The organism is Campylobacter concisus (genome assembly GCF_003048375.1).
In the GTDB taxonomy this organism is placed as follows: domain Bacteria; phylum Campylobacterota; class Campylobacteria; order Campylobacterales; family Campylobacteraceae; genus Campylobacter_A; species Campylobacter_A concisus_T.
The window spans coordinates 864,695-921,615 of sequence record NZ_CP021642.1 but is presented as its reverse complement, the minus strand read 5'-3'; the positions used below and the strand labels follow the sequence as shown (position 1 = coordinate 921,615).

General features: G+C 39.6%; 58 protein-coding genes (2 of these 58 running past the window's edge). 19 read left to right on the top strand and 39 right to left on the bottom strand.

Features of this window, described 5'->3' with window-relative positions; all coding sequences use genetic code 11:
* Positions 1 to 443 carry the final stretch of a potassium channel family protein gene (locus tag CCS77_RS04595; RefSeq protein ID WP_009293929.1) on the top strand. 688 nt of this gene lie to the left of the window's left edge, so 443 of the gene's 1,131 nt are visible here — the last part of the coding sequence; its start codon lies off the left edge, out of view; its stop codon occupies positions 441 to 443.
* A gap of 119 nt (positions 444 to 562) precedes the next feature.
* Positions 563 to 769, top strand: a complete 207-nt coding sequence (locus CCS77_RS04590) for a DUF465 domain-containing protein (protein ID WP_021088212.1) — start codon at positions 563 to 565, stop codon at positions 767 to 769.
* Positions 770 to 874: 105 nt separating this feature from the next.
* On the opposite strand, the gene htpG is transcribed toward CCS77_RS04590, so the two are convergent.
* Together htpG and CCS77_RS10480 are read right to left on the bottom strand one after the other, a co-directional pair.
* Entirely contained in the window at positions 875 to 2,731 is a 1,857-nt protein-coding gene (htpG, locus tag CCS77_RS04585; protein ID WP_107916710.1) for a molecular chaperone HtpG, read from the bottom strand.
* 473 nt (positions 2,732 to 3,204) lie between these two features.
* Positions 3,205 to 3,459, bottom strand: coding sequence for a hypothetical protein (locus CCS77_RS10480; protein WP_201741729.1), 255 nt, complete (start codon positions 3,457 to 3,459; stop codon positions 3,205 to 3,207).
* Between the two features lie 49 nt (positions 3,460 to 3,508).
* Between CCS77_RS10480 and CCS77_RS10475 the strand changes: the two genes are divergently transcribed.
* The gene (locus tag CCS77_RS10475; RefSeq protein WP_201741728.1) at positions 3,509 to 3,664 is read left to right on the top strand and encodes a hypothetical protein; all 156 of its coding nucleotides are present in this window, start codon (positions 3,509 to 3,511) and stop codon (positions 3,662 to 3,664) included.
* A 110-nt stretch (positions 3,665 to 3,774) separates the two neighbouring features.
* Here CCS77_RS10475 and mog read toward each other — a convergent pair whose 3' ends face one another.
* The 10 genes from mog to CCS77_RS04525 all read right to left on the bottom strand — a co-directional run bounded on the left by mog (position 3,775) and on the right by CCS77_RS04525 (position 14,687).
* A complete protein-coding gene (gene mog, locus CCS77_RS04570) occupies positions 3,775 to 4,314 on the bottom strand; it encodes a molybdopterin adenylyltransferase (protein WP_009293784.1) in 540 nt (179 codons plus the stop codon).
* A gap of 13 nt (positions 4,315 to 4,327) precedes the next feature.
* Positions 4,328 to 5,980, bottom strand: coding sequence for an ATP-dependent metallopeptidase FtsH/Yme1/Tma family protein (locus tag CCS77_RS04565; protein WP_107917293.1), 1,653 nt, complete (start codon positions 5,978 to 5,980; stop codon positions 4,328 to 4,330).
* A complete protein-coding gene (gene mtaB, locus CCS77_RS04560) occupies positions 5,967 to 7,205 on the bottom strand; it encodes a tRNA (N(6)-L-threonylcarbamoyladenosine(37)-C(2))-methylthiotransferase MtaB (RefSeq protein WP_107916709.1) in 1,239 nt (412 codons plus the stop codon). The genes CCS77_RS04565 and mtaB overlap by 14 nt, the downstream gene beginning before the upstream one ends.
* A complete protein-coding gene (locus tag CCS77_RS04555) occupies positions 7,205 to 8,794 on the bottom strand; it encodes a mechanosensitive ion channel domain-containing protein (protein WP_107916708.1) in 1,590 nt (529 codons plus the stop codon). Before CCS77_RS04555 ends, mtaB begins: the two co-directional genes overlap by 1 nt.
* A complete protein-coding gene (gene aroB / locus CCS77_RS04550) occupies positions 8,791 to 9,828 on the bottom strand; it encodes a 3-dehydroquinate synthase (RefSeq protein WP_107916707.1) in 1,038 nt (345 codons plus the stop codon). The genes CCS77_RS04555 and aroB overlap by 4 nt, the downstream gene beginning before the upstream one ends.
* 3 nt (positions 9,829 to 9,831) lie before the next feature.
* The gene (locus CCS77_RS04545) at positions 9,832 to 11,250 is read right to left on the bottom strand and encodes a COG3400 family protein (RefSeq protein ID WP_107916706.1); all 1,419 of its coding nucleotides are present in this window, start codon (positions 11,248 to 11,250) and stop codon (positions 9,832 to 9,834) included.
* 103 nt (positions 11,251 to 11,353) lie between these two features.
* Positions 11,354 to 11,914, bottom strand: a complete 561-nt coding sequence (locus CCS77_RS04540; protein ID WP_103603258.1) for an ABC-type transport auxiliary lipoprotein family protein — start codon at positions 11,912 to 11,914, stop codon at positions 11,354 to 11,356.
* The gene (locus tag CCS77_RS04535; RefSeq protein WP_021086182.1) at positions 11,911 to 12,843 is read right to left on the bottom strand and encodes an MlaD family protein; all 933 of its coding nucleotides are present in this window, start codon (positions 12,841 to 12,843) and stop codon (positions 11,911 to 11,913) included. Before CCS77_RS04535 ends, CCS77_RS04540 begins: the two co-directional genes overlap by 4 nt.
* On the bottom strand, positions 12,844 to 13,584 hold the full coding sequence (locus CCS77_RS04530) for an ABC transporter ATP-binding protein (protein WP_021089143.1): 741 nt from the start codon (positions 13,582 to 13,584) through the stop codon (positions 12,844 to 12,846). It lies immediately after the preceding gene.
* Positions 13,581 to 14,687, bottom strand: a complete 1,107-nt coding sequence (locus tag CCS77_RS04525; protein ID WP_107916705.1) for an MlaE family ABC transporter permease — start codon at positions 14,685 to 14,687, stop codon at positions 13,581 to 13,583. The genes CCS77_RS04530 and CCS77_RS04525 overlap by 4 nt, the downstream gene beginning before the upstream one ends.
* 79 nt (positions 14,688 to 14,766) lie before the next feature.
* Between CCS77_RS04525 and tgt the strand changes: the two genes are divergently transcribed.
* Both tgt and CCS77_RS04515 read left to right on the top strand, forming a co-directional pair.
* A complete protein-coding gene (gene tgt, locus CCS77_RS04520) occupies positions 14,767 to 15,897 on the top strand; it encodes a tRNA guanosine(34) transglycosylase Tgt (protein ID WP_107916704.1) in 1,131 nt (376 codons plus the stop codon).
* Complete coding sequence (locus CCS77_RS04515) at positions 15,887 to 16,585, top strand: CorA family divalent cation transporter (protein WP_107916703.1); 699 nt, start codon at positions 15,887 to 15,889, stop codon at positions 16,583 to 16,585. Before tgt ends, CCS77_RS04515 begins: the two co-directional genes overlap by 11 nt.
* A 50-nt stretch (positions 16,586 to 16,635) precedes the next feature.
* Here the strand turns inward: CCS77_RS04515 and CCS77_RS04510 are convergent, their stop codons facing one another.
* Entirely contained in the window at positions 16,636 to 19,209 is a 2,574-nt protein-coding gene (locus CCS77_RS04510; protein ID WP_087583177.1) for an ATP-dependent Clp protease ATP-binding subunit, read from the bottom strand.
* A gap of 252 nt (positions 19,210 to 19,461) precedes the next feature.
* On the opposite strand from CCS77_RS04510, the gene CCS77_RS04505 reads away from it, so the two are divergent.
* The 6 genes from CCS77_RS04505 to CCS77_RS04480 are packed head-to-tail and all read left to right on the top strand — an operon-like array spanning position 19,462 to position 24,326.
* Complete coding sequence (locus tag CCS77_RS04505) at positions 19,462 to 20,736, top strand: S41 family peptidase (protein ID WP_236635305.1); 1,275 nt, start codon at positions 19,462 to 19,464, stop codon at positions 20,734 to 20,736.
* A 16-nt stretch (positions 20,737 to 20,752) separates the two neighbouring features.
* On the top strand, positions 20,753 to 21,463 hold the full coding sequence (gene purC / locus CCS77_RS04500; protein ID WP_009293856.1) for a phosphoribosylaminoimidazolesuccinocarboxamide synthase: 711 nt from the start codon (positions 20,753 to 20,755) through the stop codon (positions 21,461 to 21,463).
* Between the two features lie 8 nt (positions 21,464 to 21,471).
* Positions 21,472 to 21,708: a phosphoribosylformylglycinamidine synthase subunit PurS gene (purS, locus tag CCS77_RS04495; protein ID WP_009293857.1), complete on the top strand. Its 237-nt coding sequence runs from the start codon at positions 21,472 to 21,474 to the stop codon at positions 21,706 to 21,708.
* A complete protein-coding gene (gene purQ, locus CCS77_RS04490; protein ID WP_012001682.1) occupies positions 21,705 to 22,370 on the top strand; it encodes a phosphoribosylformylglycinamidine synthase I in 666 nt (221 codons plus the stop codon). Before purS ends, purQ begins: the two co-directional genes overlap by 4 nt.
* Complete coding sequence (locus CCS77_RS04485; protein ID WP_103642023.1) at positions 22,364 to 23,671, top strand: SH3 domain-containing protein; 1,308 nt, start codon at positions 22,364 to 22,366, stop codon at positions 23,669 to 23,671. The genes purQ and CCS77_RS04485 overlap by 7 nt, the downstream gene beginning before the upstream one ends.
* Positions 23,652 to 24,326, top strand: a complete 675-nt coding sequence (locus CCS77_RS04480) for a lysophospholipid acyltransferase family protein (protein WP_223227307.1) — start codon at positions 23,652 to 23,654, stop codon at positions 24,324 to 24,326. The genes CCS77_RS04485 and CCS77_RS04480 overlap by 20 nt, the downstream gene beginning before the upstream one ends.
* Before the next feature lie 480 nt (positions 24,327 to 24,806).
* Here the strand turns inward: CCS77_RS04480 and lpxD are convergent, their stop codons facing one another.
* The 12 genes from lpxD to CCS77_RS04415 all read right to left on the bottom strand — a co-directional run bounded on the left by lpxD (position 24,807) and on the right by CCS77_RS04415 (position 37,517).
* Positions 24,807 to 25,760 carry a UDP-3-O-(3-hydroxymyristoyl)glucosamine N-acyltransferase gene (gene lpxD, locus CCS77_RS04475; protein ID WP_087582171.1) on the bottom strand — a complete coding sequence of 318 codons (954 nt, stop codon included), beginning with the start codon at positions 25,758 to 25,760 and terminating at the stop codon, positions 24,807 to 24,809.
* A complete protein-coding gene (gene ilvN, locus CCS77_RS04470; RefSeq protein WP_223154493.1) occupies positions 25,760 to 26,221 on the bottom strand; it encodes an acetolactate synthase small subunit in 462 nt (153 codons plus the stop codon). The genes lpxD and ilvN overlap by 1 nt, the downstream gene beginning before the upstream one ends.
* Positions 26,222 to 26,223: 2 nt before the next feature.
* Entirely contained in the window at positions 26,224 to 27,918 is a 1,695-nt protein-coding gene (locus CCS77_RS04465; RefSeq protein ID WP_236635303.1) for an acetolactate synthase large subunit, read from the bottom strand.
* 448 nt (positions 27,919 to 28,366) lie between these two features.
* A complete protein-coding gene (mnmH, locus tag CCS77_RS04455) occupies positions 28,367 to 29,374 on the bottom strand; it encodes a tRNA 2-selenouridine(34) synthase MnmH (protein WP_107916699.1) in 1,008 nt (335 codons plus the stop codon).
* Positions 29,361 to 29,846, bottom strand: a complete 486-nt coding sequence (locus tag CCS77_RS04450) for an HIT family protein (protein WP_002942290.1) — start codon at positions 29,844 to 29,846, stop codon at positions 29,361 to 29,363. Before CCS77_RS04450 ends, mnmH begins: the two co-directional genes overlap by 14 nt.
* On the bottom strand, positions 29,846 to 30,631 hold the full coding sequence (gene trpC / locus CCS77_RS04445; RefSeq protein ID WP_107805063.1) for an indole-3-glycerol phosphate synthase TrpC: 786 nt from the start codon (positions 30,629 to 30,631) through the stop codon (positions 29,846 to 29,848). The genes CCS77_RS04450 and trpC overlap by 1 nt, the downstream gene beginning before the upstream one ends.
* Positions 30,628 to 31,890, bottom strand: coding sequence for a tetratricopeptide repeat protein (locus tag CCS77_RS04440; protein ID WP_107805064.1), 1,263 nt, complete (start codon positions 31,888 to 31,890; stop codon positions 30,628 to 30,630). The genes trpC and CCS77_RS04440 overlap by 4 nt, the downstream gene beginning before the upstream one ends.
* Positions 31,869 to 32,234 (bottom strand): YkgJ family cysteine cluster protein, encoded by a 366-nt coding sequence (locus CCS77_RS04435; protein ID WP_107916698.1) that lies wholly within the window; start codon positions 32,232 to 32,234, stop codon positions 31,869 to 31,871. The genes CCS77_RS04440 and CCS77_RS04435 overlap by 22 nt, the downstream gene beginning before the upstream one ends.
* Positions 32,231 to 32,938: a tRNA1(Val) (adenine(37)-N6)-methyltransferase gene (locus CCS77_RS04430; RefSeq protein ID WP_107916697.1), complete on the bottom strand. Its 708-nt coding sequence runs from the start codon at positions 32,936 to 32,938 to the stop codon at positions 32,231 to 32,233. The genes CCS77_RS04435 and CCS77_RS04430 overlap by 4 nt, the downstream gene beginning before the upstream one ends.
* Positions 32,935 to 35,193: a vesicular transport factor Uso1p gene (locus tag CCS77_RS04425; RefSeq protein WP_107916696.1), complete on the bottom strand. Its 2,259-nt coding sequence runs from the start codon at positions 35,191 to 35,193 to the stop codon at positions 32,935 to 32,937. Before CCS77_RS04425 ends, CCS77_RS04430 begins: the two co-directional genes overlap by 4 nt.
* The gene (locus tag CCS77_RS04420; protein WP_002942343.1) at positions 35,190 to 36,152 is read right to left on the bottom strand and encodes an NAD(P)/FAD-dependent oxidoreductase; all 963 of its coding nucleotides are present in this window, start codon (positions 36,150 to 36,152) and stop codon (positions 35,190 to 35,192) included. The genes CCS77_RS04425 and CCS77_RS04420 overlap by 4 nt, the downstream gene beginning before the upstream one ends.
* Before the next feature lie 24 nt (positions 36,153 to 36,176).
* On the bottom strand, positions 36,177 to 37,517 hold the full coding sequence (locus CCS77_RS04415) for a class II 3-deoxy-7-phosphoheptulonate synthase (protein WP_107916695.1): 1,341 nt from the start codon (positions 37,515 to 37,517) through the stop codon (positions 36,177 to 36,179).
* Between the two features lie 143 nt (positions 37,518 to 37,660).
* Here CCS77_RS04415 and rarD (CCS77_RS04410) point away from each other — a divergent pair, with 143 nt between their 5' ends.
* The 5 genes from rarD (CCS77_RS04410) (at position 37,661) to CCS77_RS04390 (ending at position 42,811) form a co-directional block, all read left to right on the top strand.
* A complete protein-coding gene (rarD, locus tag CCS77_RS04410) occupies positions 37,661 to 38,548 on the top strand; it encodes an EamA family transporter RarD (RefSeq protein ID WP_009293763.1) in 888 nt (295 codons plus the stop codon).
* Complete coding sequence (gene rarD, locus CCS77_RS04405) at positions 38,532 to 39,419, top strand: EamA family transporter RarD (RefSeq protein WP_107916694.1); 888 nt, start codon at positions 38,532 to 38,534, stop codon at positions 39,417 to 39,419. Before rarD (CCS77_RS04410) ends, rarD (CCS77_RS04405) begins: the two co-directional genes overlap by 17 nt.
* A complete protein-coding gene (locus CCS77_RS04400; protein WP_107916693.1) occupies positions 39,412 to 39,864 on the top strand; it encodes an aryl-sulfate sulfotransferase in 453 nt (150 codons plus the stop codon). The genes rarD (CCS77_RS04405) and CCS77_RS04400 overlap by 8 nt, the downstream gene beginning before the upstream one ends.
* A 318-nt stretch (positions 39,865 to 40,182) precedes the next feature.
* Positions 40,183 to 41,649 (top strand): McrB family protein, encoded by a 1,467-nt coding sequence (locus CCS77_RS04395; RefSeq protein WP_107917292.1) that lies wholly within the window; start codon positions 40,183 to 40,185, stop codon positions 41,647 to 41,649.
* The gene (locus CCS77_RS04390; protein ID WP_107916692.1) at positions 41,621 to 42,811 is read left to right on the top strand and encodes an McrC family protein; all 1,191 of its coding nucleotides are present in this window, start codon (positions 41,621 to 41,623) and stop codon (positions 42,809 to 42,811) included. The genes CCS77_RS04395 and CCS77_RS04390 overlap by 29 nt, the downstream gene beginning before the upstream one ends.
* A gap of 17 nt (positions 42,812 to 42,828) precedes the next feature.
* Here CCS77_RS04390 and CCS77_RS04385 read toward each other — a convergent pair whose 3' ends face one another.
* The 14 genes from CCS77_RS04385 to CCS77_RS04320 all read right to left on the bottom strand — a co-directional run bounded on the left by CCS77_RS04385 (position 42,829) and on the right by CCS77_RS04320 (position 54,291).
* The gene (locus CCS77_RS04385) at positions 42,829 to 43,884 is read right to left on the bottom strand and encodes a glycoside hydrolase family 3 N-terminal domain-containing protein (RefSeq protein ID WP_107916691.1); all 1,056 of its coding nucleotides are present in this window, start codon (positions 43,882 to 43,884) and stop codon (positions 42,829 to 42,831) included.
* Positions 43,881 to 44,771 (bottom strand): NAD(P)H-dependent glycerol-3-phosphate dehydrogenase, encoded by an 891-nt coding sequence (locus CCS77_RS04380; protein ID WP_021086264.1) that lies wholly within the window; start codon positions 44,769 to 44,771, stop codon positions 43,881 to 43,883. Before CCS77_RS04380 ends, CCS77_RS04385 begins: the two co-directional genes overlap by 4 nt.
* 12 nt (positions 44,772 to 44,783) lie before the next feature.
* Positions 44,784 to 46,205 (bottom strand): Asp-tRNA(Asn)/Glu-tRNA(Gln) amidotransferase subunit GatB, encoded by a 1,422-nt coding sequence (gene gatB / locus CCS77_RS04375; protein WP_107916690.1) that lies wholly within the window; start codon positions 46,203 to 46,205, stop codon positions 44,784 to 44,786.
* A gap of 163 nt (positions 46,206 to 46,368) precedes the next feature.
* Complete coding sequence (locus tag CCS77_RS04370; RefSeq protein ID WP_002942300.1) at positions 46,369 to 47,052, bottom strand: F0F1 ATP synthase subunit A; 684 nt, start codon at positions 47,050 to 47,052, stop codon at positions 46,369 to 46,371.
* Positions 47,053 to 47,117: 65 nt separating this feature from the next.
* The gene (locus CCS77_RS04365) at positions 47,118 to 47,879 is read right to left on the bottom strand and encodes a TSUP family transporter (protein ID WP_107916689.1); all 762 of its coding nucleotides are present in this window, start codon (positions 47,877 to 47,879) and stop codon (positions 47,118 to 47,120) included.
* Between the two features lie 144 nt (positions 47,880 to 48,023).
* On the bottom strand, positions 48,024 to 48,560 hold the full coding sequence (locus CCS77_RS04360) for a superoxide dismutase family protein (protein ID WP_107916688.1): 537 nt from the start codon (positions 48,558 to 48,560) through the stop codon (positions 48,024 to 48,026).
* Between the two features lie 66 nt (positions 48,561 to 48,626).
* A complete protein-coding gene (locus tag CCS77_RS04355) occupies positions 48,627 to 49,394 on the bottom strand; it encodes a TIGR02757 family protein (protein ID WP_107916687.1) in 768 nt (255 codons plus the stop codon).
* Positions 49,391 to 51,262, bottom strand: coding sequence for a flagellar hook-associated protein FlgK (gene flgK / locus CCS77_RS04350; protein WP_107916686.1), 1,872 nt, complete (start codon positions 51,260 to 51,262; stop codon positions 49,391 to 49,393). Before flgK ends, CCS77_RS04355 begins: the two co-directional genes overlap by 4 nt.
* A gap of 3 nt (positions 51,263 to 51,265) precedes the next feature.
* The gene (locus tag CCS77_RS04345) at positions 51,266 to 51,697 is read right to left on the bottom strand and encodes a flagellar export chaperone FlgN (RefSeq protein WP_012001657.1); all 432 of its coding nucleotides are present in this window, start codon (positions 51,695 to 51,697) and stop codon (positions 51,266 to 51,268) included.
* Positions 51,698 to 51,713: 16 nt separating this feature from the next.
* Positions 51,714 to 51,917, bottom strand: a complete 204-nt coding sequence (locus CCS77_RS04340; protein ID WP_201741727.1) for a flagellar biosynthesis anti-sigma factor FlgM — start codon at positions 51,915 to 51,917, stop codon at positions 51,714 to 51,716.
* 58 nt (positions 51,918 to 51,975) lie between these two features.
* Complete coding sequence (locus CCS77_RS04335) at positions 51,976 to 52,275, bottom strand: rod-binding protein (protein ID WP_107916685.1); 300 nt, start codon at positions 52,273 to 52,275, stop codon at positions 51,976 to 51,978.
* Positions 52,275 to 53,327: a flagellar basal body P-ring protein FlgI gene (locus CCS77_RS04330; RefSeq protein WP_009293749.1), complete on the bottom strand. Its 1,053-nt coding sequence runs from the start codon at positions 53,325 to 53,327 to the stop codon at positions 52,275 to 52,277. Before CCS77_RS04330 ends, CCS77_RS04335 begins: the two co-directional genes overlap by 1 nt.
* Positions 53,328 to 53,383: 56 nt before the next feature.
* Entirely contained in the window at positions 53,384 to 53,950 is a 567-nt protein-coding gene (gene rsmD, locus CCS77_RS04325; protein WP_107916684.1) for a 16S rRNA (guanine(966)-N(2))-methyltransferase RsmD, read from the bottom strand.
* On the bottom strand, positions 53,947 to 54,291 hold the full coding sequence (locus CCS77_RS04320) for a hypothetical protein (RefSeq protein WP_021089777.1): 345 nt from the start codon (positions 54,289 to 54,291) through the stop codon (positions 53,947 to 53,949). The genes rsmD and CCS77_RS04320 overlap by 4 nt, the downstream gene beginning before the upstream one ends.
* A 119-nt stretch (positions 54,292 to 54,410) precedes the next feature.
* Between CCS77_RS04320 and CCS77_RS04315 the strand changes: the two genes are divergently transcribed.
* The 3 genes in view from CCS77_RS04315 to fliS are tightly spaced (at most 9 nt apart) and all read left to right on the top strand, a layout consistent with a single transcriptional unit that may run on beyond the window.
* On the top strand, positions 54,411 to 54,806 hold the full coding sequence (locus CCS77_RS04315) for a FlaG family protein (protein ID WP_021089781.1): 396 nt from the start codon (positions 54,411 to 54,413) through the stop codon (positions 54,804 to 54,806).
* A gap of 2 nt (positions 54,807 to 54,808) precedes the next feature.
* Complete coding sequence (gene fliD, locus CCS77_RS04310; RefSeq protein ID WP_107916683.1) at positions 54,809 to 56,569, top strand: flagellar filament capping protein FliD; 1,761 nt, start codon at positions 54,809 to 54,811, stop codon at positions 56,567 to 56,569.
* A gap of 9 nt (positions 56,570 to 56,578) precedes the next feature.
* Positions 56,579 to 56,921, top strand: the 5' portion of a protein-coding gene (gene fliS, locus CCS77_RS04305) for a flagellar export chaperone FliS (protein ID WP_035143745.1). Its footprint extends 29 nt past the window's final position; 343 of the gene's 372 nt are visible here — the first part of the coding sequence; it begins with the start codon at positions 56,579 to 56,581; its stop codon lies beyond the right edge, outside the window.

Below are 56,921 nucleotides of genomic sequence, written 5' to 3'. Positions count from 1 at the left end.
AAAAACCTTACCATATCATCACAAACTCCGATAGTGAAGATGACACACAAAGACTTAAAAAACTTGGTGCTGACAACGTCGTAAGCCCATCTCGCCTAGTCGCACAGCGTCTAAGTGCCATGAGTGTAAGACCTGATATGGAAAATTTACTCGAGCAATTTCTATACACAAAAAGCTCACCTATCGACATAGAAGAAATTCTTGTGCCTGACTACTCTTGGATCAGGTTTAAAAGACTAAAAGAGACGCACCTAAGAAATATCACAAATGCTGACGTGGTAGGCATTAGAGACATAAATAACAAATTTATCCCAATGCCAAATGGTGATACTCTAATTGGCACAGGCACAAAACTTTTAGTCATCGGTACAGTTGATGGCATACGTCTAACCAAACGCCTAGTAAAGAGCAAACACAAGCCAGAAGAGCTAAAATACGTTTAGTTTTTTGCATTTTATGATAAATTTGGCTTAAACACTAAGCTTTTATATATCTAAATTTAGATAGCCAAACATTTACAAAGCCTTGTTAGAATTTATAAATTTTTTTACAGGAGCTACGTATGTTACACGAATACACTGATCTCATAAATGAGTTGAAAAAAGTAGATGTTCATTTTGCCGCACTTTGCAAAAAGCATGACGAGCTAAATGAAAAGATAGATAGCAAAGCAGCGCAAGCCTCTGAGCTTGATGCCTTGAAAAAAGAAAAATTAAAACTAAAAGATGAAATTTACGCTCAAGTTTTAAAATACAAAGAGCAAAAATAAGCAAAAGCCAATCTAACAATGGAGCCAAATTTAACTTAGCTCGTATTTTAGGCTTTTGCTAGACTATAAATTTAAAAAGCCCAAAATTCTTTGGGCTTACAAATTTTATATAGCTTTTATCATCACTTTTGTTAGAAGTTCTGAAAATTTAGCTGGATTTTCTAGGCTCATGCCCTCATTTAGCCTTGCCATATCAAGAAGCAAAGGCGCTATATCATAAATCATCGCCTCATTTTTCTCAAGTTTTGCAAAAATTTCATGATCAGCATTGATCTCCAATATCGGCTTAACTTTTGGAGCATTTGCGCCTTGTCCCATCTGTTTTAACATCTCTTGCATAGCATAGTCAGGGTCGTTTTTATCATATATTAGCACCGCAGCCGAGCTTGAGAGCCTTGAGCTTAGCCTAACGTCTTTTACCTCGTCTTTTAAGATCTCTTTCATCTTAACAAGCGTGTTTGCAACCTTGCTCTCATCGACCTTCTCATCGTTTTTGATCTCGTCGTTGATATCAGCGTGTGAGACTGATTTTAGAGGTGTTTTGTCAAATTCATTGACCATTGGCATGACGATCGTGTCGATCTCTTCATCCATAATAAGCACTTCGATGTCGTTTTTCTTAAAGCTCTCAAGAAGCGGCGAATTTCTTAGCATATTTTCGTTGTTGCCGCTGATGTAATAGATCGACTTTTGATCCTCTTTCATCGCTTCTTTGTACTCTTTTAGGCTGATAAGTCCATCTCTTTTTGAGCTTTTAAATAGGCAAAGATCCAAAATTTGCTCTTTTTCAGCGTTAAAGCCGTAAAGTCCCTCTTTTAAAACCTTGCCAAATAGTTTGTAAAATTTTATGTATTTATCGCGGTCGCTCTCTTTTACTTTTGCAAGCTCGCTTAAAATTTTCTTCACGCTCTGCTCTTTAACGGTTCGCATGATCGCATTTTCTTGTAAAATTTCGCGGCTAACGTTTAGCGGCAGGTCTTCAACGTCGATCACACCTTTGATAAATCTTAAATACGGCGGCAAAAGCTCTTTTGCATCGTCAGTTATAAAAACCCTCTTCACATAAAGCTTCACGCCACTTTGATAATCAACCCTAAAGAGGTCAAACGGCTCAGTGCTTGGCACATAAAATAGTGTCGAGTACTCGATCTTGCCCTCAGCTTTTGTGTGGATATAAAGGAGCGGATCGCTGCTGTCATGTGAAATTTGCTTATAAAAGTCGTTGTAGTCTTGCTCTTTTAAGCTGGCTTTATTTAGCCTCCAAAGCGCATTTGCCTTGTTTATCTGCTCGTTTTTGGTCTCATAAGTGCCCTCTTTTTCGCCTTCTTTTGGTGCGACGTAGCTCTCTTTATCCATAAAAATAGGATAAGGGATGTGGTTTGAATATTTTTTAACTATCTCTTCGATACGCCAAGAATTTGCAAATTCATCGTCATTTAAATGTAAGATAATATCCGTACCAAAGCCATCTTTTTTAGCATCTTCGATCTCGTAGCTTTTTGCATCAGATGTCCATTTATAGGACTTCTCGCTTAGTGCTCGTTTGCTTATGACTTCGATCTTGTTTGCCACCATAAACGCTGAGTAAAAGCCAACGCCAAACTGGCCGATCAGCGAGCTATCTTTTTTGGCATCGCCACTTAAGCTTTGCATAAAGCCTTTTGTGCCACTTCTTGCAATGGTGCCTAAATTTGCGATGAGCTCGTCTTTATCCATACCGATACCGTTGTCGCTAATGGTTAAAGTCTTAGCTTTTTCATCTACTTTGATGTCGATCCTTGGAGTGTAGCTTAAGCTTTTATACTTTTCATCAGTCAAGCATAGGTAGTTTAGCTTGTCAAGTGCGTCGTTTGAGTTTGATATGAGCTCTCTTAAAAATATCTCTTTGTTTGAGTAAAGAGAGTGGATCATCAAATTTAAAAGGTCATTGACCTCGGTCTGAAATTCAAATTTATCTGCCATTTTCTTTTCCTTGTTTTAAATTTTTGGCAGATTATAGCATAAAGTGATAAAAATATACTTAACCTTGATAGCACTACTATCAAGTTTTTTAACAATTTTTTAGGCATATATGGTAATTTATAAATAAAATAAAAATATATGTTTAATTTTTATTATTTAAAATGCTATTTTGTATAGTATTTATTTAAAATAATGCAAATTTAGCTATAAATCTTTTAGAAAATGTTGCTAGTCTGTCTTTCAAAATAAGAAACAAATACCGATATAAATGTATAACAAAGATCAAAAACCAATAAATTTACGCACTTGGCGGACTAGACAGCGGGAACTACAAAGAGGCCATAAAAGCTGGCGCAAGCGGAGTTTGTTTTATGAGTCTAGCGATGAACGGCGATATAGAGCTTATAAAAAAGATAGTAAAGAGCAAAAACGGCTAAATTTAGTATAAATTACATAAAATAATACATAAAATTTTACTCATTTTTGCTAGCGATATATGTTTTTATATCAAATATAAGTAGCGTAACAAGCGATGGCAGCATATAAGAGTTTAGCACTAAAAGCAGCAACTTTGTCAAATTTGACTTTATTAAAGTCTCTATGTCAAGGCTGCTGTTGTAGTTAAAAAAATATAGCAAGGCAAACTCGCCAATAAGAACTATGCGAGAGATCTTTAGCAAGATGTCATTTCCCAGCCTTGCAAATTTATCATCAACCACAAGCGACAAAGTGATCCAGCCAAGCAGCCAAATTGAGCAGGCTAAAGCATAAACAGTAATGCTTTCATCAAATTTTTCAAGTAGTAAAAATACCAAAGGTTGCAAAAATACAAGGCTAGCGATAAACCAAAGAAGTGAGCTAAAGGCTAGCAGGCAAACACAGCCAAAGATAGAAATGGCAGAGATAAAGCCAAAAACCTCTAACCAAAGATAGTAGGCCAGCGCATAGGATAAAAAAGAAAAAACAAGCCAAATTTTAATAACAAGTCACCACCTATTTGCAAAGGCAGTGGCTTTTAAATTTAGGCTATCTGTCAAACTCATTTACGAGATTTTCTTTTGTTTTGGGCGGAAAACTTTCATCACGTTTTCATCAGTCTCGATAAACGCACCCTCTATAAGATCGATGCAGTATGGCACCGCTGGAAATACCGGCTCTAAGCACTCTTTTATCGCCTTTGGCTGTCCTGGTAAATTTATGATGAGCGCGTGACCTCTGATGCCTGCTGTTTGGCGTGATAAGATCGCTGTTGGGACATATTTTAAGCTTGCTGCTCTCATTAGTTCGCCAAAGCCTGGCATCATCTTCTCGCAAACTGCCTCAGTAGCCTCTGGAGTGACGTCTCTCACTGCTGGTCCTGTGCCTCCAGTCGTTAGCACAAGGTCGCATCCTAGCACGTCTATCATGTGCACGAGCCTCTCTTTTATGAGATCAAGCTCATCAGGGATCACCTCGTAAAAATACTCTCTCTCGCTTACTATCCAACCGTCAAGCACCTCTTTGATCGCTGGACCTGATTTGTCCTCGTATGTGCCCTCACTTGCGCGATCTGACATAGTCAGAATTCCTATTTTTGCTTTCATTTTTTCTCCTTTATTAGTAGTTTTCATTTAAAATTTTAGCAAGCGTCTCTTTATCTACGCTCTCATAAGCAAGCAGATATGAGCTTATCCTTGCGATCTGCTCGTTTGTGCCCTTTAAAAAGGACATTATCTCATCTTTTGCTTGTTTTAAAATTTCTTCCACATCGTTTGGATTTGGCACGAAAGAATTTCCCATGCCATACTCATAAACCATCTTTGAAGCGATCTCTTTTGCCAAATTTAGATCATTGCTTGAGTTTGAAAAGATATCGTTCTCATCTATCTCGAGCTTGCACATGCCAGAGATTAAAACCTTTATGCGCGAGAGCATCTGTGACTTTGACTCGATCTCTTGCTCAGTCGCCATAAAGCGGTCTTCAATGAGCGAAATTTTTTCAAATTTCACATCAAACCAGTAAGCACTTAGCGCCTTTGCGCCTTGATAGATGGACTGAATTTTCTTCTCGCTCTCGCTGTAGCTTAGCACCTTTTTCTTGCCGAGCAAGACCTTGTTTAAAACAGCCTCAAAATCCCTCATCCTAAGCACGCTCTCGCCGTTTCTTAGGGCATTTATAGCTGCTTCATTTACAAGCGTGCTAAGTGCCGCACCAGAAAAGCCAACACTCATCCTAGCGATATCCTCGGCTAGCACTTCGCAGTTTTTATCTCTTAGATATGTGTTTAGGATAGCCACCCTGTCGTTAAAATCAGGCATTGATAAAAATATACGCCTATCAAAGCGCCCTGATCTAAGCAGTGCCTCGTCGATCATCTCGATCCTGTTTGTTGCAGCTATTACTATGACGCCGGAGTTGTCCTCAAAGCCGTCCATCTCGGTTAGCAACTGATTAAGAGTGGCTTCTCGCTCGTCGTTTCTAGCCCCACCCCTGCTCTTGCCAACAGCATCTATCTCGTCGATAAAAATGATTGATGGTGCGTAAGACTTTGCCCTACTAAAGAGCTCTCTAACTCTTTTTGCGCCCATGCCGACGTAAATTTGCACAAAGCTTGCGCCATTTTGGTAAAAAAACGGCACATTTGCCTCGCCAGCGACCGCCTTTGCCACAAGTGTCTTGCCAACACCTGGAGGGCCGATCATTAGCACGCCTTTTGGCATTTTGATACCAAAATTTCTATATTTTTGCGGATTTTTAAGAAAATCAACTATCTCGCTAAGCTCGCTTTTGACCTCGCTAATGCCCGCCACATCGCTAAATCTAACGTTTGAGATGACTGGCATAGCATTTTGATTTAGCACGCTTTCTATCTCAAAAGCGCCGTCCTTTTTGCTTAAAAGGCTCTCCTCTTTTTTCTTGATAGCCCTAAAAATATATGCATACCAAAGCACAAGGCAAACAAAGATGATGCTTCCCCAAACCATGCCAGGCGTGATATATTGCACGTTTCGCTCGACTGGGACCTTTTTGATGAGCTCTTTTATGTCTATACCCTCTTTTATGATGGCAAAGCGGTTATTTTGCGCATAGAGGATAACCTCATCTTCCTCGATGACCGCTTTATCGATGAAATTTCCATCCATTAGTTGCATATATTGCGAGTAGGTGATGTTTCGTGGCTCTTTGCTCACTGCAAAAAGTAGCGCTATTATCAGAGCCATAGCGGCTATTATCAGGATGTTTTTCTTGTTAAATTTAAATTTTTGCATAATTGGCATCTGGCTTAATTTCATATTCGCTTACCTCCAACCACTCTTTTGTTATGTCATTTTGACTAGAAATTTTAGCTTTGTTGTAAAACTGATCAAAGCCCTCGTAAAAGTCGCCATTTTTTTGCTCGACTAAAATTTTTAAAGCCCCGTTGTGTTTTTTTCTAAAATTTTCATTGTTTTTAAAAGCAATGCCTTGTAAAACTTTTAGCCTTGCCTTTGCCACATCGCCGCTTACGTCGCTCTTTAGCGTCGCTGAGTGCGTATCTCTTCTTGGCGAATAGACAAAAGCATGCAGATGTGTGATAGGAAATTTCTTGAAATTCTCCACCGCTTCTGCCCAAATTTCTTCACCCTCACCTGGATGACCCACGATGTAGTCAGTCCCCAAAGCAAAACCAAGGGAGCTTAGCTCATTAAAAAGCTCTAAGTCGCTAAATGCGTTATTTCGCCTGCGCATGATCTTTAGCATCGCCTCGCTTGTATGCTGAAGTGCGATGTGTAGATGGCGCTCCAGCCACTCCTCTTTTAAAATTTCTCTAAAGCTCTCATCTATCTGGCTTGGCTCGATACTGCCAAGTCTTATGCGTCTGATGCCTGAAATTTTGCCTAAATTTGCTAGCAATTTGCCAAGCGAGCTATTTGTATCTTTGCCGTAGCTGCCTATGTTTGTGCCAGTTAAAACGAGCTCATTATAGCCATTTTGAGCTAAAATTCTAGCTTCTTTTAGTATCATCGCCTCGTCCATGCTCCTAGCTCTGCCGCGCACTGATGGGATGATGCAGTAGCTGCAGTTAAAGTTGCAACCTTCTTGAATTTTTATAAAAGCCTTTGTGTGATTTTCGTAGTTTGTGACGATGTTTTTATCGACTGAGTTTAAATTCCCAAGCTCAAAAAAAGGCTTTTCTTGTTTTAAAAGCTCGTTTAGATCGCTCTTTTTACTAGCTCCTAGCACGCCAAAGACGCCGCTACTAAAAAGCTCCTTACCCTTGCTAACCGCGCCACATCCTGTTAGTATAACCTTTGCGCCACGCCTTTTTACGCCGTTTATATAGTTTCTAACTCCGCTATCAGCCGAGTTTGTAACGGTGCATGAGTTTATCACGACGATATCAGCGCCCTCTTCGTCATTTGTGATCTCATAGTCTTTAATGTAGCTCTTTAAAAGCTCGGTGTCATAGATGTTTGTGCGGCATCCAAATGTCTTAAAAAATATCTTTTGCATTAGATATTTTCGCCCTCTTGCTCGGCGTGAGCTACGTGATCGCTTGGCGTTTCTTTTTTGCCTATAAACATAGTTTGTGTTGGGTAAGCTATCTTTATATCATCGTGAGCCAAAAATGCCTCTATAATCTCAGCGCTTATCGTGCTTCTAAGAGCAAGCGTGGCGTATGAGTTTGACATAAACCAGCATGAGATATTTATGCCATAAGGCTCAAAAAATGTGTAAATTCTTGGCTCTACGTTTGGATTTTTGATGCTGTACTGGCTTCTTAGCTTGTTCATCTGACGTTTTGCGATGTCGGTGTAGCCTTTTGAATATTTTTTTACTATATTTTTTGCTAGATAGGCGGCTTTTTTGTGATTGCTATCAAAGCTTATCACGACATCTATGCCGTCCCAAACGGTCTTCATGCCGTAGTGTGAGTAGTTTGCGATGAGGTCTGTAAAGATGTAGTTATTTGGCACAAAGATGATCCTACCTGCACGGCGATTTGTCTTATAGGTCGAGTAGCTAACATCTTCAAAAACGGTTAAGCGAAGCAGTGAAATATCTATCACATCACCCACAAATTCGCTCCCGTCGTGATAGACTCTGACGCGGTCACCCACGTGGATCGTGCCACCAAACATGATAACCATCCAGCCAAGCATACTCATAAACATATCTTTCATCGCGATGGCGATACCAGCTGAGGCAAAACCTAGCACGGTTACTAGATATGTGACGTTTTCGATGTATGAAAAGAGCAAAATTATGATGATAACGGTGATGTTTAGCACGTTTAAGAATTTATTGACCGTGTAAAATCTCTCGTTATCCGTGATCGTTCTTTTAACGATAAATTTAGCGATAAATGTTAGTCCGATCGTCAAAAGGATGACGATGGCTGTATAGCCCATGCTTAAAAACTGAGCCTTTATGTCAGAGGTCGTCATATTTACCGCTTCATCTGCCCTTTTTTCATAGACACTATAAGTGGTATCAGCGATCTGTTTTGCAGCTTTGAAGTCGCCTATCTCTTGCTTTGCAAGGTTCAGACTTGCTCTATTTTGCTCGCTGTCATCTATCAAATTTAGCCTATTTAGCAAATTCTCTTTTGCTTCAAGCTTCTCAAGCAAGGTGTCAAGCTCTTTGATGTGCCTTTGGTATTCGATCTTGTCGCTTCTTATCTTTTTGATGTATGAAAAGCCAGATACTAGCGCAACTGGGCTATTTATCCTAGGTGGATTTTCCATTTCTGGGGCTGCAAGCATATTTGAAAATGGCGTTTTCTCATACTCTTTTAGCAAATTTATCTGCTCTTTTAGGGTTTGACTTCTCTTAATGAGATCGCCACCTCTTTTTGAGCCTTTATCAAGCTTTTTAAGCTCATTTTCATTTTGCTCTAGCTCATCAAGTAGCTTTTGATAGGTGTTGTAGTTGGCGTATCTTGTGATCCAGATGTTGTTTTTTAGAGAGTTATCTAGATTTGAAATTTCTTTTATAAGCTCGCTATTTTGTAAATTTTGTGAGACATTTTGCTCAAGTGTGGCGTTTTCTTCAGCGTAAAGCGCAAAGCAAAAAGCTAAAAAAACTAGGATCTTTTTCATTTAAATTCTCTCAAAGTTTCTAAAACGTCCTCTTTTTTGACGTCATTTTTGATGAACGCACTGCCGATTTTATCTGCGATGATGAAATTTATCTTATCGCCTTTTGTCTTTTTATCCATAAAAAATGCCTCGTAAAATGCATATTCATTTTCTATTTTATAGCTTATAGGCAGATCAAATTTCTCTAAAACCTGCTTGATCTCCTCTGCCTCCGCCTCGCTCATGAGACCCAGTCTAACGCTTAGGCGATTTGCCATATTTATACCTATCGCCACCGCTTCGCCGTGTAAAAACTCTTTGTAGTTTGTCTCATTTTCGATGACGTGAGCGAAGGTGTGACCGTAGTTTAGTATGGCTCTTAGCCCCTTTTCTTTCTCATCTTGTTCGACCACCCTAGCCTTTAAATTTATCGACTTTTCAACTAGCTTTGCTAAATTTTCATCGTCTAAATTTACGCTCTTTAGCCAGCTAAACATCTCTTCATCAAAGGTTATCGCCATCTTTAAAGCCTCAGCCACACCAGCTGCAAATTCTCTCTTTGGCAATGTTTTTAAGAAATTTATCTCGCAAAAAACTGCCTTTGGCTGATAAAATGAGCCTATTAAATTTTTACCAAATTTGTTATTTACCCCTGTTTTTCCACCCACACTAGCATCGACTTGCGCTAGAAGTGTGGTTGGGATATTTATAAAGCTTATCCCTCTTTCATATATGCTTGCCGCAAAGCCGGTCATATCGCTGATGACGCCACCGCCAAGGGCTATGAGCGTAGATGAGCGGTCAAATTTACTAACAAAAAGCTGCTCTAAAATTTGCTCTATCGTTGTTAAGTTTTTATACTCCTCGCCGTCTGGCACGCTTATGATAAATTTCTCATCGCACTTTAAAACGCTAAGTAGCTTTTCAAGGTGAAGCCCCGCCACTTTGGCGTTTGTGACGATGCCGACCTTGCCCTTTAGCTCTAATCTCTCAAGTTCGTTTATATAAATTTTATAGCTTGACGCCTTTTCCTTAAGGTTTAAATTTATCTGCATTTTCTACTCACTTACTGGCACAAAAAGCTGTGCGTTTTGGCTTAGTTTTTTATAAAGTCTATTTAAATTTGTCGATAAAAAGGCAAAAGCGCTGCCATTTGCCACGCTCTTGCTAAACATCACAAAATGAAGCAGATCATTTGTGCCTTTTAGCTTCACTAGCGGGTTTTTGAGGCTGTGATTTTCTATCTTTATGCGCTTTGAAAAGAGCGTGCTAATGCTCTCAAAGTGCTCTTTTAACGCCTCATCGTCGCTATGTTTGTTATCAAAATAGTAAAATCTCATCTCCAAATCAAGCTGCGCGCAGCAGTCTGTAATGATAGCTGATTGATTTTCCACCTCTTGGCTTTGATCGCCCAGTATCACGCCCTCTTTTACCTTTGAGAGCAAAATTTTACCCGTTTTTAGCACTGGAATTTTAAGCTCATAAAATAGCTTTTGAAATTTAAAAAAGTATCTATCGTCGCTTATGATTAGTCCGATATCGTGTTTTAAAACGTCATCTTTTATCGATTTATTGTCGCTGTTAAAATAATCCATCAAAACAAGGATATTTTTCTCTTTTATCGCCTTTAGCGTCTCTAAATTTTCGCCCAAAGTTGGGTTTATCACCCTAAAGATAAGGCGTTTGTTATTTAGCTTTGAGTGCACATATAGGCTATCTTCGATGAGCTTGCTAACTCGCTCTTTGCTCATTGATCTCATATCTATTAGAGTGTATATGTTGCTACCAAATGGACTTGGAAACTGCCCACTCTCGCGCTTTATCGAGCGATAAACGTTTTGAAGCACGTTTGGATCGCCAACGATTAGTAAGATATCGCTTGGTTGGATCATTGTATTTGGCTTTGGCAAGATGATCTCAGCGCCCCTGTAAATGAGCGCTATCCGCCATCTTTTTTGAGCGATTGAGCTTACATGGCGATACATATATGAGCTGCCAATAGGCACCTTAACCTCCATGATCTCGCCTTCGCTAAAGCCGATATTATCAGCATATACAGGCATATCTGGCAGATAGTCCATGAGCCTAGAAGCTGCGATATCTCTTATATCAACCACGCTTAGATGCTTATCGCTTGCAAAAGTCTCCTTGCACTTTTCATCAAGCTCCCACGAGTTCATAAAAATGGTCTCAGTCTTTGTGCTGATCTGTCTTAAATTTTCATAAACAGCAATCGCTTCATTTTTGTTCTCACTCACGATACAAAACTGGCTAAAATAGCCATCACTTATGCTCTTTAGCTTTGAAAGGCTCGTTGGGTCAAACTGATAAAATGTGAAATTTTCGTAATTTGCCTTTTGGCTGTGATCTTCGTTTGAAACAACGATATAGTGGTGTAAATTTGACTTTGCTCCAAGAAGTCTATCTAAAAAATTTCTTGCAAAAGCTCCACCAGCGATTATTAAAATTTTCTTCATTAATTCTCCGTATTTTAAAGCCGCATTATAACAAAAGGTCTTTAAAATAAGCTATTTTTGGCTGTAAATTTAAGCTTTCACAGCCAAAAAATTTAAGAAAATTTTAGTAGATTATTTCAGAGATTAAAGTATCGATAGCTGAATTTGCAGCCTTGTTTATCGTCTCAAAAATGGTGCTTGAGCTTGGATCTGGGCAGAAAATTTCTTTTGTTATCATGCCTGATTTTAGCGAGGTGTTTGCGTTAAATAGCTCATAAGCTAGTGAAACTTCGGCCTTATCGCCTCTTATTTGAAGTGAGATGATGCTAACTTTTAGCCTAAGATCCTTTGCATTTGGTGAAAATATCGGCTTTGCAGCGCAGTTTGAGTAAAGTCCTTTTACGAGCGACTTATAGATCATCTCGCTTGGCTCAGAGACAAATTTAGCGTCTGTCAAATATCTTATCTTATTGTTTTCAGCGACGATTAGGATCTTTCTGGTATCGACCATATCAAGGGCGCTTACGTTTTCTATAAAGACATTTTTTAGCTCTTTTTGCTTGTTTTCAGCTGAGCACTCTTTGTTTGAGTAGTGAATTTCATACATAGTTGCCACTGGCACGTCGGTCTTTAGCGAGCAGCCAAAAAATAAAAATGCAGCTGCTAGAAAGATTAAATTTCTCATTTTTTATCTCCTTTGTCATTTGGCACTGGATTTGTGAAGAAAAACTCGTAAGGATTGTCCTCAAGTCTTTGAAGCGCACCTCTAAACTCACGTAGCGTCTTATCAAATCCATTTAAAAACTCGCTAGCTTCTCTAAGCAGCGGAGAGACCGTGTTTCTAAGGTCATATTCGCCGTTTTTTACCTTTTGAGTGATGATATCTTGAAGCGAGCTATATCCAGTGACAGCCGAATTTGCTGAAGAAAAAACTGAATTTGCACTTGCGATTAGAGTGTTTAAATTTTTAGCAAGCTCTTTTGTGTCTGTTTTGTTTAGGCTGTCGGTGAAATTTTTTACATTTTTAACGATGCTATCAACCTCGCTTAGACCATTTTCATCGGTTAAAACCTGAGTAAATTTATCGATATTTCTTAGGATTGATTCGATGTGAGAGATATTTTCAGCTGAGAAAAATCCATCAACTTTATCAAGGGTTTGATTTATCTTTAAAGTGATGTTCTCAGCGTTGTTTCCAAGCTTTGAAAGAAGGCTCTCTTCAAGCTTTAAAATAGGCTTATCGCCTGGTTTAAAATCCTTCGTGCCTCGGCTTATATTTATACTAGCCACACCGCTAATAGCCTGAACTTCGATGCTAGCCACACTATCAGCCTTGATAGGCAGGTCCTCTCTTATCTTCATCGTGATGTTTATAAGAGCGTTTTTGTCATCGACAAAATTTATATCGCTAACGCTTCCAGCTGGCACGCCGATAAATTTAACCGTAGAATCAACCTTCAGTCCGCTTGGCAGCTCGCTTGTGTGGATGTAATACTCTTTAAAATCAACCTTTGTGTTATTTTTGCTAGTCATCCACCAGATAAATATGGCAAATGCTGTAAGGCAGGCTATGAAAAACATGCCAACAATGGTATAAGAATTTCTATTTTCCATCTACTTTTTCCTCATTTTAAATAGCTCTTCAAGCGGGTTGTTTTCAAGATGCTCAAGCTCTTTTATATCTCCCTCAAAGGCTATCTTTTTGTTATCTATTATCAAAAATCTATCCAAAATATCAAAAATACTATCCGCATCATGCGTCACCATGACGACAGTTACGCCGATGCTATCACGAAGCTCTTTTATGAGCGCGTCCATCTGCCGCGAGCTAACTGGATCAAGACCGCTATTTGGCTCGTCCAAAAATAGCACTCTTGGACTTAGCACCAAGGCTCTTGCAAGCGCGGCTCTTTTTTTCATACCGCCACTTAGCTCGCTTGGATAGAGCATTGAAACCTCTTTTTTAAGCCCCACCTTTTGTATCCAAAACATCGCTATCTCATCGATCTGGCGCTTGTTAAATTTAGAGTATTCATGAAGCAAAACGCCCACGTTATCAAGGATAGTCATCGAGCTATAAAGCGCTCCAAACTGAAACATCGTCCCACTTTTTAGCTTTATCTCTTGCTGCTCTGCTTGACTACTTTTCCACATATTGACGCCATCAAAAAATATATCGCCCTTACTTGGCTTTTTTAGATATATCATCGTCTTCATAAGCGTCGTTTTACCAGCGCCACTACCGCCCAAAAAGCCATAAATTTCAGCCTCTTTGACGCTCCAGCTCACATTATCGTGCATTATCTTATCGCCATAACTTGTCGTTATGTTTTTTCCAACTATTATCTCGTTCATATCTTTAGCCACATAAAAATTATCGCGAAAAATGCATCAAGCGCAATGACCCAAAATATCGCATTTACAACGCTAACTGTTGTCATCGCTCCAAGGCTTTGGGCGTTTTGACTAACGCCAAATCCCCTCATGCAGCCAATGATCGCTATCACCGCGCCAAAAAACGGAGCCTTTATCATACCAACAGCAAAGTGCCTAAGCTCGACCATCTCGCGAAATCTATTAAGATAGTCGCTAAAGCTGATATCAAGAATAGTTTGGCAAATGATCATCTGCCCTAAAATGCTTATGCTATCAGCTATAAAGATGATGACAGGCACGCAAAGCACCATGGCGATGATGCGAGGCAAGACCAAGAAGTTAAATGGCTCAAAGCCCATCGTCTTCATCGCGTCTATCTCCTCAGTTAGCTTCATAGCGCCAATTTGCGCGGTAAAGCTAGAGGCCGACCTGCCTGCCACGACGATAGCAGCGATTAGTGGGGCCACCTCTCTAAGCGTTAGCATACCCATGATCTCAACTATAAATATACTTGCCCCAAAGCTTGCAAGCATCGCACTGCCAAGATAAGCAAGCACGACGCCTATCAAAAAAGCGGTGAGCGATACGATGAAAACAGCATTTACGCCACCATCTTTTATGTAGTTGCTAAATTCTCTAAATCTTAAATTTGCAGGATTAAATAAAATCCTCACACTCTTTATCAAAAACTCGCCCAAAAACGAGCCAAACTCAAGCAAATTTACAAATCCCTCGCAAATTTTCTCACCAAGGCGTGAGAAGAAATTTAGGCTATTGTGAGGTGGCATGTAGTCAAAGTCGATCTTCTCGTCATTTAAAAGATCACTCATCGCCTTTATCTTTTCGTCGTTTGTGACGATCTCAAATTTCTTGCCATTTAGCGTGTTTTTTAAAAGGATCAAAACAGCATAATCAATGCTCTTTAGCTCGCTAAAGTCAAATTTAACATTGCCTTTAAGCTTTTGGATTTTTTTAAAAATGCTTTGTAAATTTTTTGCGTCTTTATAGCTAAACTCGCCTGCAAATTTTATGGTCGCAGTGCCGTTTGCTTCGGTAAAAACGATATCATTTCTCTTTTGCAAAAAGTTCCTTTGCCTTAAAATTTCTGGATTATATTATAATTTTTGTTAAAATAAAAAATCAAGAATTTTAAGGACTTAGATGAAATTTGAAGTTATAAAAAAAGATGGCAATGCAAGGCGAGGCGTCCTAGCAACCGCTCACAGCGTGATACAAACGCCAGTTTTCATGCCAGTTGGCACGGTTGGCGCAGTTAAAAGCCTAGATGCCTTTGATATGAGTGAAATTTTAGACGCAAAGATAATTTTAGCAAACACCTATCACATGTACTTGCGCCCTGGCAGCAAGGTCGTGCGTGAGTTTGGTGGACTTCACGGCTTTTCTAAATTTGATCGCTCGTTTTTAACTGATAGCGGCGGATTTCAGGCATTTTCGCTTAGGTCAAACACCAAAAACGACGATGGCGGGATAAAATTTAAGAGCCACATCGACGGCAGCACGCACTACTTCACGCCAAGATCCGTCCTTGACACGCAGTATGAGCTAGGCAGCGACATCATGATGATACTTGATGATCTAGTCGCCTTGCCTGCTGAGCCAAAAAGGATAGATCTAAGCATAAAGCGAACGATAAAATGGGCAAAAGAGGCGATTGATTATCACAAATTTATGCAAAGCAAGGGCGTTGGCCTGCAGCAAAATATCTTTGGTATCGTTCAAGGCGGCACCGACTATGAGGCACGTAAATTTTGTGCGCAGGCACTAAACGAGATGCCATTTGACGGCCTTGCGATAGGAGGTCTTAGTGTTGGCGAGAGCAACGAGGCGATGTATGACACGGTTGAGGCGGTTATGCCATTTATGGATGAGCTTAGACCGCGCTATCTAATGGGCGTTGGCACGCCTGAAGATCTTGTAGAAAACGTGGAGCGAGGCGTTGATATGTTTGACTGCGTCATGCCAACAAGAAACGCAAGAAACGGCACACTCTTTACTAGCTTTGGCAAGATAAATATAAAATCAGCCAAATTTATAAACGACCACGCGCCGATAGACCCAGCTTGCCAGTGCTACACCTGCAAGCGTTACTCCAGAGGCTATCTAAACCACCTTTTTAAGGCAAGGGAGCTAACATTTTTTAGACTTGCAAGCCTTCACAACCTGCACTACTATCTAAATTTAATGAAAGAGATGAGAGAGGCGATAGAGGTCGGCGAATTTGCTAAATTTAAGCGAAATTTCTACGCAAAAAGGAGCGCAGATGAGCTATAAAAACGTGGTTTGTGGATATTTTTATGGAGATGCGTTTGACTACATCACGCTCATCTCATCATCGCAAAAGCAAGTTTTTAAATTTTTATTTAAAGATGGCAAAATTTACAAAGAAGATCTTGAGCATGAATGTGACAAAAGCACGTTTGAAGCAGCTATCAAGGGGATTTGTAATGAATATACAAATAAAATTTTAGAGCACCAAGACGAGCTAAACGAGTATGAAAAAATTTACGCAAGTCAGAAAAATTTTGAGAAATTTATAAAAAGACACCACTTTTTAAAGTATGAGATCAGAAAATTTCAAAATAGCATTTCGCACTTTTACGAAGCTCTTGCGATCTGCCAAAGTGAGCAACAAGGTCTTAAAAAAGAGCTTAAAAACAGCATCCACGAAGCAAGTGTCTTTAAAACAATAGCCAACGAATATGCCTGTAGGGTCGAAGACATCTATACATTTATACAAAGCGCTAAAAATGACAAGATAAATAAAAATATCTACCTCTTGACGCTCATTTCGGCTCTATTTTTGCCGCTAAATTTCATCACTGGCTTTTTTGGTATGAATACAAATGGCATGTTTTTAAGCTCATTTAAAGATGGTACGTTGATAGTTTTTGCCTTTGTAGCGATGCTTTGCGTGCTGTTTTTTATATTTTATTACAGATTAAATAAGGATATTAGTTAAATTTATAGTAGGCTTGGCAAGTTGATCCAACCTGCCAAGTAAATTTGAAGTTATTTTTTCTTAATGATGATCTTCTCACCGTTGCTATCAATGGTGATCTCATCGCCACTTTCAAGCTCATCTTTCAAGATCATATCAGCGATCTTATCTTCAACTAGCTCATAAAGCGCTCTTCTAAGAGGTCTTGCGCCATAAACTATGTCAAAGCCAGCTTTTGCGATAAATTTCTTAGCCTCTTCGCTTAAAACTGCCTTGATACCGCGGTTATGAAGAGTTTTTTCAAGCTCTTTAAACATGATCTCAACGATAGATATCAAACCTTGCTCATTTAGAGGATTAAAGATGATAGTATCATCAAGCCTATTTAAAAACTCAGGTTTAAAGTAGTTTTTAAGCTCGTTTTTAACAGCTACATCGCGGTCTTCGCCCTTTAGCTCCATTATGAAATTTGAAGCGATGTTTGAAGTTAAAATGATGATCGTATTTTTAAAATCAACCGTTACGCCTTTATTATCAGTCGCGCGTCCATCATCTAAAATGCCAAGAAGTATGTTAAATACATCCTTATGAGCCTTTTCAACCTCGTCAAAAAGTATGACTGAGTATGGTCTTCTGCGAACTGCCTCTGTTAGCTGGCCGCCCTCATCGTAGCCTACATATCCTGGAGGCGCACCAAGAAGCCTGCTCACGCTATGTTTTTCCATATATTCGCTCATATCAAAGCGGATAAGCGCCTTCTCATCGTCAAACAAGAACTTAGCCAAAGCCTTAGCTGACTGAGTTTTACCAACGCCTGTTGGTCCAAGAAATAAAAATGAACCAATCGGCCTTTGACCCTCATTTAGACCAGCTTTGTTTCTCTTAACAGCACGTGCAAGTGCGTGTAGTGCGTCATCTTGACCGACAACGCTCTCTCTTAGATGCTCTTCGATGCGCAGATATTTCTCTTTTTCGCTTGTTAGCATCTTTTTAACTGAAATTCCAGTCCATTTGCTCAAAATTTCAGCTACAAGCTCTTCATCGACTTGATTTTTAAGAAGCACGCCCTCTTTTTTCATGTGCTCCCATTTTTCTTCAAGCTCGTGTTTGTGCTTTTTAGCGTCAGCTATCTTGCCGTATTCTATCTCGGCAGCCTTTTGAAGATCGCCATTTCTTTTTGCTATCTCAGCTTGTGATTTTAAGCTATCGATCTCTTTTGTTGCTTTTGAAATTCCGCCAAAAACGGCCTTTTCATTTTCAAATTTAGTATCAAGTGCTAGTTTTTTCTCATTTAGGTCAGCTATCTCTTTTTCGATCTCGCCAAGTCTCTCTTTATTTTTATCCGCATCCTCCATCTTTAGCGCTTCTTTTTCTACTTGAAGCGTTACGATCTCGCGTTTTATCTTTGAAAGCTCGTATGGCTCGCTCTCTATTTGCATCTTAAGCTCAGCTGCTGCCTCGTCTATAAGGTCTATCGCTTTATCTGGCAAGAAGCGGTTTGCGATATATCGGTCACTTAGCCTTGCTGCGGCAACTAGCGCGCTATCTGTTATCGTGATGCCGTGATGAACTTCTAGGCGCTCTTTTATACCACGTAAAATTTGAAGTGCCTCATTTACGCTTGGCTCTTTAACGTCTATAGGCTGAAAACGTCTTTGAAGTGCTGCATCTTTTTCAAAGTATTTTCTATATTCTTTTAATGTTGTCGCACCAACAGCGTGAAGCTCGCCACGTGCAAGAGCTGGTTTTAGGATATTTGCAGCGTCCATTCCGCCCTCGCTCGCACCAGCTCCAACTATGGTGTGAATTTCATCTATAAAAAGTATGATATTGCCAGCTTTTTTGACCTCGTCGATGACAGCTTTTAGCCTATCTTCAAACTCGCCTCTATACTTTGCTCCAGCTACAACTGCGCTCATATCAAGTGCGATGACACGCTTGTTTGCAAGGCTTGTTGGCACATCGCGAGCCACTATCTTTTGAGCTAGCCCCTCAACGATAGCTGTTTTACCAACGCCTGGCTCACCAAGCAAGATAGGGTTATTTTTGCTCTTTCTTATTAAAATTTGCATCATTCTAGTGATCTCTTCATCACGTCCGATGACTGGATCAAGCTCTTTATTTAGGGCTTTTTGTGTTAGATCGATACCAAATTTCTCTAAGCTATCAAGAGTATCATCGCCAGTTTGGCTATCTATCTTTTTACCACCTCTTATGCTCTCAAGATTCTTTTTGATCTCTAAGATGTCGCAAAATTTGCTTAAAATTTGTTTGATCTCACTAAGCTCAAGAGCCGAGATGATCCAAGTATCAACAGCTATGTAGCTATCGCCCATGCTTACCATTAAAGCTTTTGCATTTTCAAGCGAATTTATAAGCTCTCTTGAAACTGAAACGTTATCTTTTGTGACGTTTGAGCTGCTTGGGAGTGACGAGATCTTGCTTTTTATCTCAAGCTCGACTGCGTCTTTGCTTATGTTCATCTTATTAAATACTTGATTTAAAATAGAATTGCTATCAGCGAGTAAAGCCCAAAAGACGTGAAGTGGCACAACTTGTGGATTTTTAGAAAAGATCGCTAAGCTAACGCCTTTTTCAAGTGTCTCTTGCATCTGCGCTGTTAAATTTTCTGTTATGTCAGCCATTAAAGCTCCTTAAGTTATTTTATAATGGCGGCATTATATAACTTTAGTCTTATATTGTCAAGTATTTTTATAGCCTTTGTCACTCTTTTTATATAATTGCTAAAATTTGCTGTTATAAATTTGTGTTAAAAATAGACAAAAGTTAAAAATATAAGGTTAAATTTATGCTTTTTTTAGCCAAATGTTAATAAAATTGAGCCAAAAAATATAGGAGATATTTTGAATAAATTTACTAGATCTTTTGCGCTAAAAATAACAGGCGCCCTGCTCATCTCAAGCGTAGCAGTAAATGCACTTTTTGCTAAAACTGAAGATGAGGCGAGTGCGAAACTTGAAGCACTTTCAAAACTTACAAAAACCATCTCAACTGTTGAAAAATACTACGTTGATGACATTAAATTTAAAGAGATAATCGACAAAGCCATCGCTGGTTTGATGCAAAATTTGGATGCTCACTCAAGCTTTTTAAATGAAAAAGCATATAAAGATATGCAGGTGCAAACAAGCGGCGAATTTGGTGGGCTTGGCATAACAGTTGGTATGAAAGATAGCGCACTAACCGTTATCTCGCCTATCGAGGACACTCCAGCTGATAAAGCAGGCATAAAAGCTGGCGATATCATTTTAAGGATCGATGGCAACTCAACTATCGGCACAACGATAGATGAGGCTGTAAATAAGATGCGCGGCAAGCCAAAAACTCCGATAACAATTACGATCTTAAGAAAAGGCGAGCAAAAGCCATTTGACGTAAAGATCATAAGAGATCTTATAAAGGTTGAGTCTGTCTATGCAAAAATGATAGAAAATGAAAACATCCTTTATATACGCGTCACAAATTTTGACAAAAACGTCGTCACAAAGGTAAAAGAGGCGATCAAAGAGCATCCTAAAGCAAATGGCATCATACTTGATCTTAGAAACAACCCTGGCGGTCTTTTAAATCAAGCTGTTGATCTAGTGGATCTTTTCGTAGATAACGGTATCATCGTCTCCCAAAAAGGTCGTGATACATCTGAAAATGTAGAGTATAAAGCAAGCGCTAGCAAAACCTTATCAAAACTCCCACTTGTAGTGCTGGTAAATGGCGGAAGTGCAAGTGCGAGCGAGATCGTAAGCGGTTCACTGCAAGATCACAAGCGTGCGGTGATAATCGGCGAAAACACCTTTGGTAAAGGCAGCGTTCAAGTGATCCTGCCAATAGACGATACAGAAGCGCTAAGACTAACCATCGCAAGATACTACTTACCAAGTGGCAGAACTATCCAAGCAGTTGGCGTAACGCCTGATGTAGTAGTGCATCCTGGCAAAGTGCCACAAAGCGACGATAGCGCATTTAGCATCAAAGAGAGCGAGCTAAAAGCACACCTAAAGAGCGAGCTAAATAAGATAAATCCTACAAGTGAAGGCAACAAAACTGAAGCAAAAGATGATAAAAACATAATCACACAGAAAAAAGTCGATGAGGACATTCAGTTAAAAACAGCGATTGATACGATCAAAATTTTAAAGATAAAACAACAATAATCTAAAGGAGAACAACATGCAAAAAAGAGAGCTTATCTACGAGGGAAAAGGCAAGAAAATGTACGCCACAGACGATCCAAATCTACTTGTGGCTGAATTTAAAGACGATCTAACAGCATTTGACGCTCAAAAAAGAGGCAACGAAGCTGGCAAAGGCGCACTAAATAACAAAATCTCTACTCAGCTTTTTAAACTGCTAGAGAGCAAAGGTATCGTCACTGACCTTGTTGAGACCATCAGCGACACTGAGCAAGTGGTCAAAAAATGCGAGATCATACCTCTTGAAGTTGTTGTGAGAAATATCGCAACTGGCTCACTTAGCAAAAGACTTGGCATAAAAGAAGGCACAGTTCTACCTTTTACACTTGTTGAGTTCTACTATAAAAACGACGATTTACACGATCCACTAGTTACTGATGAGCACTGCATTATCATGGGTCTAGTAAAGAGCGAAAAAGACCTTCAAACGCTAAGACATACAGCAAGAGAGATCAACTCTATATTATTTAAATTCTTTGCAGAGAGAAATTTAAAACTAGTTGATTTCAAAGTCGAATTTGGTATCGACAAAGATGGCAACATCATCTTAGCTGACGAGATAAGCCCTGATAGCTGCAGATTTTGGGATGCGACAACAAACGAAAAACTTGACAAAGATAGATTTAGACAAGACCTTGGTAGCGTAAAAGTAGCTTACGAAGAAGTTTTAAGAAGAATTCTTTCTTAAGGACAAAGATGAAAGCTGTTGTAAATATAGCATTAAGAAGTGGGGTCTTAGACCCTGCTGGTAAGGCAGTAGAGCACGCGCTAAATTCACTTGGATTTAGCGGTGTTTCAAATGTCAGGATAGGCAAACAAATCGTTTTAGATATCGACGAGAGCGATAAAAACAAAGCAAAAGAGCAGCTAAAAGTGATGTGTGAAGAGCTTCTAGCAAACACCGTCATCGAAGACTACGAGATCGTGCTATGAAAGTAGCGATCATACTTTTTCCTGGCACAAACTGCGAAGAAGACACAGCTCACGCCTTTAAGCTACTTGGCTGCCAAACGCAGATTATCTGGCACAAAGAAGATAAGATCGATGCTGATCTAGTCGTTTTGCCTGGTGGTTTTAGCTACGGCGACTATCTAAGAACGGCTGCGATAGCTAAATTTAGCCCAGCGATGCAGGCTGTAAAAGAGCATGCGAAAAAAGGTGGCTATATCCTAGGAATTTGCAATGGCTTTCAGATGCTTCTTGAGCTTGGACTTTTAAAAGGTGCGATGAGAAGAAATGAAAATTTAAATTTCGTCTCAAAATACCACCACCTAAAAGTGATCTCAAATAACAATAAATTCCTAGCAAATTTAGCCAAAAACGAAGTGGTAAATATCCCTATCGCTCATGGCGAGGGCAACTACTACACCGACGAAGATACGCTAAAAAGCCTATATGATAACGAGCAAGTCCTACTAAAATACTGTGACAGCCACGGCAATGAGATAAATCCAAACGGCTCGGTTGATAGCATAGCTGGGATTTGCGATGAGAGTAAGAGGATCTTTGGTCTTATGCCTCACCCAGAGCGCGCTTGCGAGAAAATTTTAGGCACAGATGATGGCATGAAGATGTTAAAAGGGCTAGTTTGGTAAAACGAACACTTTTTATCGCCCTACTCGCGCTAAATTTATTTGCCGCAAACACTGATGAAGTCAGCGTTTTTGACATGATGGATGAGGCAAGAGAGGATAAATTTGTAAATAGCCCAAGTTCAAAGCCACAAACAAAGACTCCAAGCGAAGAAGAAATATCAAGAAAGCTCGTATCTCCACGCTCTATCGCCCCACAGCCAGAGCGTATCACTCCAGAGCAGATGCGAAATATCGTGCCGACAAACGAACCAGACATCAGTGTCCCTGATAATCAAGTCTATGACAAGATAAAAATAAAAGACCTCCTTTTAAAAGCGACAAATATCCCTAAAAATGTCGTCGTAGGAGAAATTTTTAGCGTTGAGATCGTAGCTGATACGCAAAGTGACCTTGAGTTTGAGTTTGAGACACAGCTTGATGAGACAAATATCAAATGGTTAAATAAGAAGAATTTTCAATGGGTAAAAGGCGATGAAAACAAATACATCGGCACTTTCTACCTTGAAGCAACGAGCATTGATGCAAAGACTTTACGAGTTAGCTTGGATCTAAAAAGAAATGGCGAGAACTATCAAAACTCAAACATAAATATCTTTTTACCAAAGCTAAAAGAGCTTAGAAGTGACGAGAACTACAACCACATCGTTGCTGACAACCTTGAGGTAAAGAAATTTAAAACGACTAAATTTGATGATATAAACAACATCATGGTCGTGGAAATTTACGGCAACAATGTCGATCTAAGCGCATTTAATATCGAAAATAAAACGATCCTAAAGCAAGGCGTAGATACGATAAACGGCGACTTTAACTCGCAAAGTGCATATTATTTTGCGGTATTTAAGCCAAATAAAAAGACACTTGACTTTAACTACTACAACCTAAAAAAAGCCAAATTTGAGAGCTTTTCACTGCCTGTGAGCGTCGAAGAGGACGAGGTTAGCACGCAAATCGGTCTAAATCCAAAGCAAAGCGAGTTTAGCACTTACAAAGATATCACGATCTACTCTTTGGTCGCTATCTTTATCTTGCTAGCGATCTGGCGAAGAAAGCTAAGCTACTTCTTTGTGGCAGCTGTTTTTATCGCACTTGGGATTTACACTTACAATCCTTTTGGCAAAGCAGTGCTTAAACCAGATGTGAGCGTCACTATCTTGCCAACTAAAAATTCAACCGTTTTTTATACATCTCGTAAAAATGAAAATGTTGAAATTTTAGACACAAAAGATGACTACTCAAAAATTTTATTCGCAGATGGCAAAATCGGCTGGGTAAGAAAGGGTGATCTTGTCAAAAATTAGAGCTATTTTCTTCTCTATCACATTTGTTCTTAGCGTTTTTGTCGTGGTATTTTTTATGTGGCTTTTTAACTCGAAAAATAGACCTATTAGAAAAATTTGGGGCAGAGCTCAGAGATTTTTTGGCGGTTATACACTTGAGGTGGTAGGTGAGTTTAAAGATGAGGCGAATATCTTACTAATAAATCATCAAAGCATGCTTGATATCATCGTGCTTGAAGAGGTGCACCCTAAAAATCTTTGCTGGATCGCAAAGGCGCAGATAGGTAAGATCCCGATCATCGGTAAAATTTTGAGCCTTCCAAAGATGATAGCGGTCGAGCGAGAAAATAAGCACTCGCTAATAAAGCTTTTAAGCGAAGCAAAAGACAGAGTAGAAAATGGCCGTGTTTTAGCGATATTTCCAGAAGGCACAAGGTCTCAAACCAAAGAGCTCTTGCCATTTAAAGGTGGCGCAAAGTTGCTAGTTGAAAAGCTAAATTTAAAGGTTCAGCCTATCGTAATCGTCGGAAGTGATGCGATGAAAGTGAAAGAATTTAGCTTTAAAAAAGCTGACATCAAGCTCTTTTGCCTTGATCTAGTCGATACCTCAAAACAAAACTGGCTAGAGGCGACTAGAGAGAGCATGCAAAAAGTCCTAGACGAAAATAGAAAATAAATTTAGCTTTGTAAATTTCTTTTCTAGAATTCACATTTTATGTAACCACTATAAAGAGTTAAAATTAATAAGCAATAAAGTAAATGTTGGTGTGATATTACCTTATAAATTTAGGCAAATCACCTTAGTAAAAGGAATTTTATCCACCAGCGTTTTACTAATATCTTTTAGAAGTTTTTATATATCAAAGCATGTATCCAAATTTGCTTTTTACCGCCACGAGCAAACAACCTGTAGTAAATGGGCTACTCTATACATCATTAAACACAAAAATTACTACATCTTATAACACTTTGCTCATATTAGTTCAGCCGTTTTGTTATGTTATTTAATATGCAAAAAATCTAATGCTTAAATTAGATCTCTTGCTAGCTATTTTTATTAGCCATAAATATGGTTTGTGATTGCGGTGAAATAAAATAAAAGAAAAATTTAAATTATAGAAGTGCGACAACTATTTGGCGGAGAGCTCCGCCAAATTTAGTTTTTCTTAAAAAATCTCAATATCTTTGCTTGTAGTTTAAACTGCTCTGAAAGCTCCATTATCGGATATGCTCCAGCGTATTTTTTGCCGCCAGGTAGGTCTTTGCTAACGCCACCGCGTGCTGCGATCTGAGCAAAGTCTCCGACACTTACGTGACCAGCTGAGCCACTTTGTCCGCCCATGACGACGTTTCTGCCTAGCACTGTTGAGCCAGCAAGTCCAGTTTGTGAGACGATGAGGCAGCCATTTCCAAGCTCGCAGTTATGACCTATTTGAACGAGATTATCTATCTTTGTGTAGTTTGCGATCATCGTGCTTTCAAAAACGCCACGATCTATCGTCGTGCAAGCTCCGATCTCGACAAAATCGCCCAAAACAACGTTGCCGTTGTGATAAATTTTCACATGCTCGCCAGTTTTTGTATGCGCATAGCCAAAGCCGTCGCTGCCTATAACGCAGTTTGCTAGCAGGTGGCACTCATTGCCGATGACGCAGTCGTTATAGATGACTACGTTTGGGTGGATAATGCAGTTTTTACCGATAGTTACGTTATCGCCCAAAAAAGCTCCAGCCATCACTATCGTATTTTCGCCCACGCTCACGTTTGAGCCTATATAGACATTTGGCATTATAGTGGCGCTCTGGGCGATATTTGATGGTTTTGGCTCGCAAAAAAGCGGCTTAGCGTAAATTTTGCTAAGGATGGCAAATGCAAGGTGCGGGTTGTCGCACACAAGCGCTACCATGCCAGCTGGCACTAGGTCTAAAAGCGATTTTGTCACCAAGATAGCTCCAGCGTTTGAAGTGCTTATAAATTTGGCATTTTTCTCGCCGTCGCAGTATGTTAGCTCAGCTTTATTTGCATTTTTTAAAGAATTTAGAGCAAAAATTTCAAGATCTTCTCCACTAAAAGTAGCATCTACTTTTAAGGCTATTTCGCTTAGTTTCATCATATATCCATTATCACAGATCCGCCGCGCACGACGTCAACTGGGTTAAATTTCTTTATTGACTTTAAAAAATTCTCTATCCTGCTCGCATCGTCAGCCACCATGACGACGATGTAGTTTTCGTTTGTATTTGTGACGATACCGTTGTATGACTTTAGTATCGCCTCAAGGCCAGCGAAATTTTCACCAAGCGGAATTTTCACAAGAGCCATCTCTTTTTCGACAAATTCGCCACTTTCTATGACTTTATATGTTGGGATGAGCTTGTGAAGCTGTTTTACGATCTGCTCTAAAACCCTCTCATCGCCGCTTGTGACGATGCTTAGTCTTGAAAAGTTGCTCTCAGGTATCGGAGCGACTGTGAGCGTGTCGATGTTGTAGCCCCTGCCCGCAAAAAGCCCAGAAATCCTAGCCAAAACGCCATGTTCATTTAAAACTATAACCGAAATCGTTCTTCTGATACTCATTTTTCTTCCTTGCTCTTTAATATCATATTATAAATCGCAGCCCCAGCTGGAACCATAGGAAGCACGTCCTCAAAGCGGTCGATCCTCACGTCGATAAGAGCTGATTTTTTACTCTTGATCGCCTCTTTTAAAGCCTTTTTAAACTCATCTTTGCTCTTGCAAACAAAGCCAACGCCGCCAAATCCCTCAGCGATCTTGACAAAATCAGGCTGCAAGCTAAGATCAGTTGATGAGTAGCGCTTTTCATAGAAAAATGTCTGCCACTGGCGCACCATGCCTAAGAAGTTGTTGTTTAAGATGATGTTTATGACAGGGACATTTGTCTCATAAGCCGTCATTAGCTCTTGGATATTCATAAGTATCGAGCCATCGCCTGTGAAATTTACAACCAAATGCTCAGGCTTCGCGCACTTTGCGCCGATCGCTGCAGGCAGGCCATATCCCATCGTGCCAAGGCCGCCACTTGTGACAAGCTGCCTTGCGCGGTTAAATGGATAAAACTGCGCCACCCACATCTGGTGCTGACCGACGTCAGTTGCGATGATAGCCTCAGGACCAACTATCTTTGCAGTCTCTTCAACTACCCATTGTGGTTTTAGCACAGTGTCGCTGTCTGTGTAGCCAAGTGGATTTAGCTTTTGATATCTATCTAAAATTTCTCTCCAAGGCGCATAGTTTTTAGGCTCACCTTTCACCTCTTCATAAAGCTCGCTTAGCACGTTTGTAAGGTCGCCAACTATCGGATAGTGAGCGTTTATGATCTTTGAGATAGAGCTTGGATCGATGTCGATGTGAATGATCTTTGCGTGTTTAGCAAACTCATCTGTCCTGCCTGTGACCCTATCGCAAAATCTAGCGCCAAGCGAGATGAGAAGGTCACACTCGCTAAGAGCCATATTTGAAGCGTAGCTGCCGTGCATGCCTGCCATGCCTAAATTTAGCTCATCTTTTGCATCAAGCACGCCAAGAGCCATAAGCGTCTCGACCGCTGGGATGCCTGTTTTTTTCATAAATTTACGTATGATCTCGCTTGCATTTGATGCGATCGCACCACCACCTATGTAAAGAAGTGGTCTTTTTGCTTCATTTATCGCAGCTGCTGCTTTTTTGATCTGCTTAGAGTTGCCTTTATATGTCGGTTTGTAGCTTGGGATAGAAATTTCTTTTGGATAGACAAAGTCGCCAAGCCTTGAAGTGACGTTTTTTGGGATATCGATATGAACTGGTCCTGGGCGGCCTGATCTTGCGATGTAAAACGCCTCTTTTATGATACGAGGTAGCTCCTCGACGCTATTAACCAAGAAGTTATGTTTGACACAGGGGCGTGAAATGCCGACTGCATCGATCTCTTGAAAGGCATCTGTGCCGATCATAAAGGTTGGTACTTGACCGCTTATAAGCACAACTGGGATGCTGTCGCTGTAAGCCGTGGCAAGACCAGTGACTGCGTTTGTAAAGCCAGGACCGCTTGTCACAAAAGCCACGCCAACTTTGCCACTAACCCTAGCGTATCCGTCTGCTGCGTGAACGGCAGCTTGCTCGTGGCGAACCAAGACGTGCTTAAAATAAGTTTGTTTATATGTCTCGTCGTAGATATTTAAAGCTGCACCGCCAGGATAGCCAAAAACTATCTCAACGCCCTCTTCGTGCAAGGCTTCGCTTATCATCTGTGAACCAGAAATTTGTTTTATCATCACTTTAGCCTTTTGATAAATTTATCGCAAATTATATCCCAAAGCATTTTAAATCCATTTTAACTTTTTAGCGAAATTTGGGCGTTATCTTAAATTTTTTGAAAAAATTTTGAGTTAAAAAAGCGAGAAATACAAAATATTTTACATATATTTATGCATATTATTTTTAGTATTTTTGATAAATTTGGCAAATTTAGAAAAAGTGGAGGGGCGATAGCCAATCCAGCCAATCCAGAAAACCAAGAAAAACAGATAAATTTAACTAGAAATTTTCAAAAAATTAGCAAGAAATTTATGTCGAAGTATAAAAATCGCCTTAAGCTAAGCCATTTTTAAGTGCAAAAAACCGATCTATATTAAATTTAAAAGTAAATTTGACCTAGCAAAATAGAGCAAATTTAAATTTGTAGATAAATTTTACCCCCAAACAAAGCGTCACAAGGATTTAAAATTTCGCCTCAGCTCTTATCAAATTTAGCTTTTTAACAGCCTCTTCAAAGTTGTCGGAGCTTACGAAAACATCGATATTTTCATTTTTCTTATAGACCTTGTCGTAGTATTTTGTTAGTAAAATTTCAGCCACTTTGGCGATGTCGTTTTCGTTAAATTTAGCCACCGCCTCATCTCTGGCCTCTTTGTCTATAAAGGGCGAAATTTTTTTTATACACTCATCAAAAAAGGCTTTATCCACGCTTTTATAGTCGCTTGTGATGCAAGAAATTCTATTTTCTAAACTTGCCCTAACCTCAACGCAGATGCCGCTGCGCATCGCCTCATAAAGGCTTTTTGGAAGTGTTAGCGAGCCGATCCTTCTACTTTCGCCCTCGATAAAGCAAATTTGATCTTTTAGCGTGATGAGCTTTTCAAAGAGTGCATCCTCAAAGCTTTTTTGACTAGGCTGCGCGCCGTTTATCGCGCCAAAGACTGAGCCTAAGTGATTTGCCATCGCTTCAAGGTCTATTGATGGTGAGAGTGCTCTTATAAGCTTGCTTTTATAGCAGCCAGTGTTGCCAAAAAGAGTGATAAATTTCGTGCTTAAAGGACGCTCTAAAAACTCCAAAACGTGATTTCTATAAGCCTTGTAGCCGCCATTTAGTCTGTAAATTCTATATCCGATCATGCTTAGCACGTAGGCAACCGAGCTTGATCTAAGCCCGCCCTTTGCGCAGTATATCCCAACTGCTGAGCCAACCTTGGCCCTTTTATAGACCTCATCGATGATATTTTGTAAATTTTTGCAGATGTATTTTGCTCCAAGGCTCTTGGCTAGGGCCCTGTCACTTTTGTAGATCGTGCCTACCTCTTTGTGCTCAGTGTCATCAAGTGCGTATAAATTTAGAGCATCTTTTATATGCGAGTAGGCATATTCATGCGGCGATCTAGCGTCTATCAGGACTTCAAACTCGCCTCTTTTTTCAAGCCACTGCTCGATATCAAGCTCAAATAACGCCACTAAAAGCCTTTTTTAGCTTTTGATAAAGCGGATGAAACGGCGTACCATTTACCCTGACATCGGCGATCGTTGTGATGAAATTTGTATCCCCGCTCCACCTTGGCACAAGGTGATAATGCACGTGCTCAGCTATGCCAGCACCTGCTGCCTTGCCTAAATTCATACCGATATTTACGCCCTGAGCATGAAGCTCACGCTTTAAAATTTCAACCCCAAGTCTTACAAATTTACTCATCTCAAACCACGTCTGCTCGTCAAGCTCCTCGATCTTGTCGGTGTGGTGGTTTGGTATGATCATAAAGTGACCTGGCGAATATGGGTATAAATTCATGATCCCAAAGCAGTGCTTAGCACGAAAAAGCACGCCATTTTTCTCGTCGTCCTCTTTTGAATTTATGACCTCGCAAAAGACACAACTATCTTTTTTTGCGCTGAAATACTCGCTTCTCCAAGGGGCACAAAGGTGCTGCATCACTCGCCCTCCTTTATCTTTTTAACGGCATTTTTTATATCATCTTGCCTCATGAAATGCTCTCCTATCAAGAAGGCATCAACTCCGATCTTGTTTAGCTCACAAAGCTGCTCATGCTCGTAAAGACCGCTTTCGGCGACTATTATCTTGCCGTTTGGCAAAAGCGGTACGAGCTTCTCGCAAAGGCTCATATCCATCGTAAAATCATCTAAATTTCTATGATTTATCCCTATTATATTTGCTCCTGCAAAGACCGCCTTTTTCACATCGCTCGCGTCATGTGTCTCTACTAAGACCTCAAGCCCCAAGTGGTGCGCGTAATCAAGTAGCTCTTTTAGCTCGCCTTGAGTTAGCGCTTTAGCGATGAGCAGGATAAAGTCTGCTCCATAAACAAGAGCTTCTAAAATTTGATACTTATCAACGATAAAGTCTTTTCTAAGGATAGGCTTTGAGGCGTAGCGGCGAACCTGCGTGATATACTCGATGTCACCCTTAAACCAGTGAGGCTCCGTTAGGATACTAAAGGCATTTGCGTATTGCTCGTACTCCTGAGCGATCTTGATCGGCTCAAAGTCCTCTCTTATCACGCCTTTGCTTGGACTTGCTTTTTTTATCTCGGCTATGATCTTTATAGGCTCATCTTTGCTTGATCTAAGTGCGCCCAAAACGTCTCTTGGCACGTATGGGTTGTATGCGAGCGAGCGGCCCAGCCACTCCTGCGGATAGTCAGCTTTTCGCTTTTTTAGATCCTCTTTTGTCTTTTTTATGATCTCATCAAGTATCATTTTTTAAGCCTTTTGTTTAAATTTATTATGCAGCGCTCGATTAGATGCAGGTGCTCTTTTGCCTCTTTTGAACTCCTAAAATCAACATCTTTCATCGCGTGACTCATTATGCCCTTTGCCTTTTTGCACTCGCCAAGCTTGAAGTACCCCCACGCTAGCGAGTCCTCGTAGTAAGGTGATTCTGGCGAGATCTCAAGGGCTTTTTGCACCATCTCCACACCCTTTCTAGGGTCTATCTCGTGATCAATGAGCAAGTAGCCGTAGTAGTTAAAAAACATATCGTTATTAAGCTTTGGCACGCTAGCTTCAAATTTATCTAAGATATCAGCGATCTTTTTCTCATCTAGGCTATCTTTATTCATCTCATACTCGTAGATAGCGGCCTTTGCTAAGAAATTTAGATCCCTGCTATCGTTATAAATTTTAACCGCCAAAACGTATGCATCGCCAAAATTTCCAGTCGCAGCGTAAAGATCCATCAGCGTGGCGTCGTTGTAGCCATATTTTTTCAAAATTTCAATAGCCGCTTTATAATTTTTAGCATAGACAAAATACTGCACGATCTTGTCAAGATAAGAGGTGTCGTGAGTGATGTCGTAGATCTCCTCAAAAAGCTCGATCACCTTTGGGAAATTTCTTTGCTGAGAGTAAATTTCAGCCAAAAGCTCACATGTCTTTTGAGTGCAGCCCTGCTCCTCGCGGAATTTCTCGAGGTATTTTGTCGCATCATTTACATTATCCATGCGGTTTAAAAGTATATCAACGATGCGGAGTAAATTCTCCTCTTCAGGCTTTAGCGAGTATGCCTCTTCAAAGTATTTTAGCGCCGTTACAGTATCATTTTGCATCATGCAAATGGTGCCAAGCATGAGCAAATTTTGAGCGTTTGGCTCTTTTGTGGCAAGCTCTTGCATCAGCTCTTTTGCCTCGTTTAGCTTAGAGAGATTGACAAAATTTGCCACTTTGATCCTGATAAAGTCGCTATCATCTTTTAGGCTATTTTCGCCCTCAGCCATGAGGCTATCTAAATTTTCATTTTTTGTAGCAAAGGCTAGCTTGATCGCCTCTTTTAGATAGGTCTTTTGATTTGTCTCTTTAAAAAGTCCTAGATAGGTCTGGATGCTAGCATTTACATCGCCACTATCTTGCGAGATGAGAGCTTGCATTAGGCGTAAATTTACACTTTTGTTGTCATCTGCAAGCAGATGCGTGCTAAAAAATACGCTTATAAAAATTATTAAAATTTTACGCCAATGCATTCTGCTCTTAGCTCCTTTAAATTTTTTTTAAAATAATCCCAAAACGGAAATGTCCTGCACTGCTTAGGTCTTAGCTTATAAACCGAGCAGTTTTTATTTTTCTCATCAAAAAATATGCAAGCAAAACCGTCATCATAAGGCTTTTCTTTGATGCTTCGTCTTACGCCCACTTTTATTAGAAATTTGCTCTCAAACTCATCTTTTGGCATATCAAAAGCGGCGCAAAATTTTAAAATTTCACCCTCATCTATCCAGATGTAGCCACTCTCGCCAGTGCAGCATTTGCCTCCGCAACTCTCGCAAAAGCTAGGATCAAACTCATAGCTAAAACCCTCAGCCCTCACGCTATCTCCTTGTAAGAGACGCTGTTTGTATCTGCTTTTTTAAAGATCTCGCTTGCCTCTTTCGTGTGCGCGCCATCCTTGCTCATCACTAGAGGCGGCAGGACTTTTAGCTTTGAGTTTGAGTTGTTTCGCACTTCAAGCAAAGCCAAATTTGCTGGCTTATCCTTTTTGGTATGGATAAATTTTAAACTCACCAAATTTAGCTTATACTCTTTTAAGCATGCCGCTATCTCGCTAAGATCATCTGGCGCATAGCAAAAAAATGCCCTTTTATGTGGCTTTAAATTTACGCTTATGCCTCTTATAAAATCCTTTAAATTTAGCGAGCTTGCATATCTACTAACTTTTATGTGCTCATTTTGGCTTTTTGTAACACCGTCGTGATAAAAAGGCGGATTTGAGATGATTAGATCAAATTTCTCACTATCTTTAAAATTTGCAAAATCAGCCGTTATAGCTCTAGCCTCTAAGCAGTTGTTCTTTGCGTTAAAGCTTGAAATTTCGCTATTTAGCTCCAAAAGATCAAGCATGCTTAGATCTATCTTTTTAAAGTCACGCTTAAGCAAAAGTCCAAGTATCCCGCACCCTGCTCCAACGTCCAAAACCCTGCCAGAAATTTCGCCTACACTAGAGCAGATAAAATCATAAAGAACGAGCGTATCGCTGTTGTAGCGATAGCCATTTTCAAGCTGAGCCAAGATCATCTATAAACCTTGATGATAAAGCCGCGCGTCACATCTTTTACGATCACTTCGGAGCTAAAGCTGATCCTTGCAAAGTCGCCAAATTCCTCTTTGATAAGCTCAGCAGCTGCCTTTGCACGCTCCTTGCCAACGCCGTAATTTACGTAGTTGTTTAGCTTGCCAAGGTCATCTTTTTTGATATTTTGAGCGACATTTGATGGGATGACAAAATTTTTCTTATCCACGATCGGGATGATCTCATACATGTAGTTTGAGTTAAATCTCTGCAAAAACTCGCTCACTCTGTTTTTGCACATTATGCTAACCTTGTCTTTTGCGTCCATATCGTCGCATTCGATGCTAGAGATGAGGACTAGCTTTGTTGGCGTTTCTGGCTTTGTCGTAGCCTGTAAGATATTTTTTAAATTTACATTTTCATTTTCAAGCTCATCTTGTCTGTTTAAATTTTGCTCGATATCTTTTTGGAGCTCGACTATCTGGGCATTTACACTACCGCTACCGCCTTTGTGAGTGGTTGAGCTTAGCTCATTTATCTTTGAATTTAGCCGCTCGATCGTCTTGTTGCTCTCATTTAGCTTTTGTTTTGCATTTTCTAGTTCATTTTGCAAGCTTAGTAAATTTTTGCCGCCACTTTTGTTGTTATCGGTTAAAAATGTTGAGGTATCGACTATCTTTTTTTGTAGCATGTTTATTTGCTGACGCAAAATTTCATAGTTTTGCATATCGATCTTTAGTGTTCTTTTTTGAGTTTCTAGCTCGCTTTGCTTAGAAAGGAGCATCTGACTTGTCTTTGTGACATTTTCTTCAAGCTCCTTTATCTTTGCATCTTTTAGATCGAGCTTTGAGCTCAAATTCTTTAGCTCGCCCTCGTTTGAGCCAAGTTTCTGCGACTGCAAAGAGATGGTTTGGTTTTGATCAAATAGCGTTTTTAGAAATTTAGTTGTCTTCGTATCAAGCGCTTTTAGCTCTTCTTGGCTCTTTTTAAGGCTCTCTTCACTTAAACTTAGCTTTTTGCTTAGCTCACTTAGAGTTGAGTTTGCGTCTAAATTTTGCTTTTCAAGCTTTTTATTTAGGGCATTTGCCCTCTCAAGCTCTTTTTTAAGCGAGCTTATATTTTCATTTGCAAGCTTGTTCTCTTGCTCGCTTTTTAGGCTCTTTTGTTTTAGATCGTCAAAACTCTTATGAAGTGCCGCAAGCGAGGCATTTAGCTCTAAATTTTTGCCATTATAGCTTTGCGCCATTAGATCTTTTGAGTTTAGGTTTTTCTTGATCTCTTCAAGCTCGTAAATTCTATCTTTTAGTGCGGTCTTGTTTGACTCAAGAGCCTCCTGCAGATCGATTATCTTGTTTGCCTTTTTAGAAAGCTCATCCTCCATAACACTCTTTTGTGTCTCAAAGCCATCATTTAGTGCATTTATCTCTTTTTCGTAGCTAAATTTTTGAGTGTCGGCGTCATTTTTAACTCGCTCGATCTCCTCTTTTAAAATCAAAATTTCTTTTTTCTCGCCTCTATCTTTTTCGCTTTGAGCTTTTTCATACTCTTTTATAAGAGCTTCTTTTTGTGCAAGCGTCGCATTTAGCTCGTTATTTTGCTCTTTTAAAGCGGTGTAGTTTGCCTCAAAACTCTCTTTAAATTTATTAAAGCTGGCCTTGGCATCTTTTAGTTTGCTCTCATCGTCACTTCTAGCGTCATTTATCGCATTTTCAAGGTCGATTATCTTTTTCTCATAAGCCTTTGAACTCTCTATCATATCAGCTTGCGCTTCATTTAGGCGCTTTGTCAAAGCTTGGATATTTTCAAAGTGTTGCGCCTCAAGCTCGCCAAGAGCCTTTTGATTTTTTTCTACTATCTCGTTTTTTTCATTTTCGATATTTCTTTTCATCTCTGAAATTTTGCTTATAAAGTCTAAATTTTTCTCGCTCATATCGACATTATCAGCGGCCAAAATTTCATTTTTTTTGCTTAGCTCGCGCACTTGCTCTTGAAGCTCATTTACATTGTTTGATAAATTTAGATCCTTGTCATCAACAAAATTTTGCATGTAGCTCTTTGGCGTGATGTAGCCACCATACTCGTAAAGATCGTCTTTACTTACATATCTTTGCTTCTCTTCTTCAGGGAGATCATCAAAATTTATAGAGTAAATCGTTTGATTAGTATCTTTTGGCATCTCGTCCTCTTTTTGAAATTTCAAAAACGAGAGAGAAAAGCCAGCTATCAGACAAACAATAGCTAGTGCGATTTTATTTATCAAGCTTGTGCCTTGCCTTTTAAGATATCTTTGATGACGCTATGAGCGTGATTTAGTCCGACTACTATCGAGCCGCCATTTTTTAGCACGATGTCGCCTCCCACATATAGTCCTGGCACGCTACTTTGGTAATTGCTATCAACTATTGGAGTGCCTTTCTCATCAGTTTTTATCTGACATTTTTGTAAAAAATCAACCGGACTTGAGCCACCGATCGCATAAACAACCCTGTCATAGACACGGATCTTGCCATTTTCATAATGCACTCTTACCTTGCCTGATTCATTATCGATCTCGGTTATATCGTGATTTAGCCTTACTTTTATCTTATTGTGCTTCTCAAGCTCCCAAAGTGCGCTTAAATTTGTCTCATTTACACGGCTAAATTTATCTTTTCTGTAAGCGATCGTAGTTTTGTTATACTGACAAAGCTCGATAGCATACTCAACCGCAGAGTTGCCACCGCCCACAACTAGCACTTTTTCGCCGTTTGTGCAGTTATCAAGGTTAAAATTTACAACTGAATTTAGTGATGGCGGGATCTTATAGTCAGGCTTGTTTGGTCGCCCCATTTTGCCGATAGAGACCATAACATTTTTGGCTTCATAGACAGCTTTTGAGGTAGTTACTTTAAAAATTTCTCCCTCTTTTTTTACGCTTTCGACCTCAGAATTAAAAAAAGCCTCGATATTCTCAGAGTCAAGTAGCTTGTCAAAATAATCAAGCGTGCTCTCTTTTGTGCCATCTTCAAACGAAACTAGCCCATGTATCGTGCTATCTTGCCCTTTATACTCTTTATCTACGCGTTTATTGTCTTTATAAAATTTTCTGATCGTTTGGCTGTGGTTATCGCCTTTTTCAAGGAGCAAAACATTACTTAAGCCATTTCTTTTAGCCTCAACTACGCTAGCTATGCCACAAGGTCCGCCGCCAACTACTATTAGATCATAAATATTTGCCATATTTTTCTCCAAATTTTATAAATTTTAAGCTTTTTTAACTAGATCAGCCATCAAAAATGCAAGCTCTAAAGCCTGATCAGCATTTAGTCTTGGATCGCACTGCGTCTCATATCTCTCTTTTAGCGAGCTTTCAGTGATGTTTAGCGCGCCACCAGTGCACTCTGTCACATCTTTGCCAGTCATCTCAAGATGCACGCCACCTGCTCTTGTGCCCTCAGCTTTATGAATTTCAAAAAAGTTTCTAACCTCGCTTAAAATTTTACTAAATTCACGAGTTTTGTAGTTGTTTGAGGTCTTAACGGTGTTGCCATGCATCGGATCGATGCTATAAACGATATTTAGCCCCTCGCGCTTTAGCTCTCTTAAAATTTTTGGTAAATTTTCGCCGATCTTGTCAGCGCCCATTCTGATTATCACATTTAGTCTGCCAGCTTCATTTTCTGGATTTAGCTTATTTGCAAGCGCGACAACTTCTTCAGCTTTTGCACTTGGTCCGATCTTTACGCCGATAGGATTTTTCACACCACTTAAAAAATGCACGTGAGCATCGTTTATACCGCGTGTTCTCTCGCCTATCCAAAGCATGTGAGCCGAGCAATCATACCACTCGCCACTAAGGCTATCAACCCTAGTTAGCGCCTCTTCATAAGGCAAAAGCAGTGCCTCGTGAGATGTATAGACTGCGGTTTGATTTATCGCTGGGGTGTTTGCCGAAGTGATGCCACAAGCTGCCATGAAAGATAGAGTTTTTGTTAGATCATCAGCTAGTTTTGCGTATTTCTCGCCTATCTCTGGCTTTTTAACAAAGCCTAAATTCCACTTATGCACCTGATGAAGGTCGGCCAAACCTCCTCTTGAAAAGGCTCTTAAGAGGTTCATCGTAGAAGCACTTTGATAGTAAGCTTCTATCATGCGTTTTGGATCAGGTACTCTTGCCTGCTCGTCAAATTCAAAGCCATTTATGATGTCGCCTCTATAGCTTGGTAATTTAACTCCATTTACCTCTTCATAGTCGCTACTTCTAGGCTTTGCAAACTGCCCTGCCACGCGGCCTACTTTGACCACCGGACAGCCACCACCAAAGGTTAAAACTATCGCCATTTGAAGCAAGACCTTAAACATATCTCTGATGTTGTTTGCGCTAAAATTTGCAAAACTCTCAGCACAGTCGCCACCTTGAAGCAAAAAGGCCTCGCCATTGCAAACTTTTGCAAGCTCATTTTTAAGACTTCTAGCCTCACCAGCAAATACCAAAGGCGGAAGTGCTTTTAGTTTTTCTTCAGCCTCTTTTAGCTCTTTTAAATTTGGATAAGTTGGTTGTTGCAAGATGTTAAATTCTCTCCAACTATCTCTGTTCCAAGTCATAAATTTTTCCTATCTTTTACCTTGATTTAGCGCAGATTATATCACGCAAAACTTAAAAAATAAAAGCCATTAATGGACTATTAAAGATATTTTGCATACAATCGCTACTTTAAATTTACCCAGAAAAAGAGAAGATTTTTTTCATGATAAAAGGCATATTTTATTCGCTTTTAGCCTCGGTTTTATTTAACTGCATCTACTACATGTCAGTGCTCATGAACCCCATCAGCACGCAAGCTCTTATTGGATACCGCATGATCTTTGCCATGCCTTTTGTCATCGCCGCCATTTTTTTGTTAAAACAGCAGCGAAATTTCAAATTTTTACTTCTAAAAATAAAGCTAAAACCTAAAATTTTACTAGTTTTGCTTGCTACCTCGCTCATCGTCTCATTTCAGATGTGGCTCTATCTCTGGGCTCCAAGTAACGGCGCAGCGCTAAAAGTCTCGATAGGCTACCTCATCATGCCAATAGTCATGGTCCTTTTTGGACGGATATTTTTCAAAGAGCACCTCTCAAAAACAAAGTTAGCATCGATATTTTTCGCTGCCATTGGCGTCTTTAGCACAGCAGTCATTAGTGGTGGCATCTCGTGGGAGAGCGCTGTAGTTTTTTGCCTTTATCCAGTCTATTTTACCATTAGAAAGTACTACAACCTTGCAAATTTCTCAAGCTTTGTTATAGAGATAATTTTTATGTTTTTATTCTCATTTTATTTTGCGCTCACAGCCGATATGGACTACGTAATGAGCCAAAATCCAAACATCTACTATCTGCTCATCTTGCTTGGTGCTATCAGCGGCATAGCCCTCATCGCCCAGATCCTCTCAAGCACGCTCGTGCCGATAAATGTACTAGGTTTGCTTACATATTTTGAGCCTATAATGATGCTTTTTGTCTCATTTGCCATCGGCGAGAGACTGGAGAAAAGCTCATACTTTTTGATGATCTGCCTAGCCATCTCTGTCACGCTTTTGATGATAGATAGTATAAATTCTATAAAAGGCGACAAAAATACCAAGACTAAATGAGAGCCAAAAAGGCGTTATTCTCGCGCTTAGCGCCTTTTTTATGTGGGGATTTTTGGCGGTTTATTTCAACCTCTTTAGCAAAGATATCGATGCTTATGAAATTTTAGCCCACAGGATCATCTGGTCGTTTTTCTTGATGGCGGCAGTGCTTTGCATTAATGGCAAAATGGGCGAAATTTTTGCGCTTCTTAAAGATATCCGCTCGCTAAAGGCTCTATTTTTAAGTGGTATTTTTATCACCATAAACTGGGGCGTTTATGTCTATGCGGTGGGTAGCGGCAAAATTTTAGATACGAGTTTGGGATATTTTATAAATCCCTTGATAAGCATGCTCCTTGGCGTCATCATCTTTAAAGAGCGCCTGAGCAAAGCTAGCGCCATAGCCGTTTGCATCGTCATCGCAGCCGTTTGCGTGCAAATTTACGCTAAAGGTGGCCTGCCACTTGTCTCTATCATCTTGCCACTTTCATTTGGATTTTACGCGATGGTTAGAAAGATGGCGAAGATTAGCGCATTTAACGGGCTTTTTATCGAAACATTTTTTATGTTTCCATTTGCGCTTGGCTACGTTTTATGGCTGGTTTTTCACTCGCAAAGCCACTTTGGACTAAACGAGGACTCACTTTTAATGATCGCTTCAAGCATCGTAACCATCGTGCCACTTGTCGCATTTAACGCAGCTACGACAAGGATAAATTTAACGACTATCGGCTACTTGCAATACATCTCACCAACCATCGCGATCCTTTGCGCGGTCTTCATTTATGGCGAAATTTTAGATGGCTACAAAGTCGTCTCATTTTGTATGATCTGGCTGGCACTTGCGATAATTAGCGTAGATAAATTTAGAAAAAGGAGTAAAAATGAATAGCGTTACGATCTATTTGCTGCTTGCATTTTTTGCAGCGCTTATTTTATATTTTCAGATACAAAAACTAACCAAAAAGCTTGACGATGATGGGGCGGTACCTGCCTATCAAAAGGCTGCGCAAGAGGTTTTAGAAAATTTAAACAACGCTGAGAAATACCCTAAATTTTGCAACGTCATACAAAAAAAGATAAACGCTCTAAGACAAGACATACTCTTTGAAGATGCGCTAAATGAGGCTAGCGACAAAGACAAAGCACTGGATCAGCTCGAGCAGACAAGAGATAAGGTCGAGGCGCTTTTAAAGCGGGAAAATGCAAACTGGGAGAGCGAACTAGTTGAAATTTTAGACGAGATCGATGGCTTTGTGAAGGCAAATTTAAAAAACGGCGAAGATAGAGCCGAAGAGCTAAGGGACGAACTAAAGAAAGAATTTGATGGGTTATGAGAGCGACTTTGCTAAATTTTGAAAATTAAAGGAGTAAGTGTGTTTGAGGATATAGACTATGACGGTTTTAAAGATTATTGTAAACAAACTTTAAGTAAAAACACAGTTCCACAATATCAAACCTATTTAAGAAATTTTATTAGTTTTTTAGAAGACAATAAAATTTACTCAATTTTTGACTATTATAATGCAAAGAGCAAAAATCCAAAATATCTAGAAGAAGAGTTTATAAAATCAGGAAGACCTAAAAAACATTTTTCTAATTATAACTCTGCAGTAAACAAATACATAGAATTTAAAAATGGCAAAGGAGATACAATGCCAACAGAAAACAATGGACAACAAAAAGCTAAGGTAAATTTTCCACTAAATCAAATTTTATATGGCCCTCCAGGAACAGGAAAAACATATAGGCTTTCAAAGATCATGGATAATTTTACTCAAAATCTCAATGTAAAATCGAACGATGACACTGACGCGCTATATGAAATGTTAAAAATAGAAAACTACACTTGGTTTCAAGTGGCTGCAGCCATATTATATGATGCAGCTATTTCAAATATTAATGGTGGTTGGCTTAAGTTAAACAACGGCATAGTAAATCACACTTTATTTAAATTAAAATCAATAAAATCTGGCTCAAAAAGACCAAATCAGACAATATCAACAGAATTGCTGGCTCATACAAAAATGGATTGCAAATATGTAAATATTAAAAGAAAAAATCCGCCTTTTATATTTGAGAAAAACGAGAAAAGTGAATGGTGTGTAGATATAAAAGCGCTCAATGATGAGTATCCTGAGGTCATAGAGCTTTACGAAAAATACAAAGAGATAAAAGATAAAAAAGTAGGCACAAGCTACACTAAAGAAAATTTTAAATTTATAACATTTCACCAAAGCTATGGATATGAGGAATTTGTTGAGGGCATAAAGCCTCTATTTGATAGCGAAAACGAAGATGGCGATATAACTTATGAGATATCAAAAGGAATTTTTTATCAGTGCTGCGAAAACGCCTTGCTTCTTAGTGATTACAAAAGCAAACTTAGGGACTTTTGCGATTTGCCAAAAGATGAGCGACAAAAGTTTTTTAATGAAAACACACCAAAATATGCCATCTTTATCGACGAGATCAACCGCGGAAATATATCTAAAATTTTTGGTGAGCTCATAACTCTTATAGAACCGTCAAAAAGGCTAGGTGCAGATGATGAGATAATGGTCGAGCTGCCATACTCAAAAGAGAAATTTGGAGTGCCGTCAAATTTATACATAATAGGCACGATGAATACAGCAGATAGAAGCATAGCTCTTATGGATACGGCTCTTAGAAGAAGGTTTGAGTTTGTGGAGATGATGCCAGAATACGACACGCTAAATGAAACAATCATTGAAGGCATCAATGTAGGAGAAATGCTAAAAACGATAAACGAGCGCATAGAGTATCTTTACGACAGAGATCACACGATAGGACACGCTTATTTTATAAATGTGTCAGACTTAAAAACGCTTGCAAATGTCTTTAAAAACAAAATTTTACCGCTACTACAAGAGTATTTTTACGACGACTGGGAGAAAATCAGGCTGGTTTTGGGGGATAGTCAATTTATCAAAGAAAAGAAGCCAGCAAATGCTTTATTTAAAAGCGGCACTGACTATATAAACGATAAAATTTTATACGAAATAGACAAAGAAGCTTTTTATGACAAGCAAAACTATCTAAAAATTTACAATTTAACAAGTAGCCAAGTAGATGAAGCAAAGTCAGATAACGATAACTGAGTTTGAGCGTATATATCAGCACGATATAGACAAAAAAGACTTTGGCGATATAGAAAATTTTATCCTTAAAAATAGCGATGAAAATGCGCCGTTTTTAAGGATATCAAGCGGGGTTGGCGGGAAATTTATACAAGCTAGAAACTACGTCGGTGTTTTGCAAACAAAAAGTGGCTTAACGATAGAGATTTTGCCAAAAATAGCAGACAAAAACGACGCCGAAAGATCAAAAGCAGTTTTTATAAAAATGCTAAAAACTCTAAGAAATTTCCCATTTAAAAGCTCAAATTTAGCCAGTTTAAAAACACAAAATTTACCGCTTTTGGAAATTTTCATCTCTATGTTTTTAAGTGAGCTTGAAGCTCTTGTAAAAAAGGGGATAAAAAGCGACTATGTAGCGCTAGAAGAGAACCTAAATTTTCTAAAAGGAAAGCTTAATATAAACGAGCAGATAAAAAGAAATAGCATCCACAAAGAGCGGTTTTACGTAGGATACAGCGAATTTTTAAGCAATATAAAGATAAATAGGATCATAAAAACAACACTTAAATTTCTATACAAAAAGTCAAATTCTAGTAAAAATCAGCAAAAAATACGCGAGATTTTGTTTATATTTGATGAGGTTTTGGAGTGTGAGGATTATAAAAATTTCTTTGCAAAGCTTGTCATGAACCGCCAAGTAAAGCACTACGAGCAAACTCTTTTATGGTGCAAGATCTTTTTACTTAACAACTCATTTACACCGCATAAAGGCGATGATCTAGCCTTTGCCTTGCTATTTGATATGAATGCACTTTTTGAAAGCTATGTTGGAGATTTTATAAAGAAAAGCTTTCCAGACGCTATATTACAACACTCAGAAAAACACCTCGTTGAAGATCCAAAAAGCTTCAAACTAAGGCCTGATATATTTTTAAAAGGCAAATTTATAGCCGACACAAAATGGAAGATCATAAGCTCAAGAGATGATATCTCACAAGCCGACTTATATCAGCTATATGCTTACGGCAAAAAACACGAGTGTGACAAGCTACACCTCATCTATCCAAAGATAGATGACATAAGACAAAAAACTATGAATTTTAGATACGAAGATGAAATGTGGCTTGAAATTTTATATTTTGATCTTGAAAAAGACGAAAATAACGCAAATTTACTAGCGTAACTTTCTAAAAGCCAAATTTAAAGCTTCGATTTTAGCGCCATTATCCTCTTGTATGATGCGTCGATTCGCTCTTTGCTGATCTTTTTCTCATTTACAGCATCGATTATGATCTGAGTGATTAGATCAGCCGTTCTTTGGTTGTTTATTTTAAACTCACTAAAGAGCAAGATATCACCACCAGCGTTTATAAATTTCACCACTTTTTGAGCTAATGTCTCGTCGCCAACGCCTTTCATCAGCATATCATCGCTGATAACCACGCCATTAAATTTAAGCTCATTGCGAAGCAGATCGGTTATTATTTTTTTAGAAAGTGTGGCTGGATTGTCCTCGTCGATGCCTTTTACAAAAAGGTGTCCGACCATGATGACCTGTGCTCTACCAGTGCTTATGGCGTCTTTGTATGGTAGTAGTGCGTCTTTACTTAGCGTGACCTCGCTCTTATTTTTATGTGAGTCCTCTTTTGAGCTGCCGTGTCCTGGGAAGTGCTTAAGTGTCGTTAGTATGCCCTGCTCTTTAAATGCGTCCATAAAGGCATCAGCGTAGATCACAACCTTGCTTGCATACTCGCTAAAAGCCCTTTGCTTAGCAGCGATGATCGGCGAGTTTTCATCGTGCAGATCGACCACTGGGGCGAAATTTAAATTTATGCCGCACTCTTTTAAATTTATAGCCATTTTTGAGTAGAGATCGTATGCGCTTTTGATATCAAGCGTGCTTGCGACCTCGTATGCACTAGGATATGGACCATCAAAACTCTTATCCTTCATACGGCTTACGTTGCCGCCCTCTTCGTCGATAGCGATGAAAATTTTAGGACTTTTCTCTTTGATCGCCTTTATGCTAGCTTTTAGTTGGGCTTTGTTGGTGACATTTCTGCCAAGTAGCATCACTCCGCCAAATCTCTCGTATCCAGCGTCGCTTAACATCGCGCGAAACGCAGCGTCTTTTGTGCTAGCTCCGTTAAAGCCAACCATTATCATCTGCGAGACCTTGGCCCTTAGGCTCACCTCTGCGCCGTTTAACCCCAGAGCAAAAATAGCCACAAAAAGTATAAATTTAAAAGCTCTCATCTTCTTCCCAAAAGCGATTTTACGCTCTCAAAAACATCTTTGCCATTTAGCATATTTTCAACCTCGCTTGCGATGGGCACATATATGCCCTTTTCTTTAGCGATCTTGCTAATGGCCCTTGCAGTATCCACACCCTCTGCCACCTCGCCAAGCTCATTTAAAATTTTCTCCAGCCTCTCGTGCCTTGCGATGCCAAGACCTACGCGGTAGTTGCGTGAAAGTATCGATGAAGCGGTTAAGAAAAGATCACCTGCGCCGCTTAGCCCCATAAATGTCTCATCTTTTGCACCAAAAAATTTGCCAAATCTAGCCATCTCAACAAGCCCCCTCGAAATGAGACTCGCCCTTGCGTTATTGCCAAGACCAAGTCCGTCGCAGATGCCACCAGCTATGGCGATCACGTTTTTATAAGCCCCGCACACCTCAGCGCCGATCACATCATCAGAAGTGTATGCTTTCATATAGCTTGGGAAAAATGAGGCAAATTTTAAAGCTAAATTTTGGTTTTTAGAATTTACCACCAAGGCGCAAGGTAGCTTTTGCATGATCTCTTTTGCAAAGGTCGGGCCTGAGAGAAAGGCTAAATTTTCTCTATCAACAAAGTCTTCATAAATTTCATTTAAAAATTTAAGATTTGCCGTGTCTATGCCCTTGCTGGCAACTAAGATCTTTTGACCTTTGTTTTTGTAGTTTTGCTTTAACCATAAATTTGTAGCTTGCGTTGGGATCGTGCAAACTAGGTATTCGCACTCCAAAGCTTCATCTAAACTTACAAAATTTGGCATCTCTCTTGGCGTTCTTGAGCTGATGACGCACTCGTTATTTTCACTAAATGCGTGAAAAAGCGCACTGCCCCACTTACCAGCTCCGATGACTGCTATGCTCATTTTAGCCCTTTTTTAGCCTATTTTGGCCTTTAAAAGTTCATTGACCTTGCCTGGGTTAAACGCACCCTTGCCCTCTTTCATCACCTGACCGACAAAGAAGCCAAACATCTTATCTTTGCCGTTTTTATACTCTTCGACTTTGTCGGCGTTTGCGGCTAAAATTTGATCTATGATCGCGATGATCGCTGAGTCGTCGCTCACTTGTTTTAAGCCAAGCTTTTCGATGACACTATCGACATCTGCGTCATTTTCCATTAGATAGTCTAATACCTCTTTTGCAGCTTTACCGCTTATCGTGCCATCTTCTATGCGTTTTAGTAAATTTATCATCTTGGCGCTGCTAACTGGGCTTGTCTCGATCGTTACGCCGTTATTTAAGCGGCCAAGAAGCTCGACTATAAGCCACGTAGTAGCAAGTTTAGGTTGAATTCCAGCAGCGATCAGCTCTTCAAAATATCTAGCCATCTCAACGCTTTGAGTTAAATTTAGCGCATCACTCTCTTTTACGCCTAGCTCACTAACATATCTTGTGACCTTTTGCTCGGCAAGCTCTGGAATTTTGATCGCTTCGTTATACATCTCTTCTGGCACTTCAACTGGGAGCAAATCAGGGTCAGGGAAGTATCTATACTCCGCGCTATCCTCTTTGCCACGCATCGATCTTGTCACTAAATTTGTCGTGTCAAACAGCCTTGTCTCTTGATAGACCTCTTCGTCATATTTGCCATCTTCCCAAGCTGTACTTTGGCGTTCTACCTCATAATCAATCGCTTTTTGGATAAATTTAAATGAGTTTAGGTTCTTTATCTCGACCCTTGTATAAAGATTTGTGTCACCTTTTGGCCGGATAGAGACGTTTGCATCGCAGCGGAAGCTACCTTCTTGCATATTTGCGTCGCTGATGTTTAAAAAGCGAAGGATCGAGTGTAGTTTTTTAAGATAAGCTACCGCCTCGTCGCTACTTCTAAGGTCTGGCTCGCTAACTATCTCAAGAAGCGGCGTGCCGGCCCTGTTTAGATCGACCAAGCTCTCGTTTTCTTCGTGGATGTTCTTGCCAGCGTCCTCTTCAAGGTGCGCTCTAGTTACGCCGATACGTTTTTTAGTGCCATTTACGTCGATGATGAGCTCGCCACCTTCTACGATAGGTATCTCAAACTGTGAAATTTGATATGCCTTTGGAAGGTCTGGGTAGAAGTAGTTTTTTCTATTAAAGACTGATTTTTTATTTATCTTAGCATTTATCGCTGTGCCAAAGCTGATCGCCTTTTTAACAGCCTCTTTGTTTAGCACAGGTAGCGCTCCAGGCAGAGCTAGGCAGGTTGGACAAACGTGAGTGTTTGCCTCGTCGCCAAAGCTAGTAGAGCAAGAGCAGAAAATTTTAGTTTTTGTATTAAGCTGAGTATGAACTTCTAAACCGATAACGACTTCAAACATATTTTTACCTTTAAATTTATGCAAATTTTTAGTGCGTATTTTAGCGATACTTTCTTTTAAAATATCTAAAGGGGAGCTTTAGCGATACATTTATATAGGTTAAAAAGGTTTTTGGAAAAGAAATTTAAAAGAGAAAAGCCATATAAAAATATGGCTTTAAATTTTAATGCTCGTGCTCGCTAATAGCGACTGCGCCAGCTAGATAAACGTAAGTTAGCATCATGAAGATAAATGTTTGCAAAACAGCCATAAGTGTTAGAAGTGCAAAGGCTGGAAGTGGAGCAAACCAAGGCGCAAGTGTAAGCATCGCAAGTAAGAACAAGTCATCGCCCTTGATGTTACCAAAAAGACGAAAAGATAGCGAAACTACACGTGAAAGATGTGAGATGACTTCGACTGGAAACATTATCGGAGCTAGAAATTTATTTGGTCCCATGAAGTGTCCAAAGTATTTGAAAAAGCCATTTTCTCTAATGCCCTCAAAGTTGTAGTAAATAAATACAACCAAAGCCAAAACTAGGGTTAAATTTAAGCTTGAGCTTGGTGACTCAAAGCCAGGGATGATGCCAATGACGTTTGAGAAAAATACGATAAAGCCGATAGTTGCGACAAGCGGGAGGTATTTTCTAGCTAGCTTTTCGCTACCTAAAGTATCCTTGCCCATAGAGATAACGCCCTCTAAATAAGCCTCAACTATGTTTTGAAGGCCTCTTGGCACAAGCTGCATTTTACTCCTTGCGATGTAAGCAACGATGAGAATGATCAAAGCTACAAGGCAAAAGTGAAATGCGTAGACAAAGGCATGTGAATGGTTTAGCAAATTTGAGAATAGAAACAAATCTTTCATTGATTTACCTTAGATTTAGAATTTTGCGTGATTGTAACAAAATTATTGTTAAAACATTTTTAATTTTAAGCCTTGAAGTAGTCAAAAAGTAGTTTGCAAATGGTCGCTGCGACAACTATCAAAAACATCGTTCTAATAAATTTGACCTCTTTTTTGATGACTAAATTTGAGCCAAAATAAGCTCCTAAAATTTGCCCCACAGCCATCAAAAAGCCAACTAGCCAAAGTATCTGCCCGCCGGCTATAAAAACGCCAAGTGCAACGATGTTGCTAGTAAAATTTAAAGCCTTTGTGTGAGCGACCGCCTTTTTTAAATTTAGCCCAATTAAAGCCACCATCGCAAACATCCAAAACGAGCCTGCTCCTGGGCCAAAAAAGCCATCATAAAAGCCAAGAATTAGTCCAAATATGACATAAAATAGCCTCTCATTCATCTTTGCAGCCCTGTCGTTCTCGCCTATTTTTGGCATAAAAAGCGTGTAGATGAAGATGGCGATTAGCAAAAATGGGATGATTATTTTTAAGAAATTTGCATTTAAAAATAAGATGAGCGTTGCGCCAATGAGGGCTCCGATAAATGTAAAAACTATGCCAACAAAGCACTCTTTGTAATTAATCAGCCCTTTTTTAGTGAAATTTAGCGTTGCCGTGAAGCTGCCAAATACGCCTTGAAGCTTGTTTGTACCAAGGGCTAGATGAGGTGGCACGCCCATAGCCATGATGGCTGGCAAAGTGATAAGTCCGCCGCCTCCTGCGATCGCATCGATAAAACCGCCCAAAAACGCGGCGACAAAAAAGACAGTGTAGCTAAGTAGGTCAAATTCCATTTTTGTTCTTTGTAAATTTAAGTTAAAAAGCGGATTGTAATTTAAAATTTTGAAATTTCATCTTAGAAACGGGGGTTAAATTTGAGCGTGAAATTTAAAAAAAGCCTTTAAACATTAAATTTAAAGGCTTTTTGTGGGGTTTAATTATTTAATAACGCCGCAAAGCATTCTAGCGCCGCCACCGCCAAGTGCTTTTGGCTGGTCGCTGTGGTTGTCACCACCGACATGAACCATTAGTGAGTGACCTTTTAGCTCGTCAAGGTTTTTTATCTTTGGAGCTAGCACTGGGTAGTTTGCATTGCCCTCAGCATCTACATAAAGTGCTGGTAGATCGCCTTTGTGACCCTTATCATCCCATGCAAATGAGTGCATCTTTGTCTCAGCTGGATCCCAGTGACCACCTGCTTTCATACCAAGACCTTTTTCAGTCGCGCCACAATCAGCATTTTGGTGAACGTGAAAGCCATGAAGTCCTGCAGGAAGACCTTTTAAATTTGGAAAAAATGCAACGCCGTAGTTTGTCTTAACAGCTACTACTTCGCCAACGCTCTTATCGCCCTTTTCGCTTAGCTCATTAATAGGTATGACTAGATGCTCGCCAGCCTTTGGATCAAAGTGATGACCCTCGTGAGCAAAAAGCAAAGTTCCTAAAACTGCACTTAGTAAAACGATTTTTTTCATACAAGCTCCTTATGGATAAAATTGTATGGTAAGTCTATCCTAAATTTAGAAATTTAGCAATAATTTTTATTTTTTAAGATTTTTTACGATGGTTTCTAGCTCTTTGCTCTGCCCTATCCTGTAAAGCGCAAAGTCGTATTTTATCGGGTCTAGCTCGTCAAATTCTCTAAGTTTTTTTGTAAGCTCCATGACCGCTTTGAAGTCGTAGCTCTTTCTATTTATAAGCCCTAAATTTAATGAAACCCTATGCGTATGCACGTCAAGCGGCATCAAAAGTCTATCTTTTGGCAAATTTTTAAATAGCCCAAGATCGATGTCGCTATCTCGCACCATCCAGCGAAGATACATATTGTAGCGTTTATATGGGCTTTGAGGCTCCCTCTCAAAACTCTTGCCAAAGAAAAACTCATATCCATCTGAGCGGTAAGAATTTAGCCCATAAATAAATTTAATAAGCTCATTTACTGCTTCTATCATCTCGCCGTTTTTTGCAAGACCTTGGCACAAAATTTCTTCTATATCAGCTTCTTTTTTCAGGCGTGAAAGCGTGATAAAAATTTCTTTTACGTCGTTTTCATTTTGAAAGCGGTATTTGAAATTTGACAGATTTTTCTTGATATTTTGTTCGCTCTCATCAAGCAGGCTAAATTCAAGTGAATTTAGAAATTTCACTATCATTTTTGCATTGCCATAGGCAAATAACGCACAAATAAGCGCTATGTTTGGCTCTTTAAATTTAGTAGCTACTTGAAGTGGATCCGGGGCGTCAAATAGCCCCGAATTTGTATTTTTGCTAAGTACGTGTGAGTCTAAAAGGCTCTTTAGTTCGCTCATTGTTTTAGTGAAAGAAGCGTGTCAAGCATCTGATCAACTGTCGTGATGATCTTTGCTGCTGCGCCGTAGCTTGCTTGAAAGCGGATCAAGTTTGTAAGCTCTTCGTTGGTATCTACGCCGCTTGTTGATTGAAATTCCTCTTCAGCAGTCCTTTGCAAAGATGTGTTTGTGTCGTGGATAGTGTTGTTCGCCTCGGTATCGCTCGCCATATCGGTTGTGAAATAACGATAATATCCCTCGATCGTCTCATCTCTATCAAGCGCAGTGCCACTTGAGTAAAATGTCTGCTTTTGATACTGAAGCTGGATCATCTTGTTTGCAACTTCGTTGTTTCCGACAACTGGCTTTGAGTAGGCACGAAGCTTTGTGTGATCTTGGGTGAAATTTTGATTGATGCCAATTGTATTTGAGTTTGTACCAGAGAAAAATCTGTTGATACCAACAACACCTGGGAAATTAGTGCCGTGATCGACTATTGAGATGCTATAAAGCCCTTGAGCTTGCTTTGGTATGAGCGCAAATGTGCCTTGGTGCGTGTTTTTATCATAAAAATACGACGCTTCAAAGAAGTCATCGACGTCATTTAGCATATTGTTGTCGTTGTTATCGTCTGAATTTGAGTTAAAATCCTGCACAACAGAGTTGCCGTATTTTGTATCGTTCATCGTCGTAGTGCCGTTTATCTCGATGGTCTTTTTAGCTACGACGTTACCCTTGTTGTCATAAACGATAGCATCAAAACTGCCGTTTCTTATGCTGTTATCGTGGTTCATCAGCGTCTTGTCGTTTTCTAGATAGCTGATCGGATCTGAGTTTGAAATTTCAACCGCAGACTCGGCATAGACGTTGTTTGTGCTAGTTATTAAAGTTTTTGAAAATGTATTTAGATTGTCTATATATTTTTGGATGATACCATCGCTAAATTTATCATTGTCTGGCTCGTAGTTGCGGCCTCTAAGATCAAGCGCGGCGCCTATCTTGCCATTTGTGATCTTCTCCTCCATAGGGATGCGTCTGCCATCTTCTCTTTCATAATAAATTTTCGTGTATTGCCCACTCTCGGTTGAGCTCATAGAAATTTCATGAAAATTTACACCATCAACGATGCTCACACCGCCGATATTTAGGTTGTAGTATCTTCCTTGATCGCTTATGCCAGTATCTATCCTTGACTCGCTTTTTAGATCGCTTTTATAAACAGCCGTATTTACCAGCTTTGACATAGCAAGCTCTAGCTCATCGCGCTTGTCGCGAAGGTCGTTAGCATTTATCTTGATACCAGCATCTGCGCCTGATTCAACTCTTTGAATTTGTTTATTGATATTTGCTATTTGCTTGCCAAGTGAGTTTATCTCGTTTATATTTATCTTTATAGTCTCATCTATCTGCGTGTGCATATCATAAAGCATCTTTGATGAGCGATTGATGCTAGCTGTTAAAACGCTAGCTTTGTTTATCAAATTTACCTTTTGAGCGCCCTCGTCTGGGTTTGAAGCGAAGTTATTCCACGCAGCAAAATACTCCTGTATATCTTTTATCATGCCATTATCTTTTAGATCTGGGAAGTATTTTGTCGCCTCTTGTAAAATTCTCTGTTTATAGCCTGTATTTTCTAAATTTGATGATGAATATTTTAGTCTTGAATAGGCAAACTCGTCGTGAAGCCTTGTCACGGTATCTACTTGCGTACCTGTGCCAACGCCACCAGGAACAGTGTTCATCGCTGGAGATGCAGACTGGACTACACGCTGCCTTGTGTAGTAGTTACTATCGGCGTTTGTGATGTTGTTTCCAGTTGTGCTTATTTGCACTTGGGCTGCATTTAGCCCTGAAACGCCTGTGCCTAATGACATAAAGATATTAGCCATTTGTTAAACCCTTGATTTGTAAAAATTATTATCTGTGCCGCTGCCGTCTTGTCCGTATTCATTAGTCTGAGTGCCAAAGACTTTTTTGCTAAGCGAGTCAAAAAACTCCTTAACAACAACGACGTGTCTTGCATATTCTTTATTTACTTTATGCAAAATTTCAAGCTTTGAACGCATAAGCACTAGCTTTGACTTCACTTCATCATCTAAAACATTTGCAAGTGTCGTAGTGCCACTCTCTTTTGAGACCCTTAGCAGCTCTTTATCCAAAGCTCTTTTTGTATCTTCAAAAGCGCGAACAAGAGCATTTTTCTTCTTCACGCTCTCATCAACGCTTGAGTGCTTCGCCTCTTTTATATTGGCGATATCTTGCATTGTTAAATTTATAAGCTCGTCTAGCTCGCCTATGGCCTCGTCCAAAAGCTTCTTTATCATTTAAATTCCTTTAAATTTAGAGCAACGCATCAGCCACAGCCTTAGCTGTTTTAGAGATATCTACCTGATAGGTGCCATTTGCTATTGCATCAGCTATCTCTTTTACCTTTGTGTTTTCGTTTGTTTTTACTTCTTTGTTTTCATTTTCAACTCTAGCATCGCTATTTTTATTTAGCGTATTTGCCTGGTAGTTTGGTCTTTGGTTCAAAGGAGTTATCATATCCATACCTCTTAAAATAAAATGTTTATATCACTACATCGGCAAAATATAAATTTACTTAAGAGTCTCTCTTCAAAAAATCGTATAAAAGTTCTGAAAAACCTAAATTTCCACTCAAAGCTTTGCTCATAGCATCGTTATACATAGACCTGTAAATGTCGCTGCCAGCGGCTTTTGGATAGAGTGAGTTCTTATCATCTTCTTTTAAAGCGATATCAAGCACAGCTTTTACCATATATGCTTCAAAAGCGTCAGTTTGCTCTTTTAAAAGTGCGTCTTGTTTACTATTTAGGTTTTTTATCTTGTTTGCTGAGATGTCGTTATACGAATTTAGTGCTAAGGTGTTGTCTATTTGCATTATATTATCTCCAGATCGACTTGTATCGCACCAACTCGTTTTAAATTTTCAAGTATCGAGATGATGTCACTTGGTGTTGCTCCAAGTTTGTTTAGCGCTCTTGTCACGTTTGCAACGGTTGTTTTTTCGCCTGAAATTTTAAGTAAATTTTGACTAGGAGCCACCGAGGTGTCGCTACCTATATTTACATCATTTTGCGCCGCCTCTTCATAGCTGTTTGGCTCTATCTTTATTGTAATTGCGCCATGAGTTATCACGACTGGACTAACTACCGCGTTTATACCGCTAACTATCGTGCCAGTTCTCTCATCAACTACGATCTTCTCATCTGGCTTATACTCCACATCAAGATCAAGCACAGCGCTTGCAAGCTCGATGATGCTAACGTCATCTGGCTTTTTAACGATAACCGTTCTTGGATCGATCGCCTTTGCAGTATCGTCTGAGATGTTTGCATTTATGGCGTTTTGGATATCAAGAGCGGTTTTAAAATTTGTATCTTTTAGGCTTAGTTTTATGCTATCTTGATTGTAGATATCGTAAGTGACCTCGCGCTCCACAAGGGCGCCATTTAAGATAGTGCCTACGGTTGGGTGATTGCCGCCACTTCTTCCTGCGCTCTTACCACCGATACTTAGAGGTCCTTGAGCCAAAGCGTAGATATCGCCATCAACGCCTTTTAGTGGGGTCATAAGAAGGGTGCCACCTTGTAAGCTTTTTGCATCGCCGATAGATGAGATCTCGATATCAAGCTTGTCGCCATGCCTTGCAAATGCAGGCAATTTTGCTGTCACCATAACAGCAGCTGCGTTTTTAGACTTGATATCATCTGGATTTATCTTGACATTTACGCCTTGAAGCATGTTTGATAGCGACTGGATCGTAAATTTTGACGTTGAGCCGTCCCCTGTGCCGTTTAGTCCGACGACTAAACCATAGCCTATTAGCTGGTTGTCCCTTACGCCAACGATGTTTGCAAGCTCTTTTATCTGCGTAGCAAAGGCTGAAGTAGCTATCACCGAAGCTGCTACAAAAGATAAAATTTTTTTCATATTTTTTCCTAAAATTTAGCTATTTTAGGTTTTTAAAGCAAAAGATGTTCCAAAATTTACTGAAAATAAGAGAGAGAAGTGGCTCCAAATTTTTTAAATTTAACAAGCTTATACGCAGAAATTTCATCGCCAAATTTAAAGTCGCTGTTATGCTCAAAAACTATCATATAAATTTTCTCTTTTTTTAGCTGCGAGATCAAATTTACAAGCTTTTCGTAGATATCATCAAAGCCAGCTCTTATGTCAAATGGCGGATCAAGATAGAGCAAAACCTTGCCATTTTGCGAATTTACAAGATCAGGCAAAAGCGCAAAGCTATCGCCATTTATCGCTTTTAAATTTGGACTTTGCAGGCTTGCAAGGTTGCTTTGCGTGATATTAAAAGCAGCCCTATCTTTTTCGATAGCGATGGCCTCGCGCGCTCCGTTGCTAACAGCCTCGCTTGCCATCACGCCGCTTCCGCCAAAGCCCTCTATAAATGTAAGCGAGTAAATTTCATCTCTAATGACGTTAAAAAAGGACTCTTTTACGATGCTTTTTGTGCTTCTAGTCGTGCTTAGACTTGGTAGCTCAAGCCTTTTGCCTTTAAATTTACCACTTGAAATTTTGGTATAAAGTTTCACTGATTTGCCCTTAAAATTTCAAGCAGATCAGCTTTAAATTTATCTATCAAATTTGAGACTTTTTGCTCCAAACTCTTTTCATTTACTATCTGATCTGGCTCTTTTGCCTTTGAAATTTGCGTGGCTGAGTAAAACTCCTCGAGTGTATCAAGAAGAGTGGCTCTTGTGAATGGATGAGAAAGATGAGCGTTCTTACCTATTATAAATAGCGGTTTTTTTGTGACGATTTCGCGGTCACTTACTACAAAATCACAATCCTTATGATGAGCGGCTAAATTTCCACAAAAAAGCAGCAAGGTCTTTTGCAGCAAAATGCAGTCGCATTCAAATGAAATTTTCATATCCCGTCCTATAAATTTTGCTCGATTTTAACCTAAATAATCAAAAATTTATATAAATACTAAAGGAATTTAAAATTTTACCGATGTAGGAGCTAGCGTAAGTTTTAAGGAGTAAAACTATGGAAATTTTCAAAGCAGCGGCAAATCAAACACTTGATGCAAACATGAGTACGTCGGCTCAGCGTCAGATAGACAGCAGACCTATCGAGCACTCTGATGTCAAAGTAAATGCCGACAAAAACGGCAAATCAAAGGATGCTAACGAGCTTGACGGACTTAGCAACGAGGATCTTGCTAGAAAAACAAGAGAGGTTACTGATAGGCTAAACTATCAGATGCAACAGCTCGATACTAATGTAAGATTTGCTTACAACGAGAAGTTAAATTTAATGGTAGTGCAAGTAAAAGACGCCAAAACAGGCGAAGAGATAACACAGCTTCCGAGCAAAGAAGCTATAAAAATCAGCGAGTATTTCAAAGAAAGTATCGGAATACTTTTTGACAAGGAGAGTTAAAAATGGCAGTAGGTAACGTAACAAATTTAGGCATCGGTACAAAAAATAGCGGCCTAAACGATGAGCTTATCAAGAAACTAAAAGAGGCTGATGAGGCTGGACAGATCAAACCACTTACAACAAGACTAGAGAAAAATGAGCTTAAGCAAAAGGACCTTGCAGCGCTAAAAACTCTTGTTAGCAACGTAAATGTTAGTGGCAAAACACTTGGCGGCGAGGCACTTTATCTAAAAAGAAATACCAATAACGCTGGCAAAAGCGTCACAGCTTCAGCGGCAAACGGCGTTAGCGTGCAAAGTTTTAGTATCGATGTGCAAAAACTTGCTCAAAAAGATACATTTCAAAGCAAGAATTTCAAAAATTCTTCAAGCATGGTGGGTGCGACAAATACTGGCTCATTTGACGTTGAGATCGATGGACAAAAATTCTCTATCGGTGTGACAAGATCGACAACTTATCAAGATATCGTTGATAAGATAAATGACGTAAGTGGCGGTAAATTACAAGCTAGAATTTTAAATGTTGGTGGCGATAAACCAAATCAAATAATGCTTCAATCAGGCAGCACTGGGGCTACACAGACTATTAAATTTTCAAACGACACTGCTGGCATTTTAGACAAGCTTGGCTGGGATGATACGCAGTTTCAAGACACAGACGAGCACGGCACAGCGCTAACAAATCCTGATGGCACGCCAAAGATGACATCAAATTTGGAGAAAAATAGAATTCTAAAAGCGCAAGATGCAGAATTTACATATAATGGCGTAAATATCAAAAGAAGCAAAAATAGCTTTGATGATCTAAGACCGGGTGTAAATATCACGCTAAATGAGACTGGCAAGACAAACGTAAGCATCTCTCAAAACACTGAAGAGGTCGTAAAAGCGGTTGAAGAGTTTATAAAAGACTACAACCTAATGACAATGAACCTTGAGATCGCTACAAAATATGATGAAGAAAAAGGTGCTGGTACTTTTCAAGGTGTGAGTGAAATTTCAAGCCTTAGATCAAACATCGGACGTCTAGTAAATGGTCAAGATAGCGAAGGCAAAGCGCTAAGTAAATTTGGCATAGTGCCTGACAAAGACGGTCAGCTTCAGCTTGATCTAAATAAATTTAACGCAGCTCTTAGCAAAGATCCAGAAGAAATTCAGAAATTTTTTATGGGTTCAAGCAAGACTGAGCCGATAAGCTACATGGGTAACTCAACCGTTAGCGCAGGTGCGTTAAACATCCAAGCTGGCGATCTAACGATAAATGGCAAGTCAGTTATATTTTCAACCACAGCTGGTTCAACAGCTGAAGATAACGCTCTAAAACTTCAACAAGCTATCAATGACGCTGGTATCGACGGTGTCACAGCTAGCCTTGATCAAAGCGGCAAGAGGATCATCTTAAAAAGAAGCGATGGCGAAAATATCGAAGTAAAAGGCAAAGCTTCTGCACTAGCAACTCTTGGTATGAGCGAAGCCACTGTAAATCCAGTGACTAAAAAAACTGATGGTCTATTTACAAAGCTAGCTAAGATGCTTGATGGTGCTGTTGGCAAAGAAGGTACGATGATCGCTATGCAAAATCAGCTAAAAGATGAGAGTGAGTCTATCACTAAAAACAAAGAGAGCACTCAAAAGCTTTTAGATGAGAAATATACAACGATGCAAGAACGCTTCATCAAGTATAACGCTATCATCGCAAGTTTAGAAAATCAGTTTGCTACACTAAAATCAATGATAGATGCTGAGCTAAACAATAAGAACTAAGAGAGAAAAATGAATCAAAGTGCATATAGTGCATACGCACAGTCGAGTTTCGGGGGCATCGAGTCCCCGACTAAATTAATAGAAATGCTTTATGATGGAATTTTGAAATTTATATTTCGCACAAAAAAAGCGATCGAAGCTGGAGATATAGAGAAAAAGGTCTATTATATAAACAGAGCAAACGCTATCTTTGTCGAGCTTTTAAACTCGCTTGATTATTCTCAAGGCGACGTGGCTCACTACCTTAGCGGACTTTATACAAGGCAGATGCAGCTTCTTGCTATGGCAAATATCCAAAATGATATAGCAGCGCTAAATGAAGTAACAAATGTCGTAAAGCAGTTATCAGAAG

What these genes read in the sequence shown, in the direction of transcription:
- purQ (WP_012001682.1), top strand. Translation starts at nt 21,705, where the DNA reads ATGAAAGTAGCGATCATACTTTTTCCTGGCACAAACTGCGAAGAAGAC.
- purC (WP_009293856.1), top strand. Translation starts at nt 20,753, where the DNA reads ATGCAAAAAAGAGAGCTTATCTACGAGGGAAAAGGCAAGAAAATGTAC.
- CCS77_RS04340 (WP_201741727.1), bottom strand. Translation starts at nt 51,917, where the DNA reads ATGATAACTCCTTTGAACCAAAGACCAAACTACCAGGCAAATACGCTA.
- aroB (WP_107916707.1), bottom strand. Translation starts at nt 9,828, where the DNA reads ATGCAGATAAATTTAAACCTTAAGGAAAAGGCGTCAAGCTATAAAATT.
- CCS77_RS04590 (WP_021088212.1), top strand. Translation starts at nt 563, where the DNA reads ATGTTACACGAATACACTGATCTCATAAATGAGTTGAAAAAAGTAGAT.
- CCS77_RS04440 (WP_107805064.1), bottom strand. Translation starts at nt 31,890, where the DNA reads ATGCATTGGCGTAAAATTTTAATAATTTTTATAAGCGTATTTTTTAGC.
- CCS77_RS04380 (WP_021086264.1), bottom strand. Translation starts at nt 44,771, where the DNA reads ATGAGCATAGCAGTCATCGGAGCTGGTAAGTGGGGCAGTGCGCTTTTT.
- CCS77_RS04345 (WP_012001657.1), bottom strand. Translation starts at nt 51,697, where the DNA reads ATGATAAAGAAGCTTTTGGACGAGGCCATAGGCGAGCTAGACGAGCTT.
- htpG (WP_107916710.1), bottom strand. Translation starts at nt 2,731, where the DNA reads ATGGCAGATAAATTTGAATTTCAGACCGAGGTCAATGACCTTTTAAAT.
- CCS77_RS04315 (WP_021089781.1), top strand. Translation starts at nt 54,411, where the DNA reads ATGGAAATTTTCAAAGCAGCGGCAAATCAAACACTTGATGCAAACATG.
- CCS77_RS04355 (WP_107916687.1), bottom strand. Translation starts at nt 49,394, where the DNA reads ATGAGCGAACTAAAGAGCCTTTTAGACTCACACGTACTTAGCAAAAAT.
- CCS77_RS04540 (WP_103603258.1), bottom strand. Translation starts at nt 11,914, where the DNA reads ATGAGAAATTTAATCTTTCTAGCAGCTGCATTTTTATTTTTTGGCTGC.
- CCS77_RS04330 (WP_009293749.1), bottom strand. Translation starts at nt 53,327, where the DNA reads ATGAAAAAAATTTTATCTTTTGTAGCAGCTTCGGTGATAGCTACTTCA.
- mtaB (WP_107916709.1), bottom strand. Translation starts at nt 7,205, where the DNA reads ATGCAAAAGATATTTTTTAAGACATTTGGATGCCGCACAAACATCTAT.
- CCS77_RS04395 (WP_107917292.1), top strand. Translation starts at nt 40,183, where the DNA reads ATGCCAACAGAAAACAATGGACAACAAAAAGCTAAGGTAAATTTTCCA.
- tgt (WP_107916704.1), top strand. Translation starts at nt 14,767, where the DNA reads ATGAAATTTGAAGTTATAAAAAAAGATGGCAATGCAAGGCGAGGCGTC.
- lpxD (WP_087582171.1), bottom strand. Translation starts at nt 25,760, where the DNA reads ATGAAACTAAGCGAAATAGCCTTAAAAGTAGATGCTACTTTTAGTGGA.
- CCS77_RS04415 (WP_107916695.1), bottom strand. Translation starts at nt 37,517, where the DNA reads ATGACTTGGAACAGAGATAGTTGGAGAGAATTTAACATCTTGCAACAA.
- CCS77_RS04365 (WP_107916689.1), bottom strand. Translation starts at nt 47,879, where the DNA reads ATGGAATTTGACCTACTTAGCTACACTGTCTTTTTTGTCGCCGCGTTT.
- gatB (WP_107916690.1), bottom strand. Translation starts at nt 46,205, where the DNA reads ATGTTTGAAGTCGTTATCGGTTTAGAAGTTCATACTCAGCTTAATACA.
- rarD (WP_009293763.1), top strand. Translation starts at nt 37,661, where the DNA reads ATGATAAAAGGCATATTTTATTCGCTTTTAGCCTCGGTTTTATTTAAC.
- CCS77_RS04545 (WP_107916706.1), bottom strand. Translation starts at nt 11,250, where the DNA reads ATGAAGAAAATTTTAATAATCGCTGGTGGAGCTTTTGCAAGAAATTTT.
- CCS77_RS04360 (WP_107916688.1), bottom strand. Translation starts at nt 48,560, where the DNA reads ATGAAAAAAATCGTTTTACTAAGTGCAGTTTTAGGAACTTTGCTTTTT.
- CCS77_RS04450 (WP_002942290.1), bottom strand. Translation starts at nt 29,846, where the DNA reads ATGCAGCACCTTTGTGCCCCTTGGAGAAGCGAGTATTTCAGCGCAAAA.
- CCS77_RS04535 (WP_021086182.1), bottom strand. Translation starts at nt 12,843, where the DNA reads ATGGAAAATAGAAATTCTTATACCATTGTTGGCATGTTTTTCATAGCC.
- trpC (WP_107805063.1), bottom strand. Translation starts at nt 30,631, where the DNA reads ATGATACTTGATGAGATCATAAAAAAGACAAAAGAGGATCTAAAAAAG.
- fliD (WP_107916683.1), top strand. Translation starts at nt 54,809, where the DNA reads ATGGCAGTAGGTAACGTAACAAATTTAGGCATCGGTACAAAAAATAGC.
- mog (WP_009293784.1), bottom strand. Translation starts at nt 4,314, where the DNA reads ATGAAAGCAAAAATAGGAATTCTGACTATGTCAGATCGCGCAAGTGAG.
- CCS77_RS04510 (WP_087583177.1), bottom strand. Translation starts at nt 19,209, where the DNA reads ATGGCTGACATAACAGAAAATTTAACAGCGCAGATGCAAGAGACACTT.
- CCS77_RS04320 (WP_021089777.1), bottom strand. Translation starts at nt 54,291, where the DNA reads ATGAAAATTTCATTTGAATGCGACTGCATTTTGCTGCAAAAGACCTTG.
- CCS77_RS04335 (WP_107916685.1), bottom strand. Translation starts at nt 52,275, where the DNA reads ATGCAAATAGACAACACCTTAGCACTAAATTCGTATAACGACATCTCA.
- CCS77_RS04565 (WP_107917293.1), bottom strand. Translation starts at nt 5,980, where the DNA reads ATGCAAAAATTTAAATTTAACAAGAAAAACATCCTGATAATAGCCGCT.
- CCS77_RS04515 (WP_107916703.1), top strand. Translation starts at nt 15,887, where the DNA reads ATGAGCTATAAAAACGTGGTTTGTGGATATTTTTATGGAGATGCGTTT.
- flgK (WP_107916686.1), bottom strand. Translation starts at nt 51,262, where the DNA reads ATGGCTAATATCTTTATGTCATTAGGCACAGGCGTTTCAGGGCTAAAT.
- CCS77_RS04390 (WP_107916692.1), top strand. Translation starts at nt 41,621, where the DNA reads ATGAAGCAAAGTCAGATAACGATAACTGAGTTTGAGCGTATATATCAG.
- CCS77_RS04420 (WP_002942343.1), bottom strand. Translation starts at nt 36,152, where the DNA reads ATGGCAAATATTTATGATCTAATAGTAGTTGGCGGCGGACCTTGTGGC.
- CCS77_RS04530 (WP_021089143.1), bottom strand. Translation starts at nt 13,584, where the DNA reads ATGAACGAGATAATAGTTGGAAAAAACATAACGACAAGTTATGGCGAT.
- CCS77_RS04555 (WP_107916708.1), bottom strand. Translation starts at nt 8,794, where the DNA reads ATGAAAAAGATCCTAGTTTTTTTAGCTTTTTGCTTTGCGCTTTACGCT.
- CCS77_RS04370 (WP_002942300.1), bottom strand. Translation starts at nt 47,052, where the DNA reads ATGAAAGATTTGTTTCTATTCTCAAATTTGCTAAACCATTCACATGCC.
- CCS77_RS04385 (WP_107916691.1), bottom strand. Translation starts at nt 43,884, where the DNA reads ATGAGAGCTTTTAAATTTATACTTTTTGTGGCTATTTTTGCTCTGGGG.
- CCS77_RS04430 (WP_107916697.1), bottom strand. Translation starts at nt 32,938, where the DNA reads ATGATCTTGGCTCAGCTTGAAAATGGCTATCGCTACAACAGCGATACG.
- CCS77_RS04400 (WP_107916693.1), top strand. Translation starts at nt 39,412, where the DNA reads ATGAATAGCGTTACGATCTATTTGCTGCTTGCATTTTTTGCAGCGCTT.
- purS (WP_009293857.1), top strand. Translation starts at nt 21,472, where the DNA reads ATGAAAGCTGTTGTAAATATAGCATTAAGAAGTGGGGTCTTAGACCCT.
- CCS77_RS10475 (WP_201741728.1), top strand. Translation starts at nt 3,509, where the DNA reads ATGCTTTCATCAAATTTTTCAAGTAGTAAAAATACCAAAGGTTGCAAA.